General features: G+C 65.0%; 48 protein-coding genes. 21 read left to right on the top strand and 27 right to left on the bottom strand.

The genetic code is table 11. The features are described 5' to 3' along the window. Nucleotides 1-132: 132 nt before the first annotated feature. The 4 genes from ABIC78_RS20010 to ABIC78_RS19995 all read right to left on the bottom strand — a co-directional run bounded on the left by ABIC78_RS20010 (nucleotide 133) and on the right by ABIC78_RS19995 (nucleotide 4017). Nucleotides 133-930 carry a crotonase/enoyl-CoA hydratase family protein gene (locus ABIC78_RS20010; protein WP_171797368.1) on the bottom strand — a complete coding sequence of 266 codons (798 nt, stop codon included), beginning with the start codon at nucleotides 928-930 and terminating at the stop codon, nucleotides 133-135. Then, nucleotides 927-1376 carry a Zn-ribbon domain-containing OB-fold protein gene (locus tag ABIC78_RS20005; protein WP_354491612.1) on the bottom strand — a complete coding sequence of 150 codons (450 nt, stop codon included), beginning with the start codon at nucleotides 1374-1376 and terminating at the stop codon, nucleotides 927-929. Before ABIC78_RS20005 ends, ABIC78_RS20010 begins: the two co-directional genes overlap by 4 nt. A 1-nt stretch (nucleotide 1377) precedes the next feature. After that, complete coding sequence (locus tag ABIC78_RS20000) at nucleotides 1378-2550, bottom strand: thiolase domain-containing protein (protein WP_171797366.1); 1173 nt, start codon at nucleotides 2548-2550, stop codon at nucleotides 1378-1380. A 132-nt stretch (nucleotides 2551-2682) separates the two neighbouring features. Beyond that, on the bottom strand, nucleotides 2683-4017 hold the full coding sequence (locus tag ABIC78_RS19995) for a spinster family MFS transporter (RefSeq protein WP_171797365.1): 1335 nt from the start codon (nucleotides 4015-4017) through the stop codon (nucleotides 2683-2685). A gap of 340 nt (nucleotides 4018-4357) precedes the next feature. On the opposite strand from ABIC78_RS19995, the gene ABIC78_RS19990 reads away from it, so the two are divergent. The 8 genes from ABIC78_RS19990 (at nucleotide 4358) to ABIC78_RS19955 (ending at nucleotide 13911) form a co-directional block, all read left to right on the top strand. After that, complete coding sequence (locus ABIC78_RS19990; RefSeq protein WP_354491609.1) at nucleotides 4358-6181, top strand: AMP-binding protein; 1824 nt, start codon at nucleotides 4358-4360, stop codon at nucleotides 6179-6181. A 293-nt stretch (nucleotides 6182-6474) separates the two neighbouring features. After that, nucleotides 6475-8736 carry a TonB-dependent receptor gene (locus ABIC78_RS19985; RefSeq protein WP_354491607.1) on the top strand — a complete coding sequence of 754 codons (2262 nt, stop codon included), beginning with the start codon at nucleotides 6475-6477 and terminating at the stop codon, nucleotides 8734-8736. 93 nt (nucleotides 8737-8829) lie between these two features. Then, entirely contained in the window at nucleotides 8830-9156 is a 327-nt protein-coding gene (locus ABIC78_RS19980) for a non-heme iron oxygenase ferredoxin subunit (protein ID WP_216643036.1), read from the top strand. A 102-nt stretch (nucleotides 9157-9258) separates the two neighbouring features. Beyond that, nucleotides 9259-10389 carry an acyl-CoA dehydrogenase family protein gene (locus ABIC78_RS19975; RefSeq protein WP_502915710.1) on the top strand — a complete coding sequence of 377 codons (1131 nt, stop codon included), beginning with the start codon at nucleotides 9259-9261 and terminating at the stop codon, nucleotides 10387-10389. Between the two features lie 41 nt (nucleotides 10390-10430). Then, complete coding sequence (locus ABIC78_RS19970) at nucleotides 10431-11495, top strand: CaiB/BaiF CoA transferase family protein (protein ID WP_354491603.1); 1065 nt, start codon at nucleotides 10431-10433, stop codon at nucleotides 11493-11495. Further along, nucleotides 11449-12273 (top strand): enoyl-CoA hydratase, encoded by an 825-nt coding sequence (locus ABIC78_RS19965; protein WP_354491601.1) that lies wholly within the window; start codon nucleotides 11449-11451, stop codon nucleotides 12271-12273. The genes ABIC78_RS19970 and ABIC78_RS19965 overlap by 47 nt, the downstream gene beginning before the upstream one ends. 25 nt (nucleotides 12274-12298) lie before the next feature. Beyond that, nucleotides 12299-13093 (top strand): SDR family oxidoreductase, encoded by a 795-nt coding sequence (locus ABIC78_RS19960; RefSeq protein WP_171797358.1) that lies wholly within the window; start codon nucleotides 12299-12301, stop codon nucleotides 13091-13093. Between the two features lie 14 nt (nucleotides 13094-13107). Then, a complete protein-coding gene (locus tag ABIC78_RS19955) occupies nucleotides 13108-13911 on the top strand; it encodes an enoyl-CoA hydratase/isomerase family protein (RefSeq protein ID WP_171797357.1) in 804 nt (267 codons plus the stop codon). Nucleotides 13912-13943: 32 nt separating this feature from the next. Here the strand turns inward: ABIC78_RS19955 and ABIC78_RS19950 are convergent, their stop codons facing one another. Then, complete coding sequence (locus tag ABIC78_RS19950) at nucleotides 13944-15188, bottom strand: acyl-CoA dehydrogenase family protein (protein WP_171797356.1); 1245 nt, start codon at nucleotides 15186-15188, stop codon at nucleotides 13944-13946. Nucleotides 15189-15383: 195 nt separating this feature from the next. Between ABIC78_RS19950 and ABIC78_RS19945 the strand changes: the two genes are divergently transcribed. Further along, nucleotides 15384-16439: a phosphotransferase family protein gene (locus ABIC78_RS19945; protein ID WP_171797355.1), complete on the top strand. Its 1056-nt coding sequence runs from the start codon at nucleotides 15384-15386 to the stop codon at nucleotides 16437-16439. Between the two features lie 39 nt (nucleotides 16440-16478). Next, nucleotides 16479-17279, top strand: a complete 801-nt coding sequence (locus ABIC78_RS19940; protein WP_171797354.1) for a tyrosine-protein phosphatase — start codon at nucleotides 16479-16481, stop codon at nucleotides 17277-17279. A 10-nt stretch (nucleotides 17280-17289) separates the two neighbouring features. Here the strand turns inward: ABIC78_RS19940 and ABIC78_RS19935 are convergent, their stop codons facing one another. From ABIC78_RS19935 to ABIC78_RS19905, 7 genes are read right to left on the bottom strand one after another with little or no spacing between them, the layout of a single operon-like run. After that, the gene (locus ABIC78_RS19935) at nucleotides 17290-18132 is read right to left on the bottom strand and encodes an HTD2 family dehydratase (RefSeq protein WP_171797353.1); all 843 of its coding nucleotides are present in this window, start codon (nucleotides 18130-18132) and stop codon (nucleotides 17290-17292) included. Further along, nucleotides 18129-19421, bottom strand: coding sequence for an acyl-CoA dehydrogenase family protein (locus ABIC78_RS19930; protein WP_354491597.1), 1293 nt, complete (start codon nucleotides 19419-19421; stop codon nucleotides 18129-18131). Before ABIC78_RS19930 ends, ABIC78_RS19935 begins: the two co-directional genes overlap by 4 nt. Nucleotides 19422-19445: 24 nt before the next feature. Then, on the bottom strand, nucleotides 19446-19853 hold the full coding sequence (locus ABIC78_RS19925) for a DUF6285 domain-containing protein (RefSeq protein ID WP_354491595.1): 408 nt from the start codon (nucleotides 19851-19853) through the stop codon (nucleotides 19446-19448). Continuing rightward, nucleotides 19850-20863 (bottom strand): phosphotransferase family protein, encoded by a 1014-nt coding sequence (locus tag ABIC78_RS19920; RefSeq protein WP_171797350.1) that lies wholly within the window; start codon nucleotides 20861-20863, stop codon nucleotides 19850-19852. Before ABIC78_RS19920 ends, ABIC78_RS19925 begins: the two co-directional genes overlap by 4 nt. Next, nucleotides 20860-21321, bottom strand: a complete 462-nt coding sequence (locus ABIC78_RS19915) for a MaoC family dehydratase (protein ID WP_171797349.1) — start codon at nucleotides 21319-21321, stop codon at nucleotides 20860-20862. Before ABIC78_RS19915 ends, ABIC78_RS19920 begins: the two co-directional genes overlap by 4 nt. 11 nt (nucleotides 21322-21332) lie before the next feature. After that, nucleotides 21333-22334, bottom strand: coding sequence for an NADPH:quinone oxidoreductase family protein (locus ABIC78_RS19910; RefSeq protein WP_171797348.1), 1002 nt, complete (start codon nucleotides 22332-22334; stop codon nucleotides 21333-21335). Between the two features lie 35 nt (nucleotides 22335-22369). Next, nucleotides 22370-23386: an amidohydrolase family protein gene (locus tag ABIC78_RS19905; protein ID WP_354491592.1), complete on the bottom strand. Its 1017-nt coding sequence runs from the start codon at nucleotides 23384-23386 to the stop codon at nucleotides 22370-22372. 200 nt (nucleotides 23387-23586) lie between these two features. Here ABIC78_RS19905 and ABIC78_RS19900 point away from each other — a divergent pair, with 200 nt between their 5' ends. The 3 genes from ABIC78_RS19900 (at nucleotide 23587) to ABIC78_RS19890 (ending at nucleotide 27720) form a co-directional block, all read left to right on the top strand. Then, nucleotides 23587-24810, top strand: a complete 1224-nt coding sequence (locus tag ABIC78_RS19900) for an NAD(P)/FAD-dependent oxidoreductase (RefSeq protein WP_354491590.1) — start codon at nucleotides 23587-23589, stop codon at nucleotides 24808-24810. 67 nt (nucleotides 24811-24877) lie between these two features. Continuing rightward, nucleotides 24878-26494, top strand: coding sequence for a fatty acid--CoA ligase (locus ABIC78_RS19895; protein WP_354491588.1), 1617 nt, complete (start codon nucleotides 24878-24880; stop codon nucleotides 26492-26494). A gap of 233 nt (nucleotides 26495-26727) precedes the next feature. After that, on the top strand, nucleotides 26728-27720 hold the full coding sequence (locus ABIC78_RS19890; RefSeq protein ID WP_354491586.1) for a DODA-type extradiol aromatic ring-opening family dioxygenase: 993 nt from the start codon (nucleotides 26728-26730) through the stop codon (nucleotides 27718-27720). 42 nt (nucleotides 27721-27762) lie between these two features. Here ABIC78_RS19890 and ABIC78_RS19885 read toward each other — a convergent pair whose 3' ends face one another. Beyond that, the gene (locus tag ABIC78_RS19885) at nucleotides 27763-28158 is read right to left on the bottom strand and encodes a RidA family protein (protein ID WP_171797344.1); all 396 of its coding nucleotides are present in this window, start codon (nucleotides 28156-28158) and stop codon (nucleotides 27763-27765) included. Between the two features lie 160 nt (nucleotides 28159-28318). Between ABIC78_RS19885 and ABIC78_RS19880 the strand changes: the two genes are divergently transcribed. From ABIC78_RS19880 to ABIC78_RS19865, 4 genes are all read left to right on the top strand, one after another. Next, nucleotides 28319-29527 carry an acetyl-CoA C-acetyltransferase gene (locus ABIC78_RS19880; RefSeq protein ID WP_354491584.1) on the top strand — a complete coding sequence of 403 codons (1209 nt, stop codon included), beginning with the start codon at nucleotides 28319-28321 and terminating at the stop codon, nucleotides 29525-29527. A gap of 10 nt (nucleotides 29528-29537) precedes the next feature. Beyond that, the gene (locus tag ABIC78_RS19875; RefSeq protein WP_354491582.1) at nucleotides 29538-31664 is read left to right on the top strand and encodes a 3-hydroxyacyl-CoA dehydrogenase NAD-binding domain-containing protein; all 2127 of its coding nucleotides are present in this window, start codon (nucleotides 29538-29540) and stop codon (nucleotides 31662-31664) included. A gap of 343 nt (nucleotides 31665-32007) precedes the next feature. Next, nucleotides 32008-32765, top strand: a protein-coding gene (locus tag ABIC78_RS19870) for an IS5 family transposase (protein ID WP_354491580.1) whose coding sequence is annotated in 2 segments (ribosomal slippage) — nucleotides 32008-32341 and nucleotides 32341-32765 — 759 coding nt in all. Because the reading frame shifts where the segments join, the coding sequence is not laid out codon by codon here. 93 nt (nucleotides 32766-32858) lie between these two features. Further along, nucleotides 32859-33866, top strand: coding sequence for an IS110 family RNA-guided transposase (locus ABIC78_RS19865; protein WP_354491578.1), 1008 nt, complete (start codon nucleotides 32859-32861; stop codon nucleotides 33864-33866). A 954-nt stretch (nucleotides 33867-34820) separates the two neighbouring features. Here the strand turns inward: ABIC78_RS19865 and ABIC78_RS19860 are convergent. The 14 genes from ABIC78_RS19860 to ABIC78_RS19795 all read right to left on the bottom strand — a co-directional run bounded on the left by ABIC78_RS19860 (nucleotide 34821) and on the right by ABIC78_RS19795 (nucleotide 50952). Next, on the bottom strand, nucleotides 34821-36908 hold the full coding sequence (locus tag ABIC78_RS19860) for a beta-galactosidase (protein WP_354491576.1): 2088 nt from the start codon (nucleotides 36906-36908) through the stop codon (nucleotides 34821-34823). A 33-nt stretch (nucleotides 36909-36941) separates the two neighbouring features. Beyond that, nucleotides 36942-38519, bottom strand: a complete 1578-nt coding sequence (locus ABIC78_RS19855; RefSeq protein WP_354491574.1) for an alpha-L-fucosidase — start codon at nucleotides 38517-38519, stop codon at nucleotides 36942-36944. A 481-nt stretch (nucleotides 38520-39000) separates the two neighbouring features. Then, nucleotides 39001-39234, bottom strand: coding sequence for a DUF2274 domain-containing protein (locus tag ABIC78_RS19850; RefSeq protein ID WP_354491572.1), 234 nt, complete (start codon nucleotides 39232-39234; stop codon nucleotides 39001-39003). A 10-nt stretch (nucleotides 39235-39244) separates the two neighbouring features. Continuing rightward, nucleotides 39245-40441 carry a TraB/TrbI/VirB10 family type IV secretion system protein gene (locus ABIC78_RS19845; protein WP_354491570.1) on the bottom strand — a complete coding sequence of 399 codons (1197 nt, stop codon included), beginning with the start codon at nucleotides 40439-40441 and terminating at the stop codon, nucleotides 39245-39247. Then, complete coding sequence (gene trbG / locus ABIC78_RS19840; RefSeq protein ID WP_354491568.1) at nucleotides 40438-41415, bottom strand: P-type conjugative transfer protein TrbG; 978 nt, start codon at nucleotides 41413-41415, stop codon at nucleotides 40438-40440. The genes ABIC78_RS19845 and trbG overlap by 4 nt, the downstream gene beginning before the upstream one ends. Next, nucleotides 41412-42245, bottom strand: coding sequence for a conjugal transfer protein TrbF (gene trbF, locus ABIC78_RS19835; RefSeq protein WP_354491566.1), 834 nt, complete (start codon nucleotides 42243-42245; stop codon nucleotides 41412-41414). Before trbF ends, trbG begins: the two co-directional genes overlap by 4 nt. Nucleotides 42246-42249: 4 nt before the next feature. After that, nucleotides 42250-43554, bottom strand: a complete 1305-nt coding sequence (trbL, locus tag ABIC78_RS19830) for a P-type conjugative transfer protein TrbL (protein WP_354491564.1) — start codon at nucleotides 43552-43554, stop codon at nucleotides 42250-42252. Nucleotides 43555-43683: 129 nt separating this feature from the next. Then, nucleotides 43684-44436 (bottom strand): P-type conjugative transfer protein TrbJ, encoded by a 753-nt coding sequence (gene trbJ, locus ABIC78_RS19825; RefSeq protein ID WP_354491562.1) that lies wholly within the window; start codon nucleotides 44434-44436, stop codon nucleotides 43684-43686. 2 nt (nucleotides 44437-44438) lie between these two features. After that, nucleotides 44439-46904 carry a conjugal transfer protein TrbE gene (gene trbE, locus ABIC78_RS19820; protein WP_354491560.1) on the bottom strand — a complete coding sequence of 822 codons (2466 nt, stop codon included), beginning with the start codon at nucleotides 46902-46904 and terminating at the stop codon, nucleotides 44439-44441. Beyond that, complete coding sequence (locus ABIC78_RS19815; RefSeq protein ID WP_354491558.1) at nucleotides 46898-47179, bottom strand: VirB3 family type IV secretion system protein; 282 nt, start codon at nucleotides 47177-47179, stop codon at nucleotides 46898-46900. The genes trbE and ABIC78_RS19815 overlap by 7 nt, the downstream gene beginning before the upstream one ends. Continuing rightward, nucleotides 47179-47490 (bottom strand): TrbC/VirB2 family type IV secretion system protein, encoded by a 312-nt coding sequence (locus tag ABIC78_RS19810; protein WP_354491614.1) that lies wholly within the window; start codon nucleotides 47488-47490, stop codon nucleotides 47179-47181. The genes ABIC78_RS19815 and ABIC78_RS19810 overlap by 1 nt, the downstream gene beginning before the upstream one ends. 11 nt (nucleotides 47491-47501) lie before the next feature. Beyond that, complete coding sequence (gene trbB / locus ABIC78_RS19805; RefSeq protein WP_354491556.1) at nucleotides 47502-48506, bottom strand: P-type conjugative transfer ATPase TrbB; 1005 nt, start codon at nucleotides 48504-48506, stop codon at nucleotides 47502-47504. Beyond that, a complete protein-coding gene (locus tag ABIC78_RS19800) occupies nucleotides 48503-48907 on the bottom strand; it encodes a ribbon-helix-helix domain-containing protein (protein WP_354491554.1) in 405 nt (134 codons plus the stop codon). The genes trbB and ABIC78_RS19800 overlap by 4 nt, the downstream gene beginning before the upstream one ends. A gap of 2 nt (nucleotides 48908-48909) precedes the next feature. Then, nucleotides 48910-50952 (bottom strand): conjugal transfer protein TraG, encoded by a 2043-nt coding sequence (locus tag ABIC78_RS19795; protein ID WP_354491552.1) that lies wholly within the window; start codon nucleotides 50950-50952, stop codon nucleotides 48910-48912. A gap of 373 nt (nucleotides 50953-51325) precedes the next feature. Between ABIC78_RS19795 and ABIC78_RS19790 the strand changes: the two genes are divergently transcribed. The 4 genes from ABIC78_RS19790 to ABIC78_RS19775 are packed head-to-tail and all read left to right on the top strand — an operon-like array spanning nucleotide 51326 to nucleotide 57336. Then, entirely contained in the window at nucleotides 51326-51958 is a 633-nt protein-coding gene (locus tag ABIC78_RS19790) for an RNA polymerase sigma factor (protein ID WP_354491550.1), read from the top strand. Next, nucleotides 51955-53055, top strand: a complete 1101-nt coding sequence (locus ABIC78_RS19785; protein WP_354491548.1) for a FecR family protein — start codon at nucleotides 51955-51957, stop codon at nucleotides 53053-53055. Before ABIC78_RS19790 ends, ABIC78_RS19785 begins: the two co-directional genes overlap by 4 nt. 60 nt (nucleotides 53056-53115) lie before the next feature. Continuing rightward, nucleotides 53116-55668: a TonB-dependent receptor domain-containing protein gene (locus ABIC78_RS19780; RefSeq protein ID WP_354491546.1), complete on the top strand. Its 2553-nt coding sequence runs from the start codon at nucleotides 53116-53118 to the stop codon at nucleotides 55666-55668. Nucleotides 55669-55671: 3 nt separating this feature from the next. Continuing rightward, nucleotides 55672-57336 (top strand): Atxe2 family lasso peptide isopeptidase, encoded by a 1665-nt coding sequence (locus ABIC78_RS19775; protein WP_354491544.1) that lies wholly within the window; start codon nucleotides 55672-55674, stop codon nucleotides 57334-57336. Nucleotides 57337-57396 lie beyond the last annotated feature (60 nt).

Raw genomic sequence — 57396 nt, 5'->3', positions numbered from 1 at the left:
TTTTAAAAATGCCGGGTGGGGGGGGGGTGGCGGGGGTGCTCCCCGGCTATCCCGAGGTTGGAGCGCTGCCGCCCCCGCCGGAATATGCCGCCCCCCCCCCCCCCCCCCCCCCCCCCCCACGAGTCTGGAACGTCAATCCTGCGGTTTGAACCGTTCTGCGGTCTTGTTGGCAAAGGCGTTCAGCCGCTGCAGCGATTCCGCGCCGATGGTGAAATTGGCGCCGACATATTCGACGAACAGCCCGTCGTCGTGCGAAAGATCGCCGATACGTGGCAGCAGGTTGATCGCCGCCCAGTTCGACATCGGGGCGTTTTCGGCCATGGTGCGGGCCACGTCCTTGGCCTTTTCCAGTGCGCCGCCCGGCGGCGTCACATATTGCACGATGCCCCGCCGCTCGGCGTCTTGGGCCGAGAGCATGCGCCGCGTCAGGATCATGTCGGCCATTGTCGCATAGCCGGCGATGCGCTGGATATTGACGGTTCCGCCGCCGCCCAGAAAAATGCCGCGCAGCGCCTCGGGCAGGCCGAAATAGGCATTTTCCTCGGCAACGCGCACATGGGCCACGCAGGCCAGTTCGAATCCCGCGCCGATGCACGCGCCCTGGATCGCGCAGACGAACGGAATCTGCCCGCGCCCGATCTGGTCGTAACCGGCATGGGCCGCGCTGCGCAGGCGCTTCATCCGTTCGAGTTCTTGGGGTGTGCGCTGGGCAAGATCTTGTGCCGTAGCCACCAGATCCAGCCCGGCGGAAAAGGTATCGCCATGGCCGAAGATCACGCCGGCGCGCGCGCCTTCGTTGCCCGCCCGCGTGGCGGCGGCGCCCAGCAGGCCGAACATGTCCTGGGTTTGCGCATTGCGTTTTTCCGGCCGATTGATGCCGATGAGGGCAATGTCGCCCTCCCGTTCGTACGTGATGAGCGAGTCGGTCATGAGCGCATGGCGTCCTGTCTTGCGGTTTGGTCGGGGTTTGGATCGGGGGCAAAAGCCAGCAGCGGCGCGCCGTTGGGCCCGAGCGGCGGGAAGCAGGCCTTGACCCGCATGCCGATACGGACGTCTTCGGGTTCGGCCCCGACCATACGGGCCAGCAGGGTGGGCCCTTCGTCCAGCGCGATGAACACCGGGATGCTGGGCCCGGGATGGCCCTTTCGCAGCACGGTATAGGTATAGACGGTGCCGCTGCCACTGCTTTCGATCCAGGCGGTATCCTGGCTCGAACAGAACGGGCAGGCCTGGCGCGGATAGAAATGCGCCTGGCCGCATGCGTGGCATTGCTTGATCATCAGCACGCCGCTGGCGGCGGCCTCGAAATAGCGTGCCGCATCGGGCTGGATGATGATGCCGGGCGCCTTGGCGGCGGCTTGGGCTGGATCGGTCATGTCATTCTCTCCCGAAGATGGCGGTGGCGGCCACATGGGTGCCCCACAGCGAGCCGCCGGTGCCATGGGCCAGCACCAGGGCGGGATCGGGAACCTGCACCGCAGGATGTGCCTCGCCCCGGGCCTGGCGGATCGCCTCGAGTAGCTTGGTCATGCCGCCGCGATTGCCCGGGTGGTTGTTACACAGACCGCCGCCATCGGTATTGACCGGCAGGCGGCCGACGCCAGCAATCAGCTTACCATCGTCGACAAAGCGGCCCCCTTCGCCTTTTGCGCAAAAGCCGATGTCCTCAAGCTGCATGATCACGGTGATCGTGAAACTGTCATAGAGCGAGGCATAGCGGATATCGGCCGGGGTTACTCCCGCTTCGGCAAAGGCGGCCGGGGCGGAATGGACGCCGGCCGAATAGGACAAGTCGACCCTGCCGCCGAGGTTGTATTTCATGCCTTCGCCCGTGCCCAGCACCGGCACCAGCGGACGCGTCAGACTGCGCGCGATCTCGGGTCGGGCCACGACGATCGCCCCGCCGCCGTCGGTCATGACGCAGCAATCGAGGCGATGCAGCGGATCGGCGATCAGGGGCGAGGCAAGCACCTCCGCGACCGTGACCGGATCGCGCAGCAAGGCATGGGGATTGTGCTGCGCATGATGCGAAAAGGCGACCTTGACCCACGCCAGTTGCTCGGCCGTGGTGCCCCAGTCGTGCATGTGTCGCTGCGCCGCCAGCGCATAGCCGCCGACCGGCGACTGGATATAGGGAAATTCGAAATTGATGGCGGGCATGTCCATCGCATTGGCGACGCCGGTGAGGCCGAAGCCGCGCCCGGCGGCTAACTGGTTGTCGGCCATGACGATCAGCGCGACATCGCATTTTCCGCTGCTGATCGCCTGCACCGCATGCTTGAGATGCACGATATAGGACGAGCCGCCGGTTTCGGTGCTTTCGACATAGCGCGGCTGGATGCCCAGGTGCTCGCACATCGCGAAGACGCCCAGGCCCGGCGCATCGGCCGCGCAGAAGAAGCCGTCGACGTCGGCCGCGCGTAGGCCGGCATCGCCCAGCGCGCCCAGCGCGACGTCGGCGTGGAGGCTGGCCAGGGTGTGATGGGTGGCGCGCCGGATGGGGTGCTCGTAAGCGCCCACCACATAGGCGCTGGGGGGGCTTGCCGCCATGGCTAGTCTCTCCGCATCGTGCGGTACCGGCCGTTGTGGCCTGGGTTGCAGGAATGGGCAAATCGTCTTGTCATGCCGTTTTTCTCCGGGACAGCACAGCCACGCGGCGGGCGCCGGTGGTCAAGCGGCCAGTTATGGGTGGATTGGGCGGGGGGATGCCGGGGCGAAATCTGCCGGGCCAGTGCCACGCGCCAGGGCTCGCGCCGCCAGTCCATAGTGCAGAACCGCCCACAGCGAAAAAGGCATGGCCGCCAAAAGGCCGCCGCGAATGGCCGTTTCGCCCAGCCAGGGTTTGAGCAGGTCGCTGACCACGCCGGCGATGAGCGGCCCCAGCCCGAACCCCAGCAGAGTGTAGGCAGTCATCAGGCAGGCCGCCGCCGTGGCGCGCCGCTCCACCCCCGCTGCGCTTTGCACCGTGGCATAAGTGGCGGCCATCCAGCCCACTGCGATCACGGAGGACACGGTGATCCCGGCCAAGGCAACGTCAAGGCGCGACGAGAGCAGGAATACCAAAGTGGCAGGGATATGGGCGCAACTGGCGATGGCCGGAACCAGCATACCCCACGCCGGTCCCTTGCGCAGCAGGGCGGCGGTCAGCCAGCCATAGCCCAGGTTGCCGAGCAGGGCAGCCGTGCCGGTCAGCAGGCCGAACTGCAAGCCGGCCTGGGCCTCGCTGATAGCGAACCTGCGCATGAGATAGGCCGGCCCGAACGAGGTCGAGGGCGAGGTGGCGATGGTGATCAGCACGCTGCCGAGGATAGCATGCCGCAGTACCCGGTTGTCCCAGATCTGCTTCATCGCTGCCGTCCACGGTTCGCCCGCATCCGACCTGCGTGCATGGGGCGCCGATTGCCTCGAAAGATGGGGGAGCGAGCGAGGGTCGCGCATCAACAGCTTGAGGCCGATCGCCAGCACGAGGCCGGGCAACCCCACCAGTAGCAGCGCCGCGCGCCAGCCATAGGCCTGGGCGATCAGGCCGCCCAGCGGAAACGAGACGAGCAGGCCCGAGACCGAGCCGGCGGCGAAGACGCCCATGGCCAAGGGCCGCTCGCGCGCGCTGAATAGATCGGCGATCAGCGCGTGGCACGAAGGCTGGCAGCCGGCTTCGGTCAGCCCAACGCCCATGCGCGCGGCGAGCAACTGGACGTACGATCCCGCCAGCGCGCAGACCATGGTCATCGCACTCCATCCCGCCACCGCCAGGGCAAGGATGCCCACGCGGTTGCGGCGCTCGGCCCGCCGGGCGATGACGATGCTGCCGAACGAATAGAACAGCGTGAAGCCAAACCCGGACAGCAAGCCCAGTTGCCAGTCCTGGAGCGCGAATTCCTTGCGGATGGGTTCGAACAGGATAGCAATGATTCCGCGATCTATGTTGCACAGCACGACCGTGATGGTGAGCAGGGCAAGGCTGGCATAGCGGCCCGTTATGGGTGGCGAGGTCGCTTGCGCGTCCACAGCGGGCATTGCTCCTTCTCCTGTGCGCTGGGTCCGGTTCCAGGCCGGCCGGGCGTTTGGTTCGCTATCAATCTTGTCTGTATCTTATGATTATATTTTCCACTTGCGCAATTACCAATTTTGATTTTATCATCCTGACCAAGAGTAATGGCCTGCCACCGGCAGGGCCATACCGCCAGATATAGCCGGAAATCTCTGTAGTAATTTTCATATAGCCCCAGCTCATGGGTCGCTCTCGGCATCGGGAATGTGAATTTTTGCAGAAAATACAAAAATAAAGCGAGGGAGAATGGATGTGAAGGCTGCCGCCGTTACAGAGAAATCCGAGAATTTGGCGCCTTTTCGGCCCATGCCGGTCAAGGACCCTTGCGTCAATGTTACGCAAGGTGCTGGCGATAGTCTGATCCTGCGGCATCCCGCAGAGCTTTCCACCACCCCGCGCACGCTGATCGACATTCTGCAGCGCCAGGCGGAGGCTCGCCCGAATCACACGTTTCTGGCCGAACGCAACAGCGCCGGTGAATGGGAGCGCCTCACCTATGGCCAGGCCAAGGCCGGGGCCGACGCGATCGCGCAGGCCTTGCTCGATCGCGGGCTGGGCAAGGGGGATACCGCGTTGATCCTGTCGGGCAATTCGATTGCCCATGCGCTGTTCCTGCTGGGCGCGATGTCCATCGGCGTCATGGTTGCGCCCACATCGCCGCAATATGCCCTGATTCCAGACGCGCACGGCAAGCTGGTCGGTATTGCCGACAAGCTCAGGCCCGCGATCGTCTTTGCCCAGGACGCTGCACAATTCGCCGCAGCGGTGCATGCCATCGGCGCGAGCGACCGCTTGGTCGCGGTGACGAATGTGCCAACCGTTGCCGGGGCGGTGCCGTTCGAAAGCATGCTGAACACCGTGCCTGGGCCCGGCGTGGCCGCGGCCGTCGGTGCGCTCACGCCCGACACGGCGGCAAAAATCCTGTTCACCTCGGGATCGACCGGCTGGCCCAAAGGTGTGATCAACACCCACCGCATGATGTGCACCAACCTGGACCAGGGCGATGCCATGTGGCGTGCGCAACGGTCGGGCGGCGATATCCTGAGCTGGCTGCCGTGGAACCACACCATGGCCGGCAATGCCATGTTCAACAGCACGCTGCACGCCGGGGCGGCCTATTATCTCGACGATGGCCGGCCCACGTCGGCCAGGGAGTTTGCCCGCACGATCCGCAATCTGCGCGAACTGGACGTGACCACCTATTCCGACGTGCCACTGGCACTGAGTCTCCTGGCCGACGCGCTGGAACAGGATGCGGAATTGTGCAGCCGGTTTTTCGCGCGCCTGGAATATATTTCCTACGCCGGTGCGGCTCTGCCCGAAGAAATCGGCAGCCGTCTGCAACGTCTTGCCGTGGCGGCGACAGGCATGCGCATCCCGGTGATCAGCGGATATGGCAGCACCGAAACCGCGCCTGGCCTGCTGGCCCATTGCTGGGCGAGCGAGGGCACCGGCTATGCCGGGCTGCCTTATCCCGGCATCGACATAAAGCTGCTGCCTCTGGGCGATGGCCGCTTCGAAATCCGCGCGCGAGGGCCCAATATCACCCCGGGCTATCTGGAGGAGCCGGAGCGCACGGTCGAAGCGTTCGATGAGGAGGGGTTTTTCCGGATGGGCGATGCCGTGCGCTTCGTCGATCCGGCAGACCCGTCGCGTGGCTTGCGCTTTGCCGGGCGTCTGGCTGAGGATTTCAAGTTGCTGACGGGCACGTTCGTCAACGCGGGCAGCGTGCGCGCGGCCCTGGTCAGCGCGCTTTCACCCTTGGTCAACGATGCGTTGATCATCGGCGAGGGCCATGCCAACCTGGCGGCGCTGGTTTGGCTGAACCTGGCGCAAGTGCGTGCGCTGGCACCCGAAATGGGCGCAGAGGTCCCTGTCGAGCAACTGGTGGCGGTGCCGGCCGTGCGTGCGGTGCTGGCTAGCCGGCTGGCGGCGTACAACTGCCAAAACCGTTCATCATCGTTGCGAGTCGACCGCCTGCGGGTGCTGTGCACGCCGCCCTCGATCCAGGAAAACGAGATCACCGACAAGGGCTACATCAACCGCGCAAAGTCTTTGCAACTGCGAGCGGCGGATGTCGAGGCGGCCTATGCGGTGCAGGATGTGTTGACGATCGAACCGGAAAAATGACCGTGTCGGCGGGGGCAGTGCGCGGCGCAGCCATTGTGCGCCGCAGTCGTTGTGCAACGCGCATGCAGCATACTGCGATTGCCAAAAAAGTAGCTTGTCGATCAAAATATAATCGAATAACTTTCCAGATAGAAAATATTTTATAAAGTGCGATGTGGCGAGGCAGCCTGTTCCACCGCGGTGGCCGATCAATCGTTTGCCGCAGGGAATGGGTCGGCGCTCGGCTCGCACAACTCTTCAAAATCAAAATGTCGAACTGCTTTCCAGTATCGACAGTCTCGGAGGAGGGGATGATGGGAAATCACAATGCAATCGGGGCACTGCTGGCTTCGGTCGCGTTCGGCTATGCCGGGCCGGCCCTGGCGCAGGCGGCACCCGCTTCGGCTCAGCCGGGAACTGCCCCGGAACCTGCTGCCGCCAAGAGCGATAGCCCGGCCACCCAGGAGATCATCGTTACCGCGCTCAAGCGTTCCGAAAATCTCCACGAAGTCCCTGCCACCGTCCAGGTGGTCGACACGGCGCAGCTGCGGCAGGCAAACATCACCAGCTTGGTCAACATCAGCCAGCTGGTTCCCAGCATGCAGATGTATATCAGCCCGCTCGGGAACCCCGCGCTGTTCCTCTATGGCATGGGCACTCCCGCCAGCGGCACCACGTTCGAACAGTCGGTCATGCCGATTGTCGATGGCGTGGCCGATGGCCATTCGCGTTCGCTGCTGATGGGGCTTTACGATGTCTCGGGCATCGAAGTGGTCAAGGGCACGCAGTCGATCCTAGGCAAGAACGCCAGCCTGGGCGCCATTTCCGTGACGACCCAAAAGCCGACCGACAAGTTCGAGCTCAAGCTGGGCGGCGGCTATGAGTTCAACCTGAAATCCTACAAGTTCGACGGCGCGATCAACGTGCCGATTTCCGAAACGCTGAAGGTCCGCGTTGCCGGGCTATACGACGTGCAAAAGGGCTGGGTGCGCAACGATTATCTGAACAAGGATTGGCCGCGAACCCGCACCTTCAGTGGCCGCGCCAGCGTGGCGTGGGATCCGGCGGCCAATTTCAACTATGTGGTGTCGGTCCAGGTCGATAACCGCCATACCGACGGGACGGCCGCCGAAATGCTGCCGCTGTCGCCTGCTGGCGGCGCTGCTGCGGGCCTGTGTGCATTGACGGCAACCACGTGCGACTTCACCGGCAATTATCACAACCAGGAAGGCCTCACCCCCTGGGGCGCGCCCAACACGCAGCATGACCTGGTGCGCGCCTCGGGCACCGGAACGCTGACCTTGCAGGGCGCGACGCTGACCGCGATCACTGGTTATGTGCACTATCGTTCGACGTCGGTTGTGGATGTCGACCAGGTTCCGACCGACGCTTTCAGCGCGCGGGTCCGCGAGCGCGACACGCTGTTCTCGCAGGAATTGCGCCTAGCCAATGCGGATAAGCGCCGCCTCGAATGGACCGTGGGCCTGGTCTATGCCCACGATCACTTTTCGTTGCCGATCGATCAGCGCGGGGTGGCCGCGCCGATTGCCAATCCCGCAGTGCCGGGCACCAATCTGTTCGCGGTTACCGGCGAAGTCGACTTCGGTTATCAGCAATATACCGGCACAATGTCTGCCTATGGCCAGGCGTTCTACCACCTGACCGATGCGTTGCAGTTCGGGGGCGGGCTGCGCTATACGTCAGAAAGCCGCAAAGCCGATATTTCCAACACCACGGTTACGCCCGGGCTCTATTCATCGATCGTGCAGCCCCCGTTCCCATCGACGCGGGTTGTCCGCAGCGACGAGAATCTCGACTATTCGGTGCTGGCGAAATATGCGCCGACCACGCGCTTTAACCTCTATGCGTCCTATGGCCAGGGCACCAAGTCCGGCGGCTTCAACAACCAGCCCAAGCCAGCCGCCACCTATGCCCAGTTTGCGGCCAACGCCTCTTATGCCCAAGAAGTGGCCCACACCTTGGAAGCGGGGGCAAAATGGTCCTTGGGCCGCTATGGCTATATCAACCTGTCGGGTTTTTCGGTGAAGGTGGACAACTTCCAGAACGCGACGACTGTGGGGCCGAGCATTTTCTATCTGTCGCGCAACCAGCGCTCGCGCGGGTTCACGCTGGATGCAACCCTGCGCCCGGTCTCGGACATCGCGTTGCGGGCGCAAGTCACCTACGCCGACACGCTCGACGAGACCATCAACGCGCCGCTGGTCCAGGCTCCGGCGTGGAGTGGCATCGTGGGGGCCGATTTCAACCACCAGTTGGGTATCTACCGCTTTGGCGCAGGCGCTGACCTCAGTTTCCGCTCGTCGTTCTGGACGCGCCAGCCGTCGAACCCGCTGACCGCGACCGACCCGCTCTATCACTTGTCCAGCGTCCAGCGGATCAATGCCCATATTTCGCTCGCCAGCGACGCGGGGCATTGGACTGTCAGCCTGATCGGCCGCAACTTGGCCAACACGTATATCCTTGAAAGTGCCTATAGCGCGACGGGTTATACCGGGGCGGCGATCATTCCTGAAAAGCCACGGACCGTGGCACTGCAGTTCAACTATGCCATGTAACGCGCGCGATCTGGCATGAAGCGGATGCTCCGGCGCGCCAGGCGCCGGGGCATCCGCCGGATTTTTCCAACCTGAGCATGGGAACGGTACGATATGATGGAATGGCATGAGGTGGCGCAGCGGGGCGACGTGAGCGAAGGTTGCCCGCGCAGTGTGACCGTGGGTTCCACCAAGATCGGCCTGTTCGTCGTTGATGGCGAGGTGCACGCGATCAACAACGTGTGCACCCATGCCTATGCGTTGCTGACCAACGGCTTTCAGGAAGGATGCTTGGTCGAATGCCCGCTTCACGCCGGCTTCTTCGATATTCGCACCGGCGCCGCGCAGGGCGCACCGGTCGAGGTGGATGTCGCCACTTATCCTGTAGAGGTTCGCGACGGGGTGGTGTTCGTCGCGATCGACACGGCCGGGCAGGCCTGAAGGCATGCCGTGCAAGGCCTCGCCGGCTGGCGGCGCGGTGGCATTCAACTCATCCAATCCGAGGTAATCATGTCGCCATTGAACGTTCCGACCCCAGCATTCATGGATGCCTTCGAGCTTGCCATGTTCCGTGACAGCGTCGGCAAGTTCCTCGATCAGCACGCCGACCGCGCCACCGTCCAGCAATGGCGCGAAGCGGGGATTGTGCCGCGTGAATTCTGGAAACGCAGCGGGGACATGGGCTTGCTGTGCCTGTCCAGCTCGCCTGATCATGGCGGCATGGGCGGCGATTTCCGCCACGAAGTGGTGCTGATGGAAGAGATCGGCCGGCGCGGCATCGAAGGCTGGGACGTCACGCTGCACAATGCCATCGTGGCCCCCTACATCGAGGCCTATGGCACGGCGCAGCAGAAGCAGCAGTGGCTGCCCTTGCTGACATCGGGCGAAGTGATCTCGGCAATCGCGATGACCGAGCCGGGCACCGGATCGGATCTTCAGGCGATCAGGACGACGGCGGTGCGCCAGGGCGACCATTACCGGATCAATGGCTCCAAGACGTTCATCACCAACGGTCAGAACGCCGATCTCGTCCTGCTGGTTGCCAAGACCGATCCGGCTGGAGGGGCCAAGGGCACCTCACTGCTTGTGATTGACACGCGCGGGCTGGCCGGTTTTCGCCGCGGGCGCAATCTCGACAAGATCGGCCGCGACATGGCCGATACCTCGGAACTGTTCTTTGACGACGTGCTCGTTCCGGCCGACAGCCTGCTAGGCGACGTCGAAGGGCGGGGCTTTATCCAACTGATGGAAAAGCTGCCGCAGGAGCGCCTGATCCTGGCGGTGCAGTGCATCGCGGCGATCGAGTATGTGCTGACCGAAACGCTTGCCTATGTGAAGGATCGCAAGGCGTTTGGCCGGGCGATCCTCGATTTCCAGAACACCCAGTTCAAGCTTGCGGAAATGAAGACCGAGGCGACGATCGCCAAGGTGTTCGTCAACCACTGCGTGGAACAGCATTTGCAGGGCGCGCTCGACAGTGCGACGGCGTCGATGGCGAAATACTGGACCTCCGACCTGCTCGGCAAGATCGCCGACGAATGCCTGCAACTGCACGGCGGCTATGGGTACATGAATGAATATCCGGTTGCCCAGGCCTACAAGGATGCGCGGGTCACGCGGATTTATGGCGGCACCAACGAAATCATGAAGCTGCTGATCGCCCGCACGCTGTGACGGCGCGACGCGGTTCCCCTGTTACATTGAGGAAATGACGAATGGCTGGACCTCTTAGCGGAATACGCATCGTCGAGATCGCGGGGCTGGGGCCCGGTCCGTTTGCCGGCATGATGCTGGCCGATCATGGCGCCGAGGTGATCCGCATCGAGCGCCCCGGTGCGCGCGTGGACCTCAAGGATCCCTTGCTGCGCTCGCGCCGGATCATCTCGCTCGACCTCAAGTCGGCGCGAGGGTTGGCCGCGCTGCGCGATGAAGTGCGCCGCGCCGATGGCTTGATCGAGGGGTTCCGCCCCGGGGTGATGGAGCGCTTGGGCGCGGGGCCCGACGTGCTGCTGGCCGATAATCCCAGGCTGATCTATGGCCGCGTCACCGGGTGGGGCCAGACCGGCCCGCTGGCCCAGGCGGCGGGGCACGACATCAACTATATAGCGCTGTCGGGCACCTTGCACACGATTGGCCGCGCCGGCGAGCGGCCTGTGCCGCCACTCAACCTGGTGGGCGATTTCGGCGGCGGCGGGATGATGCTGGCCTTTGCCATGGTCAGCGCACTGCTGGCCGTTCGCGCCGGTGGATCGGGGCAAGTGATCGATTGCGCGATGACCGACGGCGCGGCCCTGCTGAACGCGATGATGTATGGCATGCTCGACGCGGGCGACTGGCAGGACCGGCGCGGTGTCAACCTGATCGACGGCGGCGCGCATTTCTACGACACTTATGAATGCGCCGATGGTGCGTATATCGCCGTGGGTGCGATCGAACCGCAGTTCTATGCCGAATTGCGGCGCCGCATTGGGTTGGATCAGGATGCCGCGCTGGACGACCAGCTGGGCAAGGCCGGCTGGCCGGCGATGCGTGAAATACTTGCGGCCCTGTTCCGGTCGCAGCCGCGCGCGCATTGGTGCAGCCTGCTGGAAGGCACCGACGCCTGCTTTGCTCCGGTCGTTTCCATGGGCGAAGCGCCGCTGCACCCGCACAATGCTGCGCGCGGCACATTCGTCACGGTGTGCGGCGTGGTCCAGCCTGGGCCGGCACCGCGCTATTCAACCACGGTCTGCGATGCGCCGACCGTTCCGGTCATCGCTGTCGCAGCACAGCCGGCATAGTCAGGCCGTGGCGGTGCTCGACATTGCGCGAACCGGCGGGATCGCCGTGGTGACGCTGAATCGCCCGCAGGCGCACAATGCGCTGTCTGCCGAGCTGCGCGACGCTCTGCGCGACGGCTTTGCCGGCCTGGGCCAGGATCCCGACGTCAGGGTGATCGTCTTGACCGGCGCGGGCGAGCGGGCCTTTTGTGCGGGGCTCGATCTCAAGGAACTGGGCGAAGATACCCAGGTGCTGTCATTCGGTCGCGATGCCTTCAACCCGACCGTTGATATCGCCGCTTGCCCCAAACCGGTGATCGGCGCGATCAACGGCGTTGCGATCACCGGCGGCTTCGAAGTGGCGCTGGCCTGCGATATCCTGATCGCATCGGACAATGCCCGCTTTGCCGACACGCACGGCCGGGTGGGCCTGCTGCCTGGCTGGGGGTTGTCGCAAAGGCTGTCGCGGGTGGTGGGCCCCTATCGGGCGCGGCAATTGGCCTTGACCGGCAATTTCCTGGATGCGCCGACCGCCTCGGCCTGGGGTCTGGTAGGCGAGGTCGTTGCACCCGACGAGCTGATGGACCGGGCCCTGGCCCTGGCCGCCGATGTCGCGGGCGTCAGCCCGGCGCTGGCCCGCAGCTACAAGCAATTGATCAACCAAGGGTATGACCTGCCACTGGGGGAAGCGCTAGCCATGGAAGTGGACGTGGCGCGGACCCATAATCTGGCCGTCTCTGCGCAGGCGATTGCCGCGCAAGTGGGCGGCGTGGTGCAACGTGGCCGGCAACAATCATGACGCCGCCATTTTCGGGAATGCGATCGTGACGAGATTTACGCCAGGCTTGTTGCAGGGGCGAACCGCGTTCATCGCCGGGGGATCGAGTGGCATCAACCTGGGCATTGCCGAAGGGCTTGCCCGTGCCGGGGCGCGGATCGCGGTGTCGAGCCGCTCGGCCGATCGGGTGGCCGCCGCCGTGGCGGACTTGCGCGCGCAGGGCTTTGTCGCCACCGGCAGCGCGGCCGACGTGCGCGATTTCGACGCCGTGGCCGCCGCCATGGCCCAGGTGGCCGACCAGTGGGGCGCGCTCGACATCGTCGTTTCGGGCGCGGCCGGGAATTTCCTCGCGGCGGCCAAGGACCTGTCGGCCAATGGCTTTAAAACAGTGGTCGACATCGACCTGCTGGGCACGTTCAACGTGTTCCGCGCCAGCTATCCGCTGTTGCGCCGGCCGGGCGCCGCGCTGATCGCGATCACCGCAGGCCAGGCGGTTCATCCGCAGCCCAACCAGATCCACGCCTGCGCGGCAAAGGCCGGCGTCAACATGGTGACGCGCTGCCTGGCGCTGGAATGGGCGGGCGAGGGGATCCGGGTCAACGCCATTTCCCCAGGCCCGATCGAGAATACCGAGGGCATGCGCCGCCTGACGCCCACGGCCGAGGCAGAGGCCGCGTTCAAGGCGTTGATTCCCCTGCGCTGCTATGGCGCCAAGCGCGACATCGCCGATCTGGCCGTCTATCTGTCCAGCGAGGCGGCGCGCTATATCACCGGCGCCATTTTCGATTGCGATGGCGGCATGGGCTTGCTGGGCGGCGGCGCCTATGATTTCAACGGCTGAACGGGAGGGTGGGCATGGCGGTGTCGTTCGAGACCATCCTGATCGAACGGCGCGGCGCCGTCGAAATCCTCACACTCAACCAGCCGGATTCGCTCAATGCGCTTTCGCCGGCCATGGTGGTGGACCTCGACGGCTATTTTCGCGGTCTGGCGCAGCGGGTGGACGTGCGCGTGGTGATCCTGCGCGCGCAGGGCCGCGCCTTTTGTGCCGGCCTGGACATGAAGGCCTGGCCCGATGCCGACGAACGTTCTGTGGCTGAGGCGGCGCTGGCCACGCAGACGCAGATCGGGGCGATCATGCGCCAGATGCGCGCCTGCCCGCAGCCGATCATCGCCCTGGGCCATGGCGCGGCGTGTGGCGGCGGTTTCTCGCTGCTGCTGGCCTCGGACGTGCGCCTCGGGGCGCCGTCGCTGCGGATGAACTGCGCCTATATCAAGATCGGCCTGGGCGGTTGCGACATGGGATCGAGCTATTTCCTGCCCCGCCTGGTGGGTGCCTCGTTGGCGGCCGAACTCATTCTCACCGGCCGCTTTCTCGACGCCGGGCGCGCCCATCGCCTGGGCTTGTTGAGCGAGGTGGTGGAAGAGCCAGACTTGCTGGCCACTGGCCTGGTGCTTGCAGAAGAGATGCTGCAGACCGCCCCGCTCGGCCTGCGCCTGTCGAAACAGGCCCTGAACCTCAACATCGACGCCGCCGGCCTGGAAGCGGCGATGGCACTGGAAGACCGCCAGCAGGTCATGCTCTCGGCCATGGGGAACTATACCGAGGCACTGGCCGCATTTCGCGAGAAGCGGCCACCCCGGTTCGGCCCTGCCTGAGGCACGGGCGCTGCGGGGTGGCGCCACGCCGCCTAGGCCCGGGTGAGATAGGGTTTGAGTTCCATGCGCGCGATACCACGGTTGTGCACGTCGTCCGGCCCATCGACCAGGCGCATGGTGCGCAAGTTGGCATAAGCGCGGCCGAGCCCGAAATCATCGGAGACGCCGGCGCCGCCATGGGCCTGGATCGCCTCGTCGACGATGCTGAGCGCGATGCGCGGCACGGCGACCTTGATCATCGAGATTTCGACCTGCGCACCCTTGGGACCGACCTTGTCCATCATGTCTGCGGTCTTGAGCGTCAGGAGACGGGCCATCTCGATATCCATGCGCGCGCGCGCAATGCGTTCTTCCCAGACCGAATGCTGATACAGCGACTTGCCGAAGGCGCGACGGGAGACGAGCCGTTCGCACATCCGCTCCAGCGCCGCCTCGGCCGCGCCGATGGTGCGCATGCAGTGGTGGATGCGACCGGGCCCGAGCCGGCCCTGGGCAATCTCGAACCCCCGGCCTGGGCCAAGCAGCATGTTGGCGGCGGGCACGCGCACATTGTCGAGGATCACCTCGGCGTGGCCATGGGGGGCATCGTCGTAACCGAACACCGGCAGCATCCGCACCACTTCCACCCCCGGCGTATCGCGCGGCACCAGGATCATGCTTTGCTGGAGATGGACAGGCGCGGCCGGATCGGTCTTGCCCATGACGATCATGATGTCGCAATCGGGTTCACCCATGCCCGAAGACCACCACTTGCGCCCGTTGATGACATAGTCGGCACCATCGGCCAAGATGCTGGTTTCGATGTTGGTGGCATCGGAACTGGCGACGTCGGGTTCGGTCATCAGGAATGCCGAGCGGATATCGCCGGTCATCAAGGGCTTGAGCCAGCGTTCCTGCTGCTCGGGCGAGCCATAGCGCAGGAACACTTCCATATTGCCGGTATCGGGCGCAGCGCAGTTGAACACTTGCGAGGAAAATTCCAGCCGGCCCATCATTTCGGCCAGCGGCGCATATTCGAGGTTGGACAGGGCCGGGCAATCGAACACGAAATCGTTGGCGGCATGGCCCAGGGCATTGGCCGGCATGAACATGTTCCACAGGCCAGCGGCCTTGGCCCTGGCCTTGAGCGTTTCCACAACCGCCGGGCGGTGCCAGCGCGTGGGCCCGCTATCGAGTTGTCGGTGATAGAGCGGTGCAGTCGGGATCACTTCGTCCTGCATGAAGCGGCCGACGCGGTCCATCCACGTGCGTTGCTTGGGTGTATAATCGAAATCCACGGCAATCCTGCTCCCTGTCATTGTGCTTTTTGCGTCCGGAACCCGGTCCGGGCCGGAAAGAGTCGCCGATTCCACGTCAGCGATGATAATGTATAAACGGTCAGTGAATAGCAAATATATTGACCATGTGGAACGTAAAGTCTAATCTTTGGACAAGCAGGTCCGGTGCCGGGCCAAAAACAAGCGGGCGGGGACATGGGCGACGAGGACATGAAGACCAAGGCCGGGGCGGCGTTTCGGATCGACGCGGGGGCGCTGGCGGCATGGATGGCGGGCCATATCGCCGATTATGCGGGCCCGCTGGAGGTCACCCGCTTCAAGGGTGGCCAATCCAATCCCACCTATCTGCTCACCACGCCGGGCCGTCGCTATGTGCTGCGCAAGCAGCCGCCGGGCCCTTTGCTCAAGGGCGCGCACGCTGTCGATCGCGAAGCACGCGTGTTGCGGGCCATGGCTGGCGCGGGCCTGCCGGTTCCCGCCGTCTACGGGTTTTGCCCGGACCAGAGCGTGATCGGGACGGCGTTTTACGTGATGGAAATGATCGACGGGCGGATCTTCTGGGATCCCGCGCTGCCGGAAATCGCCGCTGCGGCGCGGCCCGCCTATTTCGACGCGATGAACGCCACGATCGCGCAACTCCATTCGATCGATCCGGTCGCGGCCGGGCTGGACGATTATGGCCGGCCCAGCGGCTATATGGCGCGCCAGATCGCGCTGTGGACGCGCAACTATCTGGCTGACGAGGATGCCGGGCGCGAGGCGGCGATGGACCGGCTGATCGAATGGCTGCCCCGCCATGCTCCGCCCGAAGTGGAGGCTTGCGTGATCCATGGCGATTTCCGGCTCGACAACATGATATTCCACCCGAACGAACCCCGGGTGATCGCGGTGCTGGATTGGGAACTGTCCACACTGGGAGATCCCAGGGCCGATTTCGCCTATCATGCGATGATGTATCGCGTTCCGCAGGTCGTTATGAAAAGCTTGGCAGGCCTTGATCTGGCGGCGTCGAACCTGCCATCGGAGCGGGACTACATCGCCCGCTATCAGGCGCGCACGGGCTATGATCTGGCAAAGGACTACGACTATTTTCTGGCCTTCAACCTGTTTCGGCTTGCCGCGATCACCCATGGCATCAAGGGCCGCGTCATCCGTGGCACAGCCGTCAGCGCGCAAGCCGAAGAGCGTTCGCGCAACGTCGGCGTGCTGGCCGATGCCGCGTGGGCGCATGCGCTGGCCAGCCGGTCCTGACCGCGCCGCGCAGCAAATCCGGGGCGCGGGGGCATGGCGATGAACCGCGTTCCCGAGAGCTGGACCGGGCCAGAGCGCATCAACAACTTCCGCGATTTCGGCGGGTTCGACACCGTGCATGGCGCCAAGGTGGCGCAAAGGCGCCTGCTGCGCTCTGCCCATGGCCACCGCGCCAGCGAGGCCGATCTCGCCGGGCTGCGCCGCCTGGGCCTGGCCATGGTGACCGACTTGCGCCGGGCGGAAGAACGGCTGCTGCAACCCAGCGCCTGGCTGGGCCAGCCGGGCCTGGTGATCGTCGACAGCGGCGCACCCGCCGGCGGGCATGCGACGGCGTTGCCGCCCCATATTGCCGCCTTGCTGGAAAGCCGTTCGTCAGCGGTGGGCATGCGCGATTTTCTCAAGCGTCATTACGGCGAAATCCCCTACGAACCGGCCTATGTGGACCTGTTCTCCCGCTATTTCGCGGCGCTCGCCCGTGGGGGCGGGGCCATGCTGATCCATTGTTCGGCGGGCAAGGACCGCACCGGCATCCTGGCGAGCCTGACGCTGCACCTGCTGGGCGTGCACCGCGATGACATCTTGCGCGATTACTTGCGCACCAACACGATGTCGGCCATCGCCGAGCGCCTGCCGAATGTGAAAGCGCGCCTGGAAGCGCAATATGGGCCGGGGATCGACGCGGCCGCGCTCGAAGCGCTGCTGCGCGTGGAGCCGGACTATCTGGCTCAAATGTACCAGTCGATCACCGCCCGATCCAGCTCGCTCGATGCCTATCTGGCCGATGTGCTGGGTGTCGATGCGCTGCTGCGTGCGCGGTTGCTGGCTGGCTTGCTGGGCTGAGCCGTCCGGGTCATGCCGTCGCGGACCAAGCCTGCGCTTCCAGGCGCATGGAGCCATCGCTGCCGATGATCTGCAACGCGCACCGGTCGGGTTGGGCATCCTGGCGGAACAGGCCGATGCGTTCGCCCTCGCGCACCGGTTGGCGGGAGCGGAAGCTGAACCGCGTCAAGGGGGCGCCGAGAAGTTCCTGCGCGCCATGGGCGGCCAGCGTGGCCAGCAAGGGGCCATGGACGACCAGCCGTGCGTCCCCCGTCTCTTGCTGGCAGAACGCGCGATCGAGATGGATGCGGTGGCTGTTGAACGTGAGCGCGGAATAGCGGAACAAGTCGAGATCGTCGAACACGATGCTGCGCAGCGGCGATTCAGCCGGGGGCGGTGGCGCGGCAGCTGCGCGGGCCGGCTTGGCGCCGTCACCGACGCGATAGACGATGGTCTGGCGGTCCACGATCGCGGCGATCCCGTTGGCGTGCCATTCGTGCGCCACGTCCACGAACCACAGGCACCGCGCTGCCTGTGGCTTGGCCACCACGCTGGCGATGGTGGAGCGCACGGCGAGGGCATCGCCCACGCGCACCGGCGCCAGGAAGCGAATGTCGCTGCCCGCCCACATGCGCAGAGCCCCCGCGATATCGGGCATAAACAGCCCCAGACGTTCGTGGCCATCGGGGCCCATGTCCGCACGAGGGATGGGCGGGCAGGCGAACAGCCAATGCCACAAGGGCGGCAGATCTCCGCCTGGCACCGGCCAATCCAGCGTCGCGGCCATCCGCTCCAGCGTGGCGGCCGTCACGACATCGTGCAGCACCCGGGTGCGCCCGACGTGGGTGGCTGGATCGGAAGGGGTGGCCGTCATCTAGCCTTATCCGCGGACTGGTCAGCCCCCATGTATCCAAACAGATAGCCGGCTACCTTGCGCATCTGTATCTCTTCTGAGCCTTCGGTGATGCGGTAGCGACGGTGATGGCGATAGATATGCTCGAACGGCTTGTGCCGCGAATAGCCCATGCCGCCATGCACTTGCATGGCACGATCGGCTGCTTCGCAAACCATGCGATTGGCCCAGTAGTTGCACATGCTGATCTTGTCGGACAGGCGCTTTTCGATCTCCGGGTGGGGCATAGCATCCATCTGCCACGCCGTCTTGCGGATCAAAAGGCGCAGCATTTCGACCTGAGTCGCCAGTTCCACCAGGGGCCACTGGATGGCCTGCTGGGTCGCCAGCGCCTTGCCGAAAGGCTTGCGCGCGCAGGCATATTGCACGCTTTCGTTGATGCAATAGACTGCCGCGCCCAGCGAGGATGCGGCCTGGCGGATGCGGTTTTCGTGCACGAAGCACTGGGCCAGGGCCAGGCCATTGTCCGGCGGGCCGAACACCGCGTCGTCGCCCACCCAGACGTTGTCGAGCGAAATGCGCGGGTGGTCGGTGGGCATGTTGAACGTCCACAGCCATTCCTCGATGCGCAGGCCGGGCGCATCGGCAGGCACCAGGAACGCGGTGATGCCGTGCGCGGCGCCCGCCTCGCCCGAGGTGCGCGCGAAGATGATCGCGTGGGTGGCTGTGTGCATGCCGGTGGTCCACATCTTGCCGCCATCGATCCGCCAGCCGGCCTGGCCATTGCGCGTTTCGCGCGTGGCCCGCGTTTCCAGGTGGGTGGCATCGGACCCGTGGTGTTCCTCTGTCAATCCAAAGGCGATGTGGATCGATCTATCAAGCATGCCGGCGATGAACCGCGCTTTCTGTTCGGGCGTGCCGTGCTCGCGCAGCATGACCACCTGCGGGAAATTGGCGACGATCGAATGTTCGTTCTGCAAGTCGTTGTGCAGGCCAAGGCCCTTGGCCGCCAGATGCTCGCGAATGACCGCCATCCACAGGTTGGAGCCGTCCTGCCCGCCGAATTCGGAGGGCAAGGCAAAGCGGAAGAACCCGGCCTTGTCGGCGCGCACCTTGGCCTCGTCCAGTAGCGCCTCCCATTCGGGGCGCGGGAGGCCGTGGTTGTCGAAATCGGTGCGCGCCCATTCGCGGCGGTGATCGAAGAAGCGGATGTTGTCGTCCGCCTGTTCAAGCGGCTTGAGCTCTGCCTCAATGAAGGCATCCATGCGTGCCAGGTAATCCACCAGGTCGCTGGGCAGGTTGAAATCCATGGTCGTCTCCGGGGGAGGCGGAACTCAGGCGGACGGGATCGTGCGCCAGGGTGTCTCGCCCGCTTCGAGGGCCGCGACGAGCGCGGAATAACGCGGTTGGTCGATCGCCAGTTGCGCGATCGCGGTCTTGCGCAAGTGGTCCAGCAAGGCCTCGCTATCGGCGGCGATCTCGTTTCGGCCGATCATCGTCGCCAACTGGCGGCGCAGATCCGGGGGGGGGGCATCGGTCTCTCCCAGCAGGGCCTCCAGGCCCTCCCGCTCGATCTGCTCGGCCATGGCGCCGTGGTCCAGTTGTCGGCGGACCAGGTCGATCGCATTAATGCTGACACGCAAGTTGAAGCCCACGCTGCCCTTGGCCTGGGGGAGGACATCGTCGCGCAGGAACTGCGAGACGGCGCGCAGCAGTACGCTGGCCGATGGATAGGCGCTCATTGCGTGGCTCCTTTGCCCAGCATGTCGAGTAGGTCCAATTCGCATTCCGAAACGCGCCGGCCGATCATCGCGCGCTCCACCGATAGCGCCGCGCCCTGCGCCACGGGCAGCGCCATCTGGTGGCACTTGATGCCCCACGACAGCGATCCCATCACCCGCCAATAGAGCACGGCTTGCGGATCCACGCGCGGCCCACCCCCGCTGTGATAGCCGTCGATCAATTGCGCGACAGTCCCGAAACCGCCGGCTGGCAAGTCGCGCTGGCCAAAGCGCCAGCTGTTGACTGTCAGCCACCCAAGGTCCTCGAGCGGATCGCCCAGATGGGCCAGTTCCCAATCGAGCACCGTGCGAATGCCTGTTTCATCGATAATCAGGTTGCCATTGCGGAAATCGCCATGGACCAGCACGGGCCGCGACAGCACGGGCGGCGCATGGTCGCGCAGCCAGCGAAACGCGAGTTCGAATACCGGCCGGTCGACTTGCAAGCCGCGATAGTCGGCCTCGAGCGCGGCCATCCGCTGCGGCGCGAACGCGGTGTCGAGCGGGGGCAGCTGAGCCAGGGGAATGGCGTGGATGCGGGCGAGAATTTCGCCGCATTGCCAGGCCAGGCGGCCGCGCGCCGGGGCAAATCGCGGGTCGCGCAAGATCTTGCGCGCCAGGGTCTCGCCGGCCACGCGCTCGGCAATGAAACCCTGCCCCATCGCGTCGGCTTCGGTCAGGATATGGTGGATGCGCGGTTCGGGCACGCCATGCGCGCGGGCCGCGATGAACAGGCGTGCTTCGGTTTCCGGGCCGACCTGCTCGCTGGCGGCGGGGCGGTCGGCGGGAACGCGGCGCAGGATGAGCGGGTGCGCCGTCGCGCCGTCGTGCGCGTCGAAGGACCAGGTTTCATAGCTGGCGCCGCCGGTCAGCCGAACCAAGCTGCCGGGCACGGTGGTGCCCAGGCCCAGCCTGGCGGTGACGGCATCAAGCTGCGTCGCCAAGATGGCGTCGGGCGTGGCGGTTGTCATGCGGGGGGTTCCGGAAAGAGGAGGACCAGTGCCTCTGCGATGCAGGCCGGCCTGGCCTGGCCTTCGATTTCGATCTTCACACCAAAGCGCGCCAACAAGCCCGCGCCCCGCGGCTCGATCGCCAGGAGCGACTGGTGGCCACGGACGCGGCTGCCCGCGCCCACTTTTTCAAGAAAGCGGACTTTGTCGAGGCCATAGTTCAGGCCGTGGGCGACACCAGTGATTTCGACGATATCGGCTAGCATCTGCGGCAACAGCGACAGAGTGAGGTGGCCATGAGCGATAGTGCTGCCCAATTCGCGGTTGGCGCGCTCGACATCGACGTGGACCCACTGGCGATCGCCGGTCAATTCGGCAAAGGCATCGATCATCGCCTGATCGATAGTGATCCATCTGGATGTGCCCAAGGTCGTGCCGACCCGGCTGGCCAGCCCGTCGCAGGCGATATGTTCCGGCATGCTCGCCTCCCCTAATCCCGCAGCAGGACCACCACTTTGCCAGTGGCTTTGCGATCTTCCAGGTGGCGGATCGCGTCCCCGGCCTGCTCCAGGGGGAACGTCTTGGAAATCAACGGTCTGATCTTGCCTGCCGCATAGAGCGCGAACAGCTCGTCGACATTGACTCGCGCCGCATCCGGTTCTCGATCGACGAACGCGCCATAAAACACGCCCAGGCAAGCCGCGCCCTTGAGCAGCGGCAGGTTCATCGGCATCGCCGCGATGCCGGCCGGAAAGCCCACGATCAGCAAGCGCCCGTTCCACGCCATCGACCGGAACGCCGCCTCGGAATAAGCACCGCCGATTGCATCGTAGATGACATCGAAGCCGTTCGCGCCACCGGCCTGCTTGAACACCTGGGCCAGCGCCTTGCGTCCGTCGCCGGCAAAATCGCCGGTCGGATAGACCAGTCCCGCGTTGGCGCCGTGCGCGCAGGCAAAGGCGACCTTTTCCGCGCTCGATGCTGCGGCGATGACCTGGGCGCTCATGGCCTTGCCCAGCTGGACGGCGGCAATGCCCACGCCACCTGCCGCGCCCAGCACCAGCAGCCGCTCGCCCGGCTGAATCTGCGCGCGCTGCTTGAGGGCGTGGTACGAGGTGCCATACGTCATCAGGAATGCGGCACCCTCGGCAAAAGGCATCGCCTCGGGCATGGGCAGGCATTTTGCTGCCGGCGCGACCACCTGTTCAGCGAGGCCACCCCAGCCGATCAGGCCGATGACCCGGTCGCCCACGGCAAATGCCGTGACGTCGGCGCCGATCGCGCGCACCACGCCTGCCACTTCGCCGCCGGGCGAAAAGGGGCGGGGCGGCTTGAACTGGTAGCGATCGTCGATGATGATCACATCGGGATAGTTCAGGCCACAGGCATGAACTTCGATGCACACCTCGCCGGGTCCGCAGGTGGGCTCTGCCACCTGTTCGAGAACCAGCGTCTCGGGGCCCCCCGCGGCCTTGCTCAAGACTGCCCGCATGGCGATTTCCTTTCCGGTTCGGTCCCGTCGCAAACTTAGCGCAGGGCGCCCAAGCCAGGGCAGACGTGTGCGGGATTGTGCTCGAAGATGCGGTGCTTGTCTTCTTCGGTCAGGAAATCGAAGCCGGCGATCACCGGCACCAGATCGTCGCCCGGGCGACCGGTTTCGGGGCGGATCATCTTGCCGGAGCCGGGCGCCTCGGTGCCAAAGCACAGCCGGTGCGAGGTCTTCTGCTTGATCGCGGCTTCGAGGAAATGCAGGTCGAGCGCGTTGGTGTCGAAGAACAGGTTCTTCGATACATCCTTTTGCGAGAGGTGCGGATCGGTCTTGATGAAGCGATCGAGCGCGCCGCCGCAGTGGCAGATGACGACTTTGAGTTCGGGAAAGCGTTCGAACACATCGCCGTGGCTGAACAGTTGCGTCGCGAGGTATTGCTCCCAGACGAAACCGATCTGGTAATTGGCGGGAATGTTGTGAATGCGCGGGTCCATGCAGTTGGAACCATGCACGATGATCGGGATGCCATATTCCTGACACTTGGCATAGATCGGGTCCCAATAGGCGGTATCCATGCCTGGCGACTTGCGATCGCCGGTCGGATCGGGGCTGAGATAGACGCCCTTGAAGCCCAGTTCGTGGACACACCGTTCCAGTTCATGGACGCTGCCCGAAAGATCGCCGGCATGGGCGCTTTGCGGCAACTGGCAGGCCCCGACAAAGCGATCGGGAGCCATGGCGACCTGGCGCGCGATCATGTTGTTCACGAACCGGGTCCACGATTCGAGAATGTGCTGGTTCATCCAACCCAGCATCAGGAACGGGCGCGGACCGATCAATTGTGCGTCGATGCTGCGTATGTCGAGTTCTGCGATATGCGAGGCGACCGATTCGTCCCAAGCCTGGGCGGTCATGCCCAGAAACTCGTTGGTCTGGGTGCGCGAATCGAGATCGATCGGCGTGTTGCCAGCCAGCATGAAGGCCAGCGCCGGCGTGCCGTGCAGAGGGGCCGTCACATGCCCGTGAATGTCGAGAACCTTGCCGCCGTTGTACATCCTTGTTCCCCATATCGTTGGCGGTAATAGTTGTTATAAACTGACCGCGTGCAAAATTTATGTTGAAATAACCAGGCGATCTGGATAAGTCAATGGACAAGCGAAAGGCCTGTGTGGCGCGCAATAAATGGTCGGTGAGGGCGATGGGAGGGATCGTGAAAGGGCAGCAGCCTGTCGTTGAAAGCACGCCGGAAAATGCCGTGTCCGCAGGCCCTGTGGTCGTGATCGGCGCGGGGCAGGCCGGCTATGGGGTGGCCCGGGCCTTGCGTGCGGCCGCCTATCGCGGCGCCATCGCGCTGATCGGCGACGAACCACATCCGCCCTATGAGCGGCCGCCGTTGTCAAAGGCGGTGATGCTCGGGCTGGAACCGGAATCGTCAACCTACATGACGAGCGCGGAAGGACTTGCTGCGCAGCAAATCGACTGGATCACGGATCGTGTGGTCGAGGTGAATCGCCAGGGGCATACGGTCGTCTGCGAGGATGGCCGGCGACTGCCTTATGACCGCTTGGTCTTTGCCACCGGCGGTAGGCCGCGTCGCCTGGCCGTGCCGGGTGCGGACTTGGCAGGGGTGCATTGCCTGCGCAGCATTGCCGACGTACAGGCGATCCGGGGCGGCCTGGCACCGGATTGCCGCATGGTCGTGGTGGGTGGCGGATGGATCGGGCTGGAGGTTGCCGCCTCTGCCCGCACGCTGGGCGTGCGGGTTACGGTCGTCGAGGCCTTGCCCAAGCTTTGCGCGCGGTCCTTGCCCGATCCGGCCGCTGAATTCCTGCTTTCGCTGCACCGCCAGAACGGCGTTGATGTCGTGCTCGATCGTGGTGTGCGCGGTTTTGCTGGGCAGGACTGGGTGGAGGCGGTCGAGCTGGACGATGGCACCGTGCTGCCGGCCGACCTGGTGATCGTGGGGGTGGGCATGGTGCCCAATGCTGAGCTGGCGCGCGTCGCCGGGCTCGACGTGGCGAGTGGAATTATCGTCGACGAGAATGGGCGCACGTCGGACTCGGCCATCTTCGCGGCGGGCGACGTGGCCGAAACCCGGCGCAACGGCAGGCTGGTCCGCGCGGAATCCTGGGCGAACGCCAACGAGCAGGCCGCGCAAGTCGCTGCCGCCCTGACGGGCCAGCCCCTGCCGGCGCGCGCCCCCGCGTGGTTCTGGTCCGATCAGTATGACAGCAATATCCAGATGCTCGGCGCCATTCCGGCGCAGGGTGGCGAACCCGTGGTGCTGCGCGATGCAGCGGGTGAGGGGCGCAGTTGGATTTACCTGGCGGAAGACCGCCTTGCTGCGGTCATCGCCGTCAACCGCCCGCGCGATATCCAGGCGGGCAAGCGGATCATGATGCGCACCATCGCGGTGACGGCCGACGCGATCGCGGCGGCGGGAGACTTGTCGCAAGTGCTGCGCCTGGCGGCCAACTGACATGGACCAACAACGAGGGCGCCCACAAGCCGCGCGCGGCCAAGGCGCCGCGAAGGAGACGGAAGATATGGCGGCCATGGAAAACGAGGTGTGCGGTGCATTGCGCGTCGAGCCGGCTGTCGCGCCGGCCATTACCGATCTGGTCGAAAGACATGCCCGCGAAAACCCCGATCGCATGGCGTTTTCGTTCGAAGGCGTCACGACCACCTTTGCCGAACAGCGCGCCATCGTGGAGCGGACGGCCACGGCCTTGCTGGCGCAAGGGGTGCAGGAAGGCGATCGCATCGTTTACCTGGGCAAGAACATCGACCGCTATTTCTTCCTGCTGTTTGCCGCCGCGCGGATCGGCGCGGTGATGGTGCCGGTCGGCTGGCGGCTGGCCCCGGCGGAAATCGCCTACGTGGCCAACGATGCCGATGCGGTGCTGTTTTTCACCGACGGCCCGCTGTTCGAAACCGCGATGGCGCTGCACCCGCAATTGCCCACCGTGCGCCAGGTCATCCCGCTCGAACCGGTGGAGGGGCAACAGGATTTCGCGGCGTGGATCGCGGCATCGGCGGACTTGCCGGTGGCGCCCTCGACCGACCGCGCCGACCGGGCGTTCCTCCAGCTCTATACCTCGGGCACGACGGGGCGGCCCAAGGGGGTGATCCTCAACGCCCGCAACCTTTTCCAGATTCGCCTCGATTGCGCGCGGGCGAAAGTCGACTGGGACCATTGGAACGGCGATGACGTGGCGCTTATCGCCATGCCCGTCGCGCATATCGGCGGCACGGGCTATGGCCTGATGAGCCTTTATCACGGCGCTGGCGGCCAGGTTAAGCGCGAGTTCTCGCCCGAAATCGTGCTGCATGCAATCCGCAGGGAGCGGGTGAGCAAGCTGTTCATCGTACCCACCGCGCTGCGCATCATGATCCGGCACCCCGATGCCCGGCAGACCGACTATTCGCGCATCCGCCACATCCTTTATGGCGCCTCGCCGATGCCGCTGGCCTTGATGCGGGAAGCGCTCGAAGTCATCGGGGCAGGCCTCGTGCAGAATTACGGAATGACCGAAACTGCGGGCACGGTCGTCGCGCTCGATGCCGCCGATCACGATCCGCGCGGCACCGAGCGAATGAAGTCGGCCGGGCGGCCGCTGCCGGGGGTAGAACTGCGGATCGTGGACCAGGCTGGCGCGGCGCAGCCCGTCGGCACAGTGGGGGAGATCGAGGTGCGTTCGAGCGCGAACATGATGGGCTATTGGAAGCAGCCCGAGGCGACCGCCAAGACGCTGAGTGCGGATGGCTGGCTGCGCACGGGCGATGCCGGCTACCTCGACGCGGATGGCTATCTGTTCATCTGCGACCGCATCAAGGACATGATCTGTTCGGGCGGGGAAAACGTCTATCCCGCCGAAGTCGAAGCCGTGCTGGCAGAATATCCTGCCGTTGCCGAAGCGGCGGTGATCGGCGTGCCCGATCCGGTGTGGGGCGAAGCGGTCAAGGCCGTGGTCGTCGCCCGAACCGGGCAGGCGATCGATCCGGGCCACCTGATTGCCCATTGTCGCGTGCATCTGGCCGGTTTCAAGACGCCCAAGAGCATCGACATCGTCGACGCGCTGCCGCGCAACGCCACCGGCAAGGTGATCAAGACCGAACTGAGAGCGCAGTATTGGCAGGGTTATCAACGGCAGGTCAACTGACCGGCTGCCGGACACATGTAAAAACTTTACAAGTGAGCAATTACATCTAGATTTATAGCTTGATTGGAACGTTTTATCACCGCCTTGCACCACGGATCTGCTCGTTCCGATGGCCTGGTGGCGCGCAACCGCCATGGGCCGCACCCACCGGGTGAATTCACGAAACGGAGAGGCGGAGCGATCCGCTGGCGAGGAACCAAACAGCGTGCGCAACGAGCGTCAGGGAGCGAATAATGGCGAAGATAGTATTGGGGGCGGCAACTTCGCACAGCCCACTTCTGACGCTGGAAGGCGCAGACTGGCACAATCGCAGCGCGGCCGACCGCAAGAATCCCAATCTCACCCTGGCCGATGGCCAGCGGGTCGATTACGAGGCACTGGTCGCCCTGCGCGGCGAACCTTACGGTGGCGAGGCCACGCGCGAGAACTTCGAGCGAATTGCCGACCGTTGCCAGTCGCACCTCGACCGTATCGCTGCCGATATCGCCGAGGCAAGGCCCGATGTGATCGTCATCATCGGTGATGACCAAGACGAGCTTTATTCACCCGGCAACATGCCGGCGATCGCGCTCTACTGGGGAGCGCAAGTCGTCACCCACAGCATCGAGGACGATTTGCCGGCATGGCTCCAGACCGTGGCCGAAGGCTATGGCATGGACGAGACGCACATCTTTCCCGGCCATCCCGAACTGGCGCTCGACCTGATCAAGTCGCTGATGGACCAGGACGTCGATCTGGCCATTGCCGACAAGGTGATCAACCCCAAAACCGCTGGGTTCGGCCATGCCTTTGGCTTTCCGGCCGAGCGGCTGTTCGGCGGCCGCGCCATTCCGATGATCCCAGTCCTGCTCAACACCTATTTTCCGCCCAACGTGATGACGCCGCAACGGTGCTGGAGCGTGGGCACCAAACTGCGCCACGCCATCGAGGCCAGCCCGCTCGACTTGCGGGTGGCGATCCTGGCCTCGGGCGGGCTGAGCCATTTCGTCGTGGAGGAAGAGCTGGACCGCGAAGTCATGCTGGGTATCGGCGAACCCGATGGCGCGCGGCTGTGCAACCTGCCACGCTGCGCGCTGCTCGAAGGCACCTCGGAAGTGCTGAACTGGGTCATGACCGCTGGCGCAGTATCGGACCTAGCGCTGGCCTGGGCAGAGTATGAACCGGTGCGGCGCACGCCCGCCGGCACCGGCATCGGCTGTGGCTTCGCCGTGTGGAAGCCGAGCTGACCCGGGACAGCGCGCTCATCGGCGCCAGCCCGTGCGCGGCGGTTATGCCGCCGACGCGACCGCGAGGATATCGCAGGCGATCAGGCGATTTCCGGGCATCGCCGCCTGCACCATGGTCTGTCGCGCGGGCCGGCTGGCCGGATCGGGAAAGGCCTTGATCCATTCGGGATCGACGGCGGCGCGGACACTGTCGTTCTGTACATAGACCGTGACCTTGAGAATGTCGTCGAGCGTCCCGCCGGCCGCCTCGACAATCCGCTGCATATGCTGGAACATCAGCGCGGCTTGCGCATCGGCCGTCTCGGGATGGGCGCCGGCGGCATAGTCGAAGCCGAAGATATTGCCGCTGGCGATGAACGGCCCGATGCGCGAGGCGGCTGGGATGGGCAGTGCGCCATGGCTGAAACCCTCGGCAAAAATGCTTTGTCTCTTCGTCATCCGTTGCTCCCGTCATGTCTGTCTGGGCAGGGATGCGATCTTCCCCGCCCCGCCTCGCCGATGCAAGAAATATTATCCATGTGGTATATTATATTGACGATCACTGACCTTGCGGATTACCTGAATCGAAATCGAATCAAACTTTGTGGGGAGAAGGCGCTTGGCGGAACCAGTGTTTGTGTACGAGGCGTTGCGAACGCCGCGTTCGCGCGGGCGCGCGGATGGCACCCTGAACGAGGTCAAGCCGATTGACCTTGTCACCACCTTGTTGACCGAACTGCGCCAACGCCTCGATCTCGATACCGCGCGGGTCGACGATCTGGTCATGGGCTGCGTTTCGCCGGTCCGCGAGCAAGGCTCGGTGTTGCCCAAGATCGCACTGCAAAAGGCCGGATGGGACGAGCGGGTGCCCGGGGTGCAGATCAACCGCTTCTGCGCCTCAGGGCTCGACGCGGTGAACCAGGCCGCCTCGCGCATCGGTTCGGGCTGGGAAAGCTTGATCTGCGCCGGCGGCTTTGAAAGCATGAGCCGCGTGCCGATGGGCAGCGACGGCGGCCCGTTCATGGAAGATCCGGCCACCAACCGGGCCACCGGTTTCGTTCCGCAAGGCATCGGTGCCGATTTGATCGCCACTTTGGGCAACTGGGATCGCGAGGCCGTGGATGCCGTCGCTGTGGCCTCGCAGCGCAAGGCCGCCCACGCCCGCGCCCAGGGCTGGTTCGATCGTTCGATAGTTCCGGTTCGCGACGAAAATGGCGTCGTCATTCTCGAGCGGGATGATTTCATCAAGCCCGATACCGACATGCAGACACTGGCCAAGCTCAAGCCGTCGTTCGAGCAGATGGGGCGTATGGGCTATGATGTCCTTGCCCTTGCCAAGTATCCCGAAGTGGAACGGATCCACCACGTTCACACTGCGGGCAATTCGTCCGGCATCGTCGATGGCGCATCGCTGGTGCTGCTGGGGAACGAGCAGGTGGGTCGCGACCTCGGGCTGACCCCGCGTGCGCGCGTTGTTTCGGTCGCGGTGGTATCCACCGAGCCGACGATCATGCTTACAGGACCGGGGCCGGCCGCCAAAAAGGCGCTGGAACGGGCTGGCCTGACGATCGACCACATCGATCTGGTTGAAATCAATGAAGCCTTTGCCAGCGTGGTTCTGCGTCTTCAATCCGACCTCAATGTGCCCGACGAAAAGCTCAATGTCGTCGGCGGGTCCATCGCGATGGGGCATCCCCTCGGCGCCACCGGCGGCATGCTGGTGGGCACGATGGCCGACGAACTGGAGCGGCGTGGTCTGCGGCGCGCCCTGATCTGTCTGTGCGTGGGCGGTGGCATGGGCATCGCAGCCATTATCGAGCGTGTGTGAGGGGGGCGGAATGACACAAATGCATTATGATCGCGATGCCGACGGCATCGTTACCATCACGTTCGATGCGCAAGGGCGCAGTGCGAACACGATGTCGGCCGCCTGGCTTGCTGAAATCGACGCGGCAACCGAGCGCCTGCGCGGCGAAGAGGGGCTGACCGGCGTCATCCTCGCTTCGGCCAAGAGCACGTTCTTTGCCGGTGGCGATCTTGAGGAAATCCTGGCCAATGACAAAAGCCCGCCCGACCTGTTCGCCTGGATCGAGCGCAACAAGGCGCCGATCCGGGCGCTCGAACGGCTCGACGTACCGGTGGTGGCGGCGATCAACGGGGCAGCCCTGGGTGGCGGCATGGAAATCTGCCTGGGTGCCAATCACCGGATCATCGTAGATGATCCCAAGGCCTTGGTGGGCTTTCCCGAAGTGACCCTTGGCCTGCTGCCCGGGGCAGGCGGTGTGGTGCGCACGGTGGCTATGCTGGGGCTGGAAAAAGCGCTGCCGCTCCTGCTCGAAGGCACGCGCCTGCCCCCGGCCAAGGCGCTGGCCCTGGGGCTTGTCGACGCGATCGTGCCCACGGTGGATGCACTGCTCCCCGCCGCCAAGGCGTGGATCAAGGTGAATCCCGGCACCGCCCGCCAGGCGTGGGACACCAAGGGGTTTGTCTATCCCGGTGGCGGTGCCGACGCGCCCAATGTGCGCATGCTGGCTACGATGGCGCCGACGATGCTCCATGCCCGCACGCGCGGCCTGATGCCGGCACCGGAGCGCATTCTCGACGTGGCAGTCAATTCGATGCGCATGGGTTTCGACAGCGCCTTGCGCAGCGAAAGCCGCGCACTGACAGCGTTGATCCGCACGCCGGAAGCGCGGGCCGCGATTACCACGTTCTTTTTCGGCATGCAGGCAATCAAGCCCGGGAAGCAGCCGCCCGGAGACCAGTCGTTCGCCGCCGCAAAAAGCGCGGTGCTGGGCGCAGGGATGATGGGCGCCGGCATTGCCTGGGCCCATGCCATCCGCGGCATGCCCACGGTGCTCAAGGATGTGTCGCTCGAACGCGCGCAGCAGGGCAAGGCCTATTCCAAAAAGCTCGCGGCCGGCCGTGTGAAGAAAGGCCGGATGAATGCGCACGAGGAGGACCAGTTGCTGGGCCGCATCACGCCGACCGCTGATTTCGAGGATATGCGCGGGGCGAGCGTCATCATTGAGGCGGTGTTCGAGGACGTCGCCCTTAAAGAAGCCGTCATCGCGGAGAGCTTTCCGTTGCTTGCTGACGACGGGATTTACGGCTCTAACACGTCGACTTTGCCGATTTCTCTTCTGGCCGCTGCGGCGCCCGATCCGTCGCGCTTCATCGGCCTGCACTTCTTCTCCCCGGTCGACAAGATGAAGATCGTGGAAATCATCATGGGCGAGGCGACAAGCGCGGAGACGTTGCGCAAGGCCCGCGACTATGTCCGCCAGATCGGTTATACTCCGATCGTGGTGAAAGACTCGCGTGGCTTTTTCACCAGCCGAGTGTTCGGCACGTATCTCGACGAAGGGCAGGCCCTGTTGCGCGATGGCCTTCCGCCGGCGGTCGTGGAGAGGGCTGGCTGGCTCGCCGGCATGCCTGTCGGCCCGCTTGCGGTGCACGACGAGGTTTCGATGCGGCTGACGCGTCAGGTGCACAAGACCCACCTCGAACTCGATGCCCGGCTTGGCGTGACCGACGGCTATCCCGCAGACCAAAGCTCGTCGCAGGCTGTTGGCTTCAAGATGGCGGAAATGGGCCGCGGCGGACGTGCCTATGGTGGCGGATTTTACGACTATCACCCCGATGGCACCAAGACCCTATGGGACGGCCTGGGCCAATTTGCCGAACGAGGCGCGGGTGTGACGCTGGAGGAGGCGAAGGATCGCCTGCTCTATCGGCAGGCGATCGAAGCACTGCGTTGCCTTGAGGAAGGCGTCGTCCTGAGCGAGAATGAAGCAAATCTCGGCTCGATCATGGCGATCGGCTTTCCCGCCCATACCGGCGGCGCGATCCAGTTTATCAGAGGGGTGGGGCGCGACGCATTCCTGGCACGCGCCGACGCGCTCGCTAAGCGGTGGGGGGAGCGTTTTTATGTTAGTGAGTATGCATTGCAAAATGTAGGATAGATTTTCCTAAGTAATTTGCCATATAATATGCATAGGGGCGTGTGAAATTTCCACGCCACCTATTTTGATTCAACTTTGTGTTAGATTGTTTAGAAATTATTTCTATGTTTAGTTCCGATTTTGCCACCAAAAATACATTTAATGGGTTGTGATCTTTATGGAATATAGTCGTTAAAAGGAATTTTTCCCTGGTTGAACGGATCTAAAATTGGCCGCGTTTCGGATTTACCAATATCCGGCGCCCGGTATCGATGGCGGTAAGTCATCTCATCGGTCCAGCTAGGCTCAGGACCCATTGATTGGATGGACGTGATGTGATTCAGGCTCCGGGAGGAGACTGAACATGAGCGACCTGTATTGGCTGACGGACGAGCAGATGGCGCGTCTGTCGCCGTATTTTCCGAAGAGCCACGGCAAGCCACGGGTGGATGACCGCCGGGTCCTGAGCGGGATCATCTTCGTCAACCGAAATGGTCTGCGCTGGCGTGATGCACCGAGGGAGTACGGGCCGCACAAGACGTTGTATAACCGCTGGAAAAGGTGGGGTGCGATGGGTGTGTTCGCCCGGATGATGGAAGGTCTCTCAGCCCAGAGGGCCGAGCCCCAGACTGTCATGATCGATGCGACCTATCTCAAGGCTCACCGCACGGCGTCCAGCCTTGGGGTAAAAAAGGGGATCTCGGACGCCTGATCGGACGAACCAAGGGCGGCATGAACACCAAGCTGCACGCCGTCACCGATGCCAATGGTCGCCCGCTGAGTTTCTTCATCACCGCTGGCCAGATCAGCGATTACACGGGCGCTGCGGCTTTGCTCGATGATTTGCCCAAGGCCAAGTGGATGCTCGCTGACCGGGGGTATGATGCCGAATGGTTCAGGGATGCGCTGGAGCAAAAGGGCATCAAGCCTTGCATCCCGGGGCGGAAATCCCGTTCCTTTCCCGTCAAATACGACAAGCGCCGGTACAAACGGCGCAACCGCATCGAGATCATGTTCGGCCGCCTCAAGGATTGGCGCCGCGTGGCAACCCGTTACGACCGATGCCCGACCGTCTTCTTCTCTGCACTCGCTCTTGCCGCGACCGTGCTCTTCTGGCTGTGATCAACGAGTCATCGTGTAATTGCGGCTGCTTCCCTCGGGCCTCGGTAGAGGCGCACACTTCTGGTTGTCGAACCCTGAAGGAAGGAAGCAGCCATGAAGCATTATGCCGGATTGGACCTGTCGATGGAAACCACGCAGGTCTGCATCGTTGACGAAAATGGTCGGAAGCTCGTGTCGGAGAAGGTGGAGAGTTCCCCTGAGGCCATAGCGATGATGCTCGAGCGATATGGCCCTATCGAGCGAGCCGCGATCGAAACAGGGCGTATGTCGCCTGCGATCTGCCTGGGCCTTCGCGAACTGGGCGTCGCGGTCGTGTGCATCGATGCCCGCCAGGCGCACCAGAGCCTGAAGGCAATGAAGGCGAACAAGACTGATCCACACGATGCCGCCGGGCTCGCCCAGCTGGCACGAACAGGCTTCTACAAGGAAGTTCACGTCAAATCGCCAGCAGCGCATGGTGTGCGCAGCGTCATCACTGCGCGCAGCCATCTGGTGGAAGCGCGCGTCCGGCTCGACAACATGATCCGCGGTCTTTGCGCCACGTTTGGCTATCGCCCTGGCGCTGGCCAAGGAAAGGCATTCCTCGAGAAGATCATGCAGGCCGCCCACATTCCTGGTCTGGGTGACGCCATCGCTTCATTGTTGTCGGTACGTGCGGAGCTGATGGAACAGATCAAGGAAATGGATCGGCGGTTGCGCGTTATCGCTAGTCAGTCACAGGCCTGTGAAATCCTGATGACCATACCGGGCGTCGGCGTGCAGACGTCAGCTGCCTTCGCAGCTGCAATCGACGAGGCGGGCCGCTTCCGACAATCGCGCAACGCCGGCGCCTACTTCGGCCTGGTACCCCGACGGCATCAATCGGGCGAACTCGACTGGACGGGCCGGATTACCAAACAGGGTGACGGGACCGTGCGCAAGCTGCTTTACGAAGCCGCCAACTCGATCCTTACCCGAAGCCGGGAGACCTTTGCCCTGAAGACATGGGCCATGAAGATCGCCAAGCGTCGCGGCCTGAAAAAGGCCCGCGTCGCGCTCGCACGCCGCCTCGCGGTCATCATGCATGCCATGCTGCGCGATGGTACTTTGTTCCACGCATGAGGTAAGGTAGAAGCTGTTTGCCAGCGGTGAAGCGTCAGAGCTGATCCGAGGGCGGTGTCCCGCGAGGGAACGCAGGGACGAACGATCTGCGAAGGTTACCGGATGGGCCAATAAGCCCGCTTCGAGTCAATGCAACGTTCGCTTCTGTGAGACCCGATACAGCACGACCAGGCTCCGGTCCGGCCAGTGCGGACAGATCCATGAAACCCTCAAGGGATCGCACCGCCTAGCTCTGCAATTACAGATCCTGAGCCTAATACCGCAAAGCTGATATCGGTTATGCCACGTGGTATGGGGCTTTTGCGTAGCTCGTGACCACGGCGGCGGATGGTGGCGAACCGCTACCCCCAATGTTGCTGCGCGCGAGGGGGGCATCAGGCGGGATGCCTGATCAATGGCATGATCCCGCAGCTCTTCGGGTGAAAACACCAGCCGGGCTTGGCCCGAGCATTGCTGAGGATGTCCACGGCCGCCCCCAAGCTAGCGAGACGCCACGCATGTCCGGGTTTTGTTTGGGGGCGATTATCCTGCCCGCGCTGTCGTCGATCACCACCAGCTGCCAAACTTACGCCGTATCTATTGCCAGCTGGGGCATAGCCGGTGTTGCGCTTTCGACCAGGTCAGTCGCGTGGGTCACGCGATAGGCCAGATCAAGGAACTCCTAGGTCACCGAATACCGATCACCCTTGCGCGATTTGCGCAAGTTCCCCATTTTTTTCATGACAACGCCGATGCGAAAAATCTAGCCAACGGATCTGCCCAGTTGCACCGCGATTTCACCGATCAACGCGCCATCGGAGCGGTTGGCGACAAGCTCCGGCATCTCGAAAGCCTTCTCCACTGCGGGCGCGGATTAACTCGCTTTGGGACCTGTTCGCATCAATGCTTCGCCTTTCCCGGTTCGGGGCGGATTTGCATTATATGAGATATGGCGGCAGTCAAACGGCGGTTCCTTCACTCCACGATCTCTGCCCCATAGCCCGGCAGATCGAGGTGCCCGGTGTAGCGTTGCTTGCTGATCGCGCCGGTCTTGGAACCCGCGATGGGCACGGAGATCGGGGCGGGCGTGGTGTTGACGTAGAGCGTGCGCCCATCGACCTCACGCGCGACGACGCCTTCGGGCGTTTCCGGGCCGCGCGCGATGCCAAGCTGGGCATAGAGCGAGCGGACCAGCGGGCCGAGCAGAGCCGCCTGCGGCGCGGTGGCAAGATAGATCGCGCGGCCCTTGCCAAAGCGGTTGACGGTGATTGCGGGGCTGCGCTTGAGGGTGTTTTCGAACGTCGCCAGCGTTTGCGCGGTAGAGGGCTCGAGGACTTCATAGTAGTCGTCGGTGCCGGTCAGCGCCTGCCCGGCGAACGAGACCTTGAGCGGCTGTGGCGCGCGATAGAATTCGTTGGTGCGCAGGCCGAACACATCGGTCAAACCGCCGGGGAGGGGCGTTTCGAACCACTTGGCCGTGCTGTCCACTTTCGCGGAATAGCCGGTCATAATCACGGTGCCGCCATTGGCAACATACTTGCGGATCGCGTCTGACGTGGCCTGGTCCATGACATAGGCGCTGGAGAGCACCACCAGCTTGTACTTGTCGATGGCATCGTGGCCGATGTCGATCACTGCCGTGTCGATATTGTCGCGGTAGAACGGTTCGAAGCCGGCCTTCACCTGTTCCTGGTATTTGCCCTTGAAGTATTCCTGCATGGTGTTGGGCCCCTCGGGTGGCGAGGTCAGCCAGTTGGTGTCGAAGGAATAGTGCAGGGCCACTTGCGGTGTATGATAGCGCGGGAAGCCGAGCGCCTTAATCGCCTTGAATTCACGGGCGATCGTGGCGAATTCGTCCACTTTCCACGATGGCCGCCCATCGTGATCGACCAGGCCGAAAAGCGCCTGCTCTTCCCCGCCGCTGTGCGAATTGAATGTCCAGGCCAAGAATGTCTGTGAATAATAGATCAGCCCGAAATAGGCCCACATGCGCGAACGGCCGGGCGTACCGTAGAAACCGCCACCGCCGGCGGTGAATTCGTTGAACCACACCGGGGTGGTGTGGCCCGCCTTGTTCATCATCACCTCGAACGCCGCGCCCACCGGTTCGCCGGGATAGAACCCTTGCGCGCCATATGTGGAAATGCCTTCCCAGGCGCGCAGATAGTCGAAGCCCTTGCCCCAGGCGGTCGGCCAGAAGTTCGATGCCACGGGCAGGTTGGGGGCAAACTGCTTGCGCACGGCTTCCAATTCGCGCAGCGCGCCCACCGTGTCATCCGACCAATAGCGGTGCAGGTCGAGATAGCGTTCGTTGGGGCCGGGGCCGTGGAGATAGGGCACGTCGACCTGATCCCAGCTGTTGATCCGGCGCGACCAGCGCTGGGTTGCCCAGGCCTTGTTCAAGGCTTCGATGCTGCCGTACTTGCGCTGGAGCCAGGAGATGAAGCGCTGCCGGTCGGCCTCCGAAAACGACATTTGGCCGTTGCCGATCTCGTTGGTGTAACCCAGCGCGATGACCGCCGGATTATGGGCATAGCGCTGCATGATCCTTTCAGCCATGCGGCGCATCAGGCGGCGGTAATCGGGATCGCTGATATTGTCCCAATAGCGCGTGGCCGGATGCAGCCGGGCGCCTTCCTGGTTGACCAGGTCCACCCCCGGATAGGCCTTGTGCAGCCAGATCGGTGCGGGTTGGCCGGGGATATCGACAATCACCTTGATGCCGGCCTTGTGCATTTGCGCGATGACATCATCGAACCATTCGAAGTTGAAGCGGCCTTCTTCCGGTTCGAACGAGTCCCACGACAGGTCGCCCATGCGCACCATGTTGAAACCGGCCGCCTTCATGATCGCGATGTCCTGCTTGATCTGCGCGGGCGATCGATCGATCGGCTGGTAGCACGTGCCGACAAACAGATCGCCGGCGCCGGGCCAATCAGGATGCCCTTGTGCGCTTTGCGCGGCGGCCGGTGGCGGCACGGCGATGGCGGGCAGGGCGATGGCCAGGCCCAGGGTGGCAGCCGTGCGGGCGGCGCGGACGAAAGCGGTGGAGCGGCGAGGCATGGGTCCAATGATCCTTGGCAAAACGCGATGAATTCAGGCGAAGGTGATTTCGAAGACGGTGGCCTGGCGGGTGGGGCTGGCGGCGGGCAGATCGATTACCAGCGCCTGGTCGGTCTGCCGGAACGAAGCCCGGCCGCCATGGCCCAACATGCGCACGCGCCGAACCTGGCGGCGTTCGTGGGGATTGCCCTGCGCCAGCGCGGCAATGGCCACCGGGCCGGTCGCTTCGGTCATGGTCAGCGCGTAAAGCGTTTCTCCCCGCGTGGTGAAACGGATGTCCTGGGCGGTATAGTCGCCGCTTTCCTTGAACATGCCCGAGGCGGTTTCGGTGGGCCCTTCGCCAAAGACGTGCCAGGGCCGCGTGCCGTGGATCGCAACGGCGTTGATCTTCATCCAGGCGGCCAGATCGGCCAGCAGTTGGTCTGACTGCGGCGGCAGGCTGCCATCGGCATATTGCACCACATTGAGCAGCATGTTGCCATTCTTGCTGACGATATCGGCCAGCATGGCGATGATCTGCCGGGCCGTCTTGTAATCGGAATTTTCGGCGAAAAACCAGTCGCCGTTCGAGGTGTCCGTCTGCCAGGGCAGCGGATGGATGCCGTTCATCACGCCGCGTTCCACATCCTGCACGCAGGCTTCCTTGTGGAACTCGCCCGAGCCGGAATCCTTGCAGGTATAGACTGCGTCGAGCCGCCCACGGCGCGCGATGCTGGTGTTGTAAAGATGCGCGACAAGTGAGCGTCCGATCTCGCCGAACGGCAGGCCGCCGTCGGAATAGAGCAGGTCGATCTCGTAATTGTCGACCAGGTTGCGCAACCGGCGCAGCCACATGCGGTGATAGGCCGTCTTCTGCGTGTACCAGCTTTCCGGCGTGTTGCGGAACGGCTCGTCATGGTTGCCATGATAGAGGTCGGCATAGGCCGGATCGGCCCCGTCATAGGCCACGCCCAGCTTGGGCCAGAACTGGTCGTAAAGGCCGTTGGGGTGCCACCAGGTATAGCTTGCGCCCAAGTGTTCCGAAACGCCGAACTTGAGGCCGCGGCGGCGGGCGGCGCGCTGCCATTCGCCCACGATGTCGCGCCGTGGCCCCATCGCGACCGCGTTCCAGCGGTGATGGGTGGACTTCCACAGGTCGAAATTGTCGTGATGCACGCCCATCGACACGAAATACTTCGCGCCGGCGGCGGCATAGCGATCCATCAGCGCTTCGGGATCGAAACGCTCGGCCTTCCACAGCGGAATGATATCCTTGTAGCCGGATTCCGCAGGGTGCCCATAGGTCTTGCAGTGATGGTCATAGTGCGGATGGCCCGGCACATACATGAAGCGGGCATACCAATCGCCTTGTCGGGGCACGGCCTGGACGCCCCAGTGCGACCAGATGCCGAACTTGGCGTCGCGGAACCAGTCCGGCGTCTGATAGGTCTTGAGCGACGCCACGCTGGAATCGAAACGCCCCTCGGCAATCGGGGGAAGGCCGGGCTCGGGGGCAGCGTCCTGCAGGCCGGCGCTTTGGCCCAGCGCGGTGGCATTCACACCGGCGGCGCCAAGGCCGAGCGTAGTTGCCACGGATACCCGCAGCAGATCGCGCTTGGTAATCGTGTCCATTTTCACCTCGCCTGGCGCGCGACGGCAAAAGGTACGAAAGCCTGCCTCCGTGCTTGCTTGATTATCATATTTGTAAATGAATCTTTGAATTCATATATTTCTGCCGAGCGAATCGACAAACTGCCATATTTGCAGGCATGCTTGAGATAGCGCTAACATAGTGCGCCAGCTTTTGACAGTGCCAAGCGTCCGCAAACTTAGGCGAGGAAAGGTCATGAAGCACCAAAGGAGTTGGTCGCCGCAGTAGACTTGGTGTTGCTGAGACGAACCACGGCATGGCCGGCGGGTGGCTCGGCAGCTGATGCCGCCCCGCCGGCGCCTCGGCTCGAGACCCGCAACGGCTGTTTCGCGCCGATTGTTGATGGCCCTGTTCTTTATGCGGTGCGTCCAAGCCCACAACGCGGCAATGACCGGGCTAGCTCGAAACCATCTGGCCACTTGTCGACCGGCTGGTTTCAGTGGCATTCCTCCGACGACGGCGTCATTTTGACTTCTCGCGGGCTAGGGCTTCGCGCGCGCGGACGAAGCCGCGATCGCTGTCTAGAAACGTGGACAAGATTGCTGGAATTAACTCGACGACGGGTTCCTCGCGGCCATAGGTGTCGGCGTAGATCCGGGCATAATCGGTAAGCGCGACGTGCAGGTCGGGCATGACCATGACCGTCAGCTTGATCGGCGTGCGATCGGGTATGCGGGCCAGCTTGAGTTCGGGCATCGAAGGCCTCCTATGGCTTCCAGGGAGCCAGGATCAGATCGCGATGCACGACAAGCCGCACGGGCGCGCCGGGCCGTATCGTGATCGTGGGTTGGATTTTTAGATTGCGGGATGTGATCTGATCGCCAGCACGGGATACGTTCTGCTGCGTCGATTCCCGGATTGCCTGGACAAGGTCGCTTTCGCCGGTGAAGGTCAGGTTCGGCCCTACGCCGAGCATGGTCGAGATTGCCACACCCTTGAGCAGCGACCACGTATGGCGATCGACCTTGTCCGCCAGGCCAGCATAGCCGGCCGGATCGGTGGCGGGCACGTTGTCGATCCGGATTGAACTGCCATCAGGCATGACGATCCGCTGCCAGACGATCAGCGCGCGGCTCTGCCCGAAGGCCACCACCGAATCGTAGCTGCCGATCAGACGCGCGCCTTGCGGAATGAGCAGGATCTGCCCCGTGGCGCTGTCGTAGGTGTTTTCGGTAACCTGCGCGGTGACCAGCCCCGGCAAGTCGGAGCGCAGGCCGGTAATCAGGCTCGCCGCAATCACGCTGCCCGCCGACAGGGTATATGGTGATGGTGGTGGCGTCAGGACATGAGGATTGACGTCGCCGCGCGGATCGAGGTTGCCGACGAAGGCTTCCTTGCGTCCCTGCGCATTGGGATCGGTTGCAGGATCGAGCGTCAGTTGGGATTGACTGGCCTGCGCGCTCTCTGCGGCCGATACGCTTGGCGCCGGTGCTTGGGTCGCGGTCGCGGCCTGCCGGTTCTGCACCAGCAGACCGGACTCGCGCGCTGCCTTCACCTCGGCGAGCTGGCGCTCACGCTCAGCCGCTTCGGCCTGCTGGCGCTGCTGATCGCTCGGGTCGATCGCGGTCGCAAGCTGCTGCTGGCGATCGAGGATCGGCTTGCCAAGGTCGCCAGGCAGGGGCGGCCCGAGCCGTGGCACATCGCCGTAGCTTGCCGGCAATCCGTTCAACGTGTCGCTGGTAGGACGCTGATTGGGCTGTGAGAGATCCTCCTGCCCTGCGGCACCGTGGAACAGGCGCGGCTTCAGCGCCAGCCAGGTCACCGTCACGAGGCTGATCGATCCTGCGGCCGCGATGGCAATGATGACGCTGCGCTTGAACCGGATCGCGCGCGGCGGTCGCGCACGCAGCGCCAGGCTCTCGGGGTCAAGCTTGGCGGGCGGTGTCGCGGCTGCTTCGGTCACGACGGCCTCCGCGGGTGGCTTGCTTCACCGGTCCGGCTGATCCGCACCACGTCCTGGTGCTTGAGTCCAAGGCGCAGCTCCGCCGCATCGAAGAGCCGGTCGACGACGTAGTAGCGCCCCTGCACGCGGTAGTTGACCAGCTCGGCCTTGCCCTTGGCATCGACCAGGAACAAGGGCGGCGCCTCGCTTTGGCCGAGACTGGCCGGGAACTCGATGAACGTCTGGCGCCCGTCATCGAACGCGCGCAGCGGTCGCCAAGTCGGCGTGTCGCCGGAGATGGTGTAGTCGAAGTGCAACTGGTCGACGGCAAGCCCAGTCGCCACCGGCTGCGCCGCGCGCACGGTTTCAGCAGCCGCCTTGAGCGCGATGAGCGTGTCCTGCGGATAGGTCCACGAGAGCGCCGCCATGGCCGTGTGTGCGGTGCTGGTCAGCGCCAGATGATAGGTCCGCCGATCGGTGGTGATGATGACATTGGTGGCGAGCCCGGCCGTGAATGGCTTGACCAGCACATGGGTACGCCTGGCCTCGCCCGAACCGCTGCCACTCCCTCCGGACGTGGTATCGCCGATCACCCAGCGTACGGTGTCGCCCGCCGCCACCGCCACCAACGCTTCCCCGGGCTGGAGCGCGATGTCGGTCACTTGCCCGGGCGCGGTCAGCACATGGTAGATCACGCCGTCGCTGTAGGGAAAGACCTGCACGGCATTGAGATAGCTGCCGGTCGCCGGTTCGAGTGTCGCGGCGTGATTGGCGGCCCGGACACGCCGTTCGGCTGGGGAAGGGGAGATAGGACGGCGACGCGGCACTCGCGTGGCAGCCTTTGGTGGCGGATTGACAGGTCCGCTCGGCGGCTTCGCGACAACGGCCGATGGCGCCGCTGCCTTGGCAGGCAATGACGGAGCGGTCGACGTGGTCTGGGGGGCAGCGGGAGCAGCGACGGCCAGTGCCGTCACCGCGAGAAAAGCGGTTTTCATGGCAGGGTCTCCTGATTGGGGGCGGCACCGAGATTGGGATCGAGCGGCGAGCTGGTAGGGATGCTGGCCGGCGGCGGCAGCGCACCGCGCGCCGGCGTGACAGCCGTTGGTGGTGCTGGGGAAGAAGCAACCGGCTCGAGTTCGCGGCTCCAGTCGATGGCATCGACATAGATGCCCAATGGGTTCTTCCGCAGCGTATCGGCGCTGGTCGGCGGCACCATCTGGATGGTCAGGATCGCGGTCCAATGCGCCGTTCCTGCCTGGGCGCCGCGCTCATAGGCGGTCTCGACCCATTTGAGCTGGAACGATTTGTCCGAGGCCCTCACCACACTGGTGACCTGCACCGAGACGGTGCGCTCCCCGATATGAGCGAACGGATCGGCGGCGCGGGCGTAATCGCCGAGGAACAGGCTGCCGCGCTTGGTCGTGAAGTCATAAGCGGAAAGCCAGTCCTGCCGCATCAGCACCGGATCGAGCGAGACCGACCGCACATGCTCGATGAAGCGGGAGAGGAACCAGGCAACTTGGCTGTCGGTCGGCCGGTAGTCCTTGTCGGCGGGCTGGACGGCGCGCGCTTCGCCCAGCTTGTCGACCTCGACCACATAAGGCACGACACGGCTTTGCAGCGATTGCCACAGCAGGCCGCCCGAAAGTGCTGTGGCGAGGCCAAGGCAACCAAAAGCCATCAGCCGCCAGTTGCGGGCTTGAACACGGGCTGAGCCGATGCGTTCGTCCCAAAGCTGTCCGGCCCGCTGATAGGGCGTCTCTGGCTCGGGGGTATGGCCGTATCGCTGCACAGCGCGCCTGAACAATGATGAATTCGCGAGCATGGGGTCAGTCCTCTCTTTCCTTGATGTCGGGGATTGCGCCGTGTCCGCCACGATCGCCCGATTGCACGGCGTGCAGGGCGGTCTGGCGGTGGTGGCGGGCACTCTGCTGGGTTTGCATCGCGCGCGCCCATCCGGGCATCGACGATGAACCATCCTCAGATTCCGAAGTGGTGGATGCCTTCTGCCCGGTCATGGCATTGAACGCGGCCCGGCGACCGGACTCGGCCGCTTCGCCAAGACCGAGTGCGGCCGACAAGCGCGACCGCGCGGCGCCGGTTGCGGCGCTGGCCATGCCGCCGATTCCGGCGCCGACGCTGGATGAGCCGGCGCCCTGCTGCCCGAGCGTGTAGGCGGTCGAGGCTGCCGATCCCATCGCGGTGCCGGCCCGCACGGCGCCGAGGCCGGCGGCAGCCAGGCCGCGCGCAGCACCGGCCACCCCGGCGCCGCCAAGGTAGAGGGCTCCGCCCGCGCCAAGCACGGTGCCGAATGCAGCGCCTGCCCCCAGCTGCGGCGCGCCCGCGACCAGGCCCGAGGCGATACTGGGACCGAAAATGCCGAGTCCGAGAAGAGCCAGGCTCGCCAGCACCAGGCTCATGGCCTGGCCGATGTCGGGTTCCTGGCCCTGGAGCGCGGTGGTGAACTGGGTGAAGTAGTTGGAGCCGATACCGACGATGACGGCGAGCACCATGACCTTGATGCCCGACGACACGACATTGCCCAGCACGCGCTCGGCGAGGAAGCTGGTGCGGCTCCATAGCGCGAAGGGCACCAGGATGAACCCGGCGAGGGACGTCAGCTTGAACTCGAGGATCGTGACGAACATCTGCACGGCGAGGATGAAGAAGGCGAGGATCACGATCACCCACGCGACCAGGAGCACCACGATGGTCAGGAAGTTGTCGAAGAAAGTCGTGAAGCCGAGATACTGGTTGATTTGTTGCAGCAGTGGCCAGGCGGCCGAGAAGCCGGTCCCGGCCAGGCGGCCGGGCTTGAGCAGATCGGCGGCCGTGATCGTTCCGCCGCCCGCCGTCACGCCAGCCTGGGCGAACGAGCGGAAGATGATGTCGGACAGCGTGGCGAAGCTGTTGATGATGAACGCGAAGGCGCCGATGTAGAGGATCTTGCGGATCAGGCGGCCCAGCACATTGTCCTCGCCGCCTAGCGCCCAGAACAGCCCGGCGAGCGTGACATCGAGCGCGATCAGTGTGCGCGTCAGAAAGCTGACATCGCCGCCGAGCAGGCCGAACCCGCTGTCGATGTAGCGGATGAAAGCCGCCATGAAATGGTCGATGATGTTGAGGTCGCCCATGGGGCTTTGCATCCTGATGCTGGGTTCGAAGGATGCCGCAGGGCCCGGTTCTGGGGAGCGGGAACCGGACCCAGCGGCGACGGCGGCGAGAGAGGCGTGGGGAATCGCCGCCGTCCTGGCCGGCTGCGCCTAGTGCGGCGTGTAGGCGCTGCCGGAGCCGAGGAACTTTGCCGACGCGCTCTGGGCATCGCTTCGCGACTGGGCCTGGTTTGCCCGTGCGATCGCCTCGGCGCGGTATTGCGCGGCCATCAGCGTCTGGATCTGGAATTGCTGCTTGGCGACAAGCGCGAGGAGCTGGTTGGTCGCCTGGCTGGCCTGCAGCGCCCCTTCGGCACTCTGGCTCCGCGCGGCGATGCCAGCGAGCGCCGCCTGATCGGTGGCGATATTCTCGACGACCTGCGCCTGCACGGCCATGGTTTGCTCGAAGGCCGCGCGAGCCGTGTCCATCCGCGTCCGGGCGCTTTGCACCTGCTGGCTGGTGGACAGGCTTGGCGCGACGCTGTCGGGGTAGAGCGAGCGGAACTGCTGGTCGAGGCTGGCGACCTTGAACTGGATACCCTGCGCCTGGCCCATCAACTGGTCGATCTGGCGCATGGTCTGCTGGAGCGCCTGCAACTCGGGAAAGCGGATCGTCGACAGGTTCTTCGCCTGGTTGGTGAGGCTCTGCGCCTGGTTCTGCAGCATGCGGATCTGGTTGTTGATCTGCTCGAGCGTGCGCGCGGCGGTGAGGATATTCTGGCCGTAGTTCGCGGGATCGAACACGGTCCATTGCGCCCGGGCGGGCTCGCTCGGTGCGAGCGAGGCAAGGGCGAGCGCGCCGGTGACGGCGCAGCCGAGTGCGCTGGCGATGAGTGGCTTCTTGAAAGAGAGCAGTCTGGTCATGGTCATTCTCCAGGGGCGGGAGGTTGGGAGGCGCGGGATGGCGCGGCGTCGGGAAACGCGCCGGTCAGGTCGGCGGCCCAGCCGAGATCGGCGGCGCGCAGGAAGTGGCCGGCGAAGCCTTCCGTGCCGTGCTCGGCGAGAAGGTCGTCGATGCGCTTCTGGCTGGCGGGATCGGACGCACCGCAGAGCGCCAGCGCGATCGGGCCCAGGCCCAGTTCGAACAGGCGATTGCCGCGCGCCGATTGCAGATAATAATGCCGCTTGGGGGTGGCCCGACTGACCAGCTCGATCTGCCGGTCGTTGAGCCCGAACCGCTCGTAAGCGGCGCGCGACTGGGGTTCGATCGCCCGGTCGTTGGGCAGCAAGATCCGTTGCGGGCAGCTTTCGATGATCGCCGGCGCGATGTTGCTGTCGGCGATATCGGCCAGGCTCTGCGTCGCGAAGAGCACCGCGACGTTCTTCTTGCGCAGCGTCTTGAGCCATTCGCGGATGCGCGCGGCGAAGAGTGGATGGTCGAGGAAGACCCAGGCCTCGTCGAGTATCAGCAAGGTGGGGCGGCCGTCGAAGCGTTCCTCGAGCCGGTGGAAGAGGTAGGTCAGCACCGGAGCGACTACCCCGGATTGCCCCATCAGTGCTTCGGTCTCGAAGCACTGGACATCGGCTAGCGCGAGGGTCTGCTCGGCCGCATCGAGCAGCGCGCCGTACGGCCCCTCCAGCGTGTAGGGTTGCAGCGCGATGCGCAGGGCATTCGACTGGAGGAGAAGCGCAAGACCCGTCATGGTCCGTTCCTCGCGCGGCGCTGAGGCGAGGCTCCCCAACGCTGTCCATAGGGCGTCCTTCACCGCCGGATCGACGGCGATCCGCTCGTGCGCGAGCAGGGCGGCGATCCACTCCGCTGCCCAGCTGCGTTCAGCCATTTCGTCGATGCCGGCGAGCGGCTGGAAGGCGAGTGCCTGACCGTCAGCCTCCATGGTACCGAGCGCATGATGCACCCCGCCCATCGCCAGCACGGCCGCTCGGGCCGAATTGCCCTTGTCGAAAATGTAGACTTGCGCACGCGGGTAGCGCCGGAACTGGAGCGCGATCAGGCTCAGCAGCACCGACTTGCCGGCGCCGGTCGGCCCCACCACCATCATATGGCCAACGTCGCCGACATGGGTCGAGAGGCGGAACGGCGTCGCGCCGACGGTCTTGGCCATCAATAGCGGTGGGCCGGCAAGGTGCCGGTTGGCGTCCGGTCCGGCCCAGACCGCCGAGAGCGGCATGAGGTGGGCCAGGTTCAAGGTATGGACGAGAGGCTGGCGCACGTTCGCATAGACTTGCCCGGGTAGCGACGAGAGCCACGCTTCGACTGCGTTCAGCCCCTCGCGAACGCAGGTGAAGCCAAGGCCGTTGACGATGCGTTCGACCCTGCGAACTTTCTCCTCGACCGCCCCGAGCTGTTCGTCCGTGACCGTGATGGTGGCGGTGAGATAGCCGAAGGCGACATGGTCGCCGCCGAGCGCCTGAAGTGCCGCGTCGGCATCGACCACCTTGTTGTCGGCGTCGCTGTCGAGCAGCTGCGCGGGGCTGTTGTAGAGCACCTCGCGCAGCAGTGCGGTGACCGACTTGCGCTTGTTGAACCATTGCCGGCGCAGGCTGGTCAGAGTCTTGGTGGCCAGCGTCTTGTCCAGCGCAATGAAGCGGGTGACCCAGCGATAGCCGAAGTCCTGGTGATTGAGCGCGTCGAGAATGCCGGGCCGGCTGAGGCTCGGAAAGCCGAGGATGGTTAGGGTCCGGACATGCAGGCTGCCCAGCCGCGGCGCAAGCCCGCCTACCAGCGGCGTGTCGGCGAGCAGACCGTCGAGGTACATCGGCGTCTCGGGCGCGCACACCGGATGGCGCCGATCCGAGATGGTGTCGTGCAGGAAGGTCAGCGTGGCGTCATCGTCCAGGGGGCGGACCTCGGCCATGAACCCTGACAGCAGGTCGAGCAGGCGATCGCTTTCGGCGATGAATTGCGCGAGCGCGCCTCGCCAGTCGCGCCCTTTGTCGGCATCGGGATGCTCGACGAGCGAGCGCCCGGCGTTGTCCTGCGCATCGCCCGGCGGTAGCCAGGTCAGGGTGAGGTGGTAGCGGCTCTCGAAATGCGCGCCTTCGGCCTGGAAGGCGGCGCGGCGTTCCGCGTCCACCAACCAGCTCGCGGGATCAGGGAAGTCGCTGTCGGGATAGGCGTGGCTCTCGCGGCGTTCGGCCTCGAAGAACAGCGCCCAGCCGCTGCCCAGGCGCTTGAGGGCATTGTTGGCCCGCGCGCAGGCCGAGACCAGCTCGGCCTCCGTCGCCGATTCCAGATCGGGTCCGCGGAAGGCAAGGACGCGCAGGAAGCTGCCATCCTTGTTGAGGATGACGCCAGGCGCGACCAGGGCCGCCCATGGCAGGTGGTCGGCGAGGCGATCGGCACGGGCGCGATATTCCCGCAGGCTCAGCATGCCAGATATCCCTTCTGGGCAAGATGACGCAGGAGGACCGGGGCGAAGCTGGGGTCGCGGCGCGCGGCCACCACCGCGACGCTGTGCCCGACCGCCCAGAGCGCGAGACCGGCGATCCACTGCTGGAGACCCAGCCCGACCGCGGCCGCCAGTGTGCCATTGACGATCGCGATGCCGCGCGGTGCGCCGCCGAGCAGCAACGGACTGCACAGCGCGCCGTGGATCGGCACGTCGAAGCCCGCGACGTGCTGGGCGGTGGGGGCGCTCGGGGCCATCACGAGATCAGCGCCCCGCCGCCGAAGCTGAAGAACGAGAGGAAAAAGCTGGATGCCGCGAACGCGATCGAAAGCCCGAACACGATCTGGATGAGGCGACGAAATCCGCCGGCTGTCTCGCCGAAGGCAAGGGTGAGGCCCGTGACGATGATGATGATGACAGCCACGATCTTGGCCACCGGTCCCTGCACGGACTCGAGCACTTTCTGGAGCGGCTCTTCCCACGGCATGCCCGAGCCTGCGGCCTGGGCCTTGCTGGCAAGCGTCAGGGCAAGTGTGCCACACGCGACACGCAGGCCATGGGTGCGCATTGGGAAACGGGTCATGAACATTTCTCCTCGACTGGGGGGTGGATGAGATCGGTGAGTTCGTAGTGGCCGGTTTGCAGCGAGAGGCCGGTTACTTGCGCGACGGTCGCGACGCGGCGGTCGATGCCGCGCCCGGCGATGAACACGACGACATCGATTGCCTCGGCAATGAGGGCGCGCGGCACCGTGATCACCGCCTCCTGGCAGAGCTGTTCCAGGCGGGTGAGCGCACCCGCCGCGCTGTTGGCGTGGATCGTCGCCACGCCGCCGGGATGGCCGGTGTTCCAGGCCTTGAGCATATCGAGCGCCTCAGGACCGCGGACTTCGCCCACGATGATCCGGTCGGGGCGCAGGCGCAGCGTCGATCGCACCAGGTCGGTCATCGTGACATGCGGCGGGCGGGTGCGCAGCGCGACCGTATCAGGTAGCGGGCACTGGAGCTCGCGGGTGTCCTCGATCAGGATGACACGGGCATCGCCGCTCGCATTCCCGGGCGCCATCTCGGCGAGAAGCGCATTGGCCAGCGTGGTCTTGCCCGAGCTGGTGCCGCCAGCGACGAGGATGTTGTGGCGCGCGCTGACCGCTGTGCGCAGCACGCCGGCCACCGTCTCGCTCATCAAGCCGTCCGCGACATAGTCGCCGAGCGTATGGAGGCGCTGTGCGGGTTTGCGGATCGAAAAGCAGGGCGCACGCGATACCGGCGGTAGCACACCTTCGAAGCGTTCGCCGGCCCGCCCCTCGGCATGGGGGGGAAGCTCGGCGGAGACGATCGGCCAGGCGGCGTGGACCTCAGCCCGGGCATGGCTGGCAACGAGGCGGACGATGCGCTCGACCTGTTCGCATGGCAGGTGCCTGCCGGTCTGCGTGCGGCCCTCGCCAAGCCGGTCAAGGCGCAAGGCGCCGTCCGGATTGACCATGATCTCCACCACAGCAGGGTCGGCCATGGCCCGCGCGATGTCGGCGCCGAGCGCCGTGATGAGCATGCGCCTGCGGCGCTGCGCAGACAGGCTTTCGGTCATGGCTGGCCCTCCGACATCGGCGCAAGTGTTCGGCGGCCAAGGGCCACCTGGCGGCTGACCTGTTGCACGAAGGCTTCGAAGCGCTTGGCAGCCAAGGCCCGGCCGGCCTGATCGGTTTCGGCCAGTGGCGCCTGGATGGAGAGCTCGAAGCGGATGAACAGGGCGAGTGTCTCGAGGATCACATGGATGTCGCGCTCACTCCGACCCAGGGCCTGGCTCATCCGGTCCAGCCGGATCGCGAAGTGGTCCTCCAGTTCGGAGGTGTCGCGGCGATCGAGCCAGGCGGTGACGGCATCGGCGAGGATCGCGGACTTGGATGCACCGGGCCTCGCGGCGAGCGCTTCGAGCCGGGCGCTCAGCGGCGCCGGCAGGAACAACTGGTGGCGGACTCGCGCTGCCATGGTCAGAAATCCAGCTGCAGGTCATCGGTGCGGGCGCTGCCGGCATCGAGCGCGTAGACCGCGCGTGCGGCACTTATCGCCTGCACACGATCCATGACCCTGCGCTCGGCAGCACTGTCGTCATCGTCATCGCCCAGGCCGAGCGGATCGACCGGCTCTGGCGCGATCGGCGGCGCCGGCTCGATCTCGGGCGCGGGATGGCGCGCTTGTTCCGGGCCGCCGTCTACGGCGGGGACGGGCGCATCGGTCGCGACCGCGAGGCGAACGTCGGCACCGCGCACTTGGCCTGCCCAGGGGTTGCCGCGTGCGGGCGGAAGATCCCGATAGCCAGCGTCGTCGAGCAGTGGCGCGGCCATGACCCGCTCGGCAAACGCCTGGTCCTCGTAATAGCGCAGCTTCCTGGCGCGGATCGGCGGAGAGCCTGCTACCAGCACCAGTTCGTCGGCCGGGCTGAGCTGCATGACTTCGCCGGGCGTCAGCAGGGCGCGCGCCGTTTCCTGGCGGCTGACCATGACATGGGCAAGCCAGGGTGCGAGGCGATGGCCGGCATAGTTGCGCATGGCCCGCTGTTCGGTGGCCGTCCCCAGCGCGTCGGAAATGCGCTTGGCCGTGCGCTCGTCATTGCTCGCAAAGGCGATGCGGACATGGCAATTGTCGAGAATGGCGTTGTGCTCGCCATAGGCCTTCTCGATCTGGTTGAGGCTTTGGGCGATCAGAAATGCCCGGACGCCATAGCCGGCAAGAAAGGCCAGGCTGGTTTCGAAGAAGTCGAGCCGGCCCAGCGCGGGAAACTCGTCGAGCATCATCAGCAGGCGATGCCGGTTGGCCGCGCCAGGGGTCTCCGGCTGGCCCGCCTGCAGCTTCTCCGTCAGGCGGCGGCCGATCTGGTTGAGGATCAGGCGGATGAGCGGCTTGGTGCGGCTGATGTCGGAAGGGGGCACGACGAGGTAGAGCGAGACCGGATGCGGCGCTTCGGCGAGATCGGCGATCCGCCAGTCGCTGGCGCTGGTGACAGCGGCGACAGTCGGATCGCGATAGAGGCCAAGGAACGACATGGCTGTCGACAGCACGCCGGAGCGCTCGTTCTCGCTCTTGTTGAGCAGTTCGCGCGCTGCCGAAGCGACCACGGGGTGGACCGCCGGTGCTTCGTCGCTGCCGAGATGATTGGTGGTCATCATGCGGCGCAGGGTTGCGGTGAACGGGCGTTGCGGATCGGACAGGAACGTCGCGACGCGTGCCAGCGTCTTCTCTTCCTCGGCATAGAGGACGTGCAGGATGGCACCGACCAGCAGGGCGTGGCTGGTCTTGTCCCAATGGCTGCGGCGTTCGAGTGCGCCTTCCGGGTCGACCAGGATATCCGCGATATTCTGGACATCGCGCACTTCATCGGGGCCGCGCCGCACTTCGAGCAGGGGGTTGTATCGCGCCGAGCGCGCGTCGGTCGGGTTGAAGAGGAGGCAATGCGAGAAGCGCGACCGCCACCCGGCGGTAAGCGCCCAGTTCTCGCCCTTGATGTCGTGGACGATGACCGAGCCGGTCCAGGACAGCAGGGTCGGCACGACCAGGCCGACACCCTTGCCCGAGCGGGTGGGCGCGAAGGCCATGACATGCTCGGGACCATCGTGCCGCAGGTACTGGTTGCCGACGCGGCCAATGGCGACGCCTCGGGTGCCCAGCAACCCTGCCTTGGCGATGTCCTGGGGGGTCGCCCAGCGGGCCGAGCCATAAGTGGTGACGTTGCCGGACTGGCGCGCGCGCCAGACCGAACCGAACACCGCCGCGCCGCAGCCCAGGAACCCGCCCATGGCCGCGATGGCCCCCGCCTTGTCGAAGATCGTCGGCGCGTAAGCGTCGAAGGAAAACCACCACGGGAAGATCGACCAGGGACGGTAGATCGGCGTGCCGAGCAGCGCGAACCAGGGACGTCCCAGCTCGGGTTGGTAGGCCAGCTGGGCGGCTGCCCACTGCGTGGCTGCCCACATGCTCGCGACGACGATCGCGAAAACGATGAAGATCTGACCGATGAGCAGTTTGGTCGGGGTCATGCCTGCCTCCGACCGCACCCGAAGTTGCAAGGGAGCGGTCACGGGCCAGGATCACACAGGCCCGCTCCTGACATCAGATACTGGCGGCGGTCCCGCGCCATCGCGCCGATGTCGCGCGTGACCGGAATGGGGTGGCGGGGCGGGCTGGACCGCTGCGACGGCATGGACCGCGACCTGCCGCGAGACTGCCACGTCTTGCGTGCCGGATGGGTTTGCGTATCATGCGCGGCGGAGGCGCTGATCGCCGGCACCCGCCTCCCTCCTGATTTGCCAGGCATCACCACACCCGTCCCTGTGGTCGGGTGGCAGGGGTCGCTTCCGAAGACCTCGCGCGTCGCTCGCTATCGCCAACTCCGGATTGTCCCGGAGCACGATGACTGCTGGCCCGTCGAGGTCGTGCGTTTCCATGCCAATGCGACATGCTCGGGCGCTTGCCGGCGAACGCCGTATCGCCGCGCGGGCCGCTGAGCCGAATCCCGATGCTGCCCCGGATGACGCGCAGGGGGGCAATGCCGCCAGGATCGAGGGGCTTTACCGCACCGAAGCGCCGCGCCTCGCCCGTTTCTTCCGGCGCCGCCTTGGCGAGCCTGACGACGCGCCCGATCTCGTCCAGGAGGCCTTCGCGCGCCTCACCGCCTTCATGGCCCGCGAAGGGCTGGCCCATCCCGCGCCCTATCTGCAGCGCATCGCGCGCAACCTGTTGTTCGAGCGCAGCCGGCGCCGTGCGCGCCGAATGGCGACAGCCCATATGGCCATCGACGAGGCTGGCGACATCGCCGTGCCCGCCGCCCAGGAGGACGCGCTTGCCCACGCCGATGTCATGGCGCGCTACGCGGCGGCGGTGCAGAGCCTCCCCGCGCGAACCCGCGCGGCATTCCTGCTTCACCGAGTCGACGAGCTGACCTATCGCGAAATCGCCGAGCGGCTCGGCATCAGCATTCCGACCGTCCAGTATCATGTCGGACGGGCGTTGGCCCACATCTCCACGGCTCTCGAAACCGAATGACCCAGATCGATCGACTGCGGATGCGCGAACTGCGCGAGGATGCGGCCATGTGGTTCGCGCTTATGCGCGGGCCCGAAGCCGAAGCGCAGCGGGCGCATTTCGACGCCTGGCTGCAAGCCGATCCGGCGCATCGCCAAGCCTACAATCATGTCAGCGAAGTGTTCAGTCTCGGCAAGGGGCTCAAGCTGGCTGCCGCCGCGCCGGATGCCGGTCCATCCGCCCAGAGGGCCATGCCGGCGATACTCGGGCGCCTCGTCGGCAGTCCGGTGGTCGTGCTGCTGCTTCTCGCCGTCGCCGTGCCCGTGCTGATCGCGCTCACCACGACGGCCATGCGCGCCATGGGGCCGCGCCATCCGTTGATCGTGACAAGCGGCCTGGGCCGGCAAGGCGAGGAGACAACCAGCCTGGTCACTGCGCACGGCGACGTGCGGGCGTTCCGCCTCGCCGACGGGTCGCGCCTGATCCTCGATGCCGACAGTCGGGTGCAGGTCGCGCTGTCGGCGCGGCAGCGCGACCTGGCTCTGCTGCGCGGGCGCGCGCGCTTCTTCGTCGCCCACGAACAGCGCCCCTTCGTCGTGACCGCTGGCGGCGGTACGATCCTGGCCCGCGGCACGATCTTCGACGTCGCCCTGCGCGGCGCGGGCGGGGCCAGTGTCGATCTCATCGAAGGCGTGGTCGACGTCCGCCAGCCGCCCGCCCGTGGCGTTCCGCCGACTTCCTCCCAAGGCGGCAGCGGCGCGGTAACGCGGCTGAGCGCGGGTCATGGTCTCGCCATTGGCGGGGCTGGTCAGGCGGCGCTGCCAACGGCGCGGCCACTGGCCCGCACCGATTGGCCCAGCGCGTTGCGCGACTTCACGGACGTGCCCTTGCGCGAGCTCATCGCGGAAGCCAATCGCTACGCCGACCGGCCCCTGGGCCTGGCCGATCCCGCGCTGGGCGATCTGCGCGTGTCGGGCACGTTCCGCATCCGCGAGCCGGCCCGCCTTGCCGGAAACCTCGCTGCGCTGCTCGATCTTGCGCTCGTGGACAGCCCTTCCGGCCTTGTCCTGGCCCGCCGCTGCAGCCCCGACGTAAAAAATTCCTGCCCGCCCTCATAAATTCCGTTGGGACGGCATGGATACCCCTGAACGGCCCGCAACGAGGCCATGGGGGTATCCATGAAACACAACAAATCGAATGCATTCTTGCTCGCCGCGAGCCTGTGGGCGCTGGCCGTTCCGGCTGCGGCCCAGGAAGCACGCCAGGACCTGCACTTGCCCGCCCAGAGTCTCGGGGATGCCTTGCGCGCCCTGGGCAACGCAACCGGGCGCGAGATCATCTTCACCCCCGCTGTCGTCGCCGGCAAGTCGGCCATGCCGATCGATGGCACTTATACGGTCCGCGAGGCGGTCGACCTGCTGCTGGCGGGCAGCGGCCTGGTCGCACTGGAGCGTGACGGGAGTGTCCTCGTCGTGGGGCGATCGCCGGCAGCGCAAGGCGGTGCGGACAACGCGGCGGACACCGGCGCGATCGTGGTGACCGGCTCGCGCATCCGCGGCGCACCGCCAGCCTCGCCGGTCATAACCCTGAGCAGCCGCGACATCGTCCGGGCGGGGCAGACCGATCTCGGTGAAGCGGTCCGCACGCTGCCGCAGAGCTTTGCCGGCGGCCAGAACCCGGGCGTCGCGCCCGGTGCGCCGGGCAGCAACAACAACCAGAATTCGGCATCGAGCATCAACTTGCGCGGGCTCGGACCGGATGCAACGCTGACGCTGCTCAATGGCCACCGCCTTGCCTATGGCTCCTTCACCCAGGCGATCGACGTCAATGCGATACCGCTGGCGGCCGTCGAGCGCATCGAGATCGTGGCTGATGGCGCTTCGGCGGTCTATGGCTCGGACGCGGTCGGCGGCGTGGCCAACATCATCCTGCGCAAGGACTACGACGGCGTTTCGACCACCGCACGGCTCGGCGGCGCCACCGATGGCGGCGACACGCAGCAGCAGTATAGCCTCGTTGCGGGAACCACCTGGAACGGTGGCGGCCTCATCGCGACGTACGATTTCGAGAAGGATACCGCGATCACCGCGCGGCAGCGCAGTTTTACCCAGTATATGCCGGGCAACACCACGTTGCTGCCGGGCCTTACCCGGCACAGCGGGGTGCTGAGCCTCCACCAGGAGCTGGCGCCGCGTCTGACGTTCAGCGTCGACGGGCTCTACAACTGGCGGCGCTCGGCCACGGTCCTGCAGGTCCCTGGCAGTTCGCGCTATACGACCGAGCCGACCAACCAGTCTTTCGCGATCGCGCCCTCGCTGACGTTCGCGGCGACCCCATCGCTGGCCTTTGCCCTGAGCGGCGTCTATGGCCAGGACCACACCGACACCAGGCAGTTCACCATCACGGCGGACGGTGCGGTCAGCGCCTATCCCTATTGTTACTGCAATTCGGTGAAGTCGCTCGAGGCGAGCGCGCAAGGCGACCTTGTCGATCTCCCCGCGGGCGCGATCCGGTTTGCCGCCGGCGCGGGCTATCGCGACAATGGCTATCTCAACCGGTCGGTCAGCTTGCCCGCGCCGATCGATGCCCATCAGGACAGCTATTATGGGTTCGGCGAAATCTACGTCCCGCTGGTGGCACCAGGACAGGGGATCGCCGCTATCCACCGCCTGTCGCTGACCGGTGCCCTGCGCTACGAGAGGTATCCTGGGATCGATTCGGTTCTAACGCCGAAGCTGGGCGCGATCTACGCGCCGAGCCCGGATATCGATTTCAAGGCATCCTGGGGCAAGTCGTTCAAGGCGGCGACACTCTACCAGCAATACCAGCCGCAATATGCCTTTCTCTATGCCGCGACGACACTGGGTGGCACGGGCTACCCGGCCGATGCGACGGTGCTGCTGGTCAATGGCGGCAATCGCGCGCTCAAGCCCGAGCGCGCCACGTCCTGGTCGGCGACCGCGACCGTGCATCCGCGCGCTGTGCCCAGGCTGCAGGTGGAAGGCAGCTATTTCGAGATATCCTATCGCGATCGGGTCGCGCAGCCGTTCCAGGGCACCGATTTCTATACCGCGTTGAGCGGGCAAACCCTCACGCGTTTCGTCGACCCCGACCCTTCTGCAGCCCAGCAGGCGGCGCTGATCGCCGCAGCGCCCGTGCCTCTCTTCAACTATTCGGGCCTTGCCTATGACCCCAACGCTGTTGTCGCCGCGGTCTACAACGCCTTCTTCAACGTCGCGCGCCAGAAGATCCGGGGTGTCGATCTCACCGCGCGGTACGAGGCCGATCTTGGCTCGGGCGATACGCTGCTGTTCAACGGTTCGGCGTCCTGGCTGCAGTCGCGGCAGCAACTCGATCCCTCGCTGCCGGTTACCGAGCTGGCCGGCACGATCTTCAATCCGCCGCACTGGCGGGGTCGCGCCGGTGCGACCTGGACACGCGGCGCCCTGAGCGCGTCGGCCTTCGCCAACTACACCGGCTCTGTCGAGGATACCCGCAGCAGCCCGGCAGTCCGCGTTGCCTCGCAGACGACCGTCGACCTTGCCCTGGTCTACCGCGCCTCCCCGCAAGGGCTGATCCCCGGCGTGGGTTTCGCGCTCGCGGTGCGCAATCTGTTCAACGACAAGCCGGCCTATGCGCGCGCCGTCGCGGACTATTATGTCAGTTACGATTCCACCAACCAGTCCGCGATCGGCCGCTTCGTCAGCCTTTCGCTGACCAAGGAGTGGTAAGCGATGGCCGATCACTCTCCTGCGGTTGCAGGATCGGGGCCGGTCGCCGAACCGGCCTTGAGACAGCGCGTGCGGGGCGCGTTACGCTGCGCGGTGGCTAGCCTTGCGCTTGGCCTGACGCTGGTCCCCGTCGCAGCCCTGGCCAACCAGACGCCCTGCGACCTGCTGCCACCCGCGTCGGCACCAGCGCCTCTCGCGGCGCAGCGTCCCATCACCGCGCTCGATCTCGTGCAACTGCGCGACTTCGGGGGCATGCAGTTCGATACGTATGCCGGCCCCCCGGCGGCCTTGTCGCCCGATGGCCGGCATATCGCGCTGCAGCTGCGCCGCGGCGATCCCGCAACCAATCGCTATTGCACCGGTATCCTGATCAAGGACACGGACACCGGTGAACCGGCGCGGCGGGTCGCCGATGGCGGTGCAATCATCAGGCTGTCCTTCGACAAGTATGGCTTTGCCGGGTTGGTTGTGGGGGCACCCGTGCCTTCGGTCCTGCGCTGGTCGCCCGATGGCCGCAGGCTCGCCTTCACCAAGGCGACCGGCGGCGTCATGCAGCTGTTCGTGATCAGGCCCGATGGCTCGGACGAGACGCAGTTGACGCGTTCGGGGGTATCGATCGACGATTTCCAATGGCTGCCTGGCGGCGACGCGATCGTCTATGCCAGCCGCAGCGCCCTGCTCGACGCGGAGCAGCGGATCGACGACGAGGGACTGCATGGCTGGCGCTACAATGGGCGCTTCTGGCCCCTGGCCGGAGGGCGCCCGCACCCGCCATCGACCACGCCCAGCCAGATCGCCGTGATCGCGCTGGCGGACCGCATGACGCACCCGGCAACAGACAGGGAGCGCCTTGTCCTCGAGCCGGCGGGCACTCCCGGCTGGCCGATCGGCGCCACCGACCTGCTGCCGATCGGCAGCACGTCCGATCGTGCCTGGTTGGCACCTGTCGATCGCGATGCGCTGTTCAAGCCGAATGTCCTGCATGTCATGGTCGAGGGGCATGAACGGCCTTGCCCGCAATCGCTTTGCACAGATGTGGTCGCGATGTGGAAACGCAACGCGCGCACGATCCTGTTCCTCAGGCGACAAGGCGTCGCCCGCAGCGAGATGGCGCTGTTGCGCTGGGATTTGAACAAAGGCGCCCCGCGTCTCCTGCACCAGACAACCGACCCTTGGCTCGGCTGCCAGCTGGGGCCGCGCGAACTGGTCTGCACGGCGGAAGGCGCCACCACGCCGCGCCATGTGATCGGCGTCGATCCGGACAGCGGTCATGTGCGCATGATCTACGATCCCAATCCCGAGTTCGCGGCGATCCGGTTGCTTCAGCCCGAGCGGCTGGTCTGGCGCAATGCCTTTGGCATCGACACCTTTGCCGACCTGGTCCTTCCGGCCGATTATCGTCCCGGCCATCCCGTGCCGCTCATCGTCGTGCAATATGACTCGCGCGGCTTCCTGCGCGGTGGGACCGCCGACGAGTTTCCCATTCAACTTTTCGCGGCGAGCGGATTCGCTGTGCTCAGTTTCAACCGGCCGCCGTGGTTTGCCCTTCGCGACAAGCCGCGCGACCTTTTCGGGTTTCTCCAGGCCAATCAGCGGGACTGGTCGGATCGCCGCAGCGTCCAGTCCTCGCTAGCCCGTCTTATTCATGAGGTCGCTGTTCCGGTCTGATCGGTTTTGATTGTTCGCTGGCGGCATGATGCAGTGGCGCGTCATCGACGGTGTTTTCAC

Origin of the sequence: Novosphingobium sp. 1529 (genome assembly GCF_040544855.1) — a bacterium.
GTDB classification, from domain to species: Bacteria; Pseudomonadota; Alphaproteobacteria; order Sphingomonadales; family Sphingomonadaceae; genus Novosphingobium; species Novosphingobium capsulatum.
Note: the sequence above shows the minus strand (reverse complement) of the source record. Positions and strands in the feature narration are given on the sequence as shown.

Excerpts from the sequence above, each read along its gene's own strand:
- ABIC78_RS19910 (WP_171797348.1), bottom strand. The coding sequence starts at position 22,334 with ATGCGGGCAGTCTTGAGCAAGGCCGCGGGGGGCCCCGAGACGCTGGTT.
- trbE (WP_354491560.1), bottom strand. The coding sequence starts at position 46,904 with ATGCTGAGCCTGCGGGAATATCGCGCCCGTGCCGATCGCCTCGCCGAC.
- ABIC78_RS20005 (WP_354491612.1), bottom strand. The coding sequence starts at position 1,376 with ATGACCGATCCAGCCCAAGCCGCCGCCAAGGCGCCCGGCATCATCATC.
- ABIC78_RS19860 (WP_354491576.1), bottom strand. The coding sequence starts at position 36,908 with ATGCCTCGCCGCTCCACCGCTTTCGTCCGCGCCGCCCGCACGGCTGCC.
- ABIC78_RS19885 (WP_171797344.1), bottom strand. The coding sequence starts at position 28,158 with ATGACGAAGAGACAAAGCATTTTTGCCGAGGGTTTCAGCCATGGCGCA.
- trbF (WP_354491566.1), bottom strand. The coding sequence starts at position 42,245 with ATGCTCGCGAATTCATCATTGTTCAGGCGCGCTGTGCAGCGATACGGC.
- ABIC78_RS19925 (WP_354491595.1), bottom strand. The coding sequence starts at position 19,853 with ATGAGCGCCTATCCATCGGCCAGCGTACTGCTGCGCGCCGTCTCGCAG.
- ABIC78_RS19935 (WP_171797353.1), bottom strand. The coding sequence starts at position 18,132 with ATGACGGCCACCCCTTCCGATCCAGCCACCCACGTCGGGCGCACCCGG.
- ABIC78_RS19920 (WP_171797350.1), bottom strand. The coding sequence starts at position 20,863 with ATGACAACCGCCACGCCCGACGCCATCTTGGCGACGCAGCTTGATGCC.
- ABIC78_RS19795 (WP_354491552.1), bottom strand. The coding sequence starts at position 50,952 with ATGACCCCGACCAAACTGCTCATCGGTCAGATCTTCATCGTTTTCGCG.
- ABIC78_RS19895 (WP_354491588.1), top strand. The coding sequence starts at position 24,878 with ATGGCGGCCATGGAAAACGAGGTGTGCGGTGCATTGCGCGTCGAGCCG.
- trbJ (WP_354491562.1), bottom strand. The coding sequence starts at position 44,436 with ATGACCAGACTGCTCTCTTTCAAGAAGCCACTCATCGCCAGCGCACTC.
- ABIC78_RS19965 (WP_354491601.1), top strand. The coding sequence starts at position 11,449 with ATGCGCCGACCGTTCCGGTCATCGCTGTCGCAGCACAGCCGGCATAGT.
- ABIC78_RS19780 (WP_354491546.1), top strand. The coding sequence starts at position 53,116 with ATGAAACACAACAAATCGAATGCATTCTTGCTCGCCGCGAGCCTGTGG.
- trbL (WP_354491564.1), bottom strand. The coding sequence starts at position 43,554 with ATGGGCGACCTCAACATCATCGACCATTTCATGGCGGCTTTCATCCGC.
- ABIC78_RS19955 (WP_171797357.1), top strand. The coding sequence starts at position 13,108 with ATGGCGGTGTCGTTCGAGACCATCCTGATCGAACGGCGCGGCGCCGTC.
- ABIC78_RS19985 (WP_354491607.1), top strand. The coding sequence starts at position 6,475 with ATGGGAAATCACAATGCAATCGGGGCACTGCTGGCTTCGGTCGCGTTC.
- ABIC78_RS19945 (WP_171797355.1), top strand. The coding sequence starts at position 15,384 with ATGGGCGACGAGGACATGAAGACCAAGGCCGGGGCGGCGTTTCGGATC.
- ABIC78_RS19990 (WP_354491609.1), top strand. The coding sequence starts at position 4,358 with ATGCCGGTCAAGGACCCTTGCGTCAATGTTACGCAAGGTGCTGGCGAT.
- ABIC78_RS20000 (WP_171797366.1), bottom strand. The coding sequence starts at position 2,550 with ATGGCGGCAAGCCCCCCCAGCGCCTATGTGGTGGGCGCTTACGAGCAC.
- ABIC78_RS19790 (WP_354491550.1), top strand. The coding sequence starts at position 51,326 with ATGACTGCTGGCCCGTCGAGGTCGTGCGTTTCCATGCCAATGCGACAT.
- ABIC78_RS19785 (WP_354491548.1), top strand. The coding sequence starts at position 51,955 with ATGACCCAGATCGATCGACTGCGGATGCGCGAACTGCGCGAGGATGCG.
- ABIC78_RS19875 (WP_354491582.1), top strand. The coding sequence starts at position 29,538 with ATGACACAAATGCATTATGATCGCGATGCCGACGGCATCGTTACCATC.
- ABIC78_RS19905 (WP_354491592.1), bottom strand. The coding sequence starts at position 23,386 with ATGTACAACGGCGGCAAGGTTCTCGACATTCACGGGCATGTGACGGCC.
- ABIC78_RS19855 (WP_354491574.1), bottom strand. The coding sequence starts at position 38,519 with ATGGACACGATTACCAAGCGCGATCTGCTGCGGGTATCCGTGGCAACT.
- ABIC78_RS19850 (WP_354491572.1), bottom strand. The coding sequence starts at position 39,234 with ATGCCCGAACTCAAGCTGGCCCGCATACCCGATCGCACGCCGATCAAG.
- ABIC78_RS20010 (WP_171797368.1), bottom strand. The coding sequence starts at position 930 with ATGACCGACTCGCTCATCACGTACGAACGGGAGGGCGACATTGCCCTC.
- ABIC78_RS19980 (WP_216643036.1), top strand. The coding sequence starts at position 8,830 with ATGATGGAATGGCATGAGGTGGCGCAGCGGGGCGACGTGAGCGAAGGT.
- ABIC78_RS19775 (WP_354491544.1), top strand. The coding sequence starts at position 55,672 with ATGGCCGATCACTCTCCTGCGGTTGCAGGATCGGGGCCGGTCGCCGAA.
- ABIC78_RS19800 (WP_354491554.1), bottom strand. The coding sequence starts at position 48,907 with ATGGCAGCGCGAGTCCGCCACCAGTTGTTCCTGCCGGCGCCGCTGAGC.
- ABIC78_RS19975 (WP_502915710.1), top strand. The coding sequence starts at position 9,259 with ATGGATGCCTTCGAGCTTGCCATGTTCCGTGACAGCGTCGGCAAGTTC.
- ABIC78_RS19890 (WP_354491586.1), top strand. The coding sequence starts at position 26,728 with ATGGCGAAGATAGTATTGGGGGCGGCAACTTCGCACAGCCCACTTCTG.
- ABIC78_RS19815 (WP_354491558.1), bottom strand. The coding sequence starts at position 47,179 with ATGGCCCCGAGCGCCCCCACCGCCCAGCACGTCGCGGGCTTCGACGTG.
- ABIC78_RS19865 (WP_354491578.1), top strand. The coding sequence starts at position 32,859 with ATGAAGCATTATGCCGGATTGGACCTGTCGATGGAAACCACGCAGGTC.
- ABIC78_RS19810 (WP_354491614.1), bottom strand. The coding sequence starts at position 47,490 with ATGCGCACCCATGGCCTGCGTGTCGCGTGTGGCACACTTGCCCTGACG.
- ABIC78_RS19940 (WP_171797354.1), top strand. The coding sequence starts at position 16,479 with ATGAACCGCGTTCCCGAGAGCTGGACCGGGCCAGAGCGCATCAACAAC.
- ABIC78_RS19915 (WP_171797349.1), bottom strand. The coding sequence starts at position 21,321 with ATGCCGGAACATATCGCCTGCGACGGGCTGGCCAGCCGGGTCGGCACG.
- trbG (WP_354491568.1), bottom strand. The coding sequence starts at position 41,415 with ATGAAAACCGCTTTTCTCGCGGTGACGGCACTGGCCGTCGCTGCTCCC.
- ABIC78_RS19930 (WP_354491597.1), bottom strand. The coding sequence starts at position 19,421 with ATGGATTTCAACCTGCCCAGCGACCTGGTGGATTACCTGGCACGCATG.
- ABIC78_RS19970 (WP_354491603.1), top strand. The coding sequence starts at position 10,431 with ATGGCTGGACCTCTTAGCGGAATACGCATCGTCGAGATCGCGGGGCTG.
- trbB (WP_354491556.1), bottom strand. The coding sequence starts at position 48,506 with ATGACCGAAAGCCTGTCTGCGCAGCGCCGCAGGCGCATGCTCATCACG.
- ABIC78_RS19995 (WP_171797365.1), bottom strand. The coding sequence starts at position 4,017 with ATGCCCGCTGTGGACGCGCAAGCGACCTCGCCACCCATAACGGGCCGC.